Consider the following 55,441-nt stretch of genomic DNA (forward strand, 5'->3'; position numbering starts at 1 on the left):
ACGGCATCGCTCCAGGCTCGCGCTATGCGAGGTGATCCGAACTCGAGCCTCCTGCCTATCGAGGAAGTCAGCGTGCCGAGGTCCACGCCGCGGTACGAACTCCTGGGAGCAGAAGCCGGGGCTGGCCGATGCAACGCGGTCAAGAACCGCGCAAGAGGCACCGCGAACCGATCGCGCTCCTGCACCGTCTCCTCATCGCTGGTGCGTCCATCGAACCAGGGCACGATGCTCCACGGCCATGGATACCCTGTGCCAGGCACACCGATCGCCTCAGGAGCGGGCACAGGGAGGGGAAGGCCCTTCGCGAGGCGGGGCAACCAACGCTGCTCACTCTCGATCACCGGAACGCCAGCAGCACGACGTGGAAGGCGGACGGCGCGCGAGTCCCCGAGCCGATAGGTATCGCAGTCCCAGCCATGAGCCACCAATGACACCGGTCCCGACAGTGCTGGATATTGACTCGCCACGAGATCTGCCACCAGCTCGGCGGTGATAACGATCTCAGACGGAGGCGCGGGCATCCGGTGTGTCCAAGGTTGCGAGTTCCTCGACATCGAGGTGAAGCAGTACGGCTGAGTCCCGAATCGACTCGGGTCGGCTGGCACCGACGAGCGGTAGAACGCAGGGTGAGAGGCTGCGTAACCATGCCAATTGCACACGTTGCGTCGACACCTTGCGTGCCCGGGCCAAGGCGACCACTGGTTCCGACGGATGCCCATCTGGGCCTCCGAACGGCATGTACGCCAGGTAGGCGATGCCGAGTTCCTGGCAACGAGCGACCGTGTCGAGGTCTTCTCGGACGTCAAACGAGAGCCGGTTCTGCACGCTCGCGATCATGGCTACGGCGCGGGCCTCCTCGAGTGCCTCGACGGAGACGTTCGAAAGCCCTATTGCTTCAATGAGCCCCTCCCTCCGCAACTCCTCGAGCGCGGCGACACTCTCCTGCAGAGGAACGAGAGGATCAACATGGTGTAGCTGGTATAGGTCGATGCGCTCAACGCCGAGCGCCTCCCGACTCATCTCCAGGTGTGAGCGGAGGGCCTGCGGTCGGGCATCGATCGGGAAGGAATCACCGTGACGAAAGTGACCACCCTTCGTGGCGACGATCGGCCGGTCGCCCTTCCATCGAGCAAGAGCCTCAGCGACGACGCTCTCTGCGTAGGAGCGCTCGCCCTGTCGGGTGTAGGCCAAGGCAGTGTCGATCAACCGGACTCCCGATTCCAACGCAGCCATCACGACCTCCACCGACTGGCGACGCGGTGCGTCACGGAAGGCGAACTGTGCCGTGCCTAGACCGATCCCTGCGATCTCTCGCTCGACGAGTCGCATCCAAACTCCCTCCCCTCGTAGACCGCTCTACGTACTCTGGAAGCGTAGTGCTACGCCAGGTATTGCACCCAGTGCAATCACCGGTGCCGTAGATCGCGTTGCGTCGCGCGCAACTGCGATTCGATGGCTCTTGGCCGGGCGGCCTCTCTCGAGTTGCTCGGGAAAGCGGCTCATTCACGCTCGAGACTACTCACTTCGTGAGGTTATCACACTTTTCACATTCCTACCCAAGACTGCCTACCCCAACTGGGCCGCGATCGATACCTTGTCGATATCAGGCGCATATGCGGTCGAATTGGAGAACTTGATGCTGTTCGACCCTGCATTGAGGTGGACCGGGACGACCCCCGTGAGGAACGACGACCAACTTCCCGTAGCGCGAAAACACAGCCGAGTGGTCGCTCCGCTGTTGATGCTGATGTCCGCGTAGCGGTTGATGCTGTTCGTGTTATAGCCCACACCCGCAAGTGCTGAACTCATCGTTGGGGTACCGGATAATCAGATCGTAGGTGCCCGCTGTCGCCGCGCTAACACCGTCGACGGTGAGGGCGTTACCGCTCTCCGGCCCGATTTGACTGAGGTAGGTTGCCGCGTTGGTGCGGACCCGGAACCGGGCAGCGGTCTCCTTTTTTCGTCGCCAAGTATCTCGGAGTGAGCAAGCCGGGAGGGGTTATCGACCGCGGGACCGCAGGTGGTAACCGATCCACTGAGAACCCCACCGGCGGGTGAACCGCGGCGATACGATCCGATGCTCCAACCGTCGCGAGAGGCGACCAGGCGAACACAGCGGCCGGTAAGACCGGTCTGCCATCGACAAGTCCGGCCCACTATCGGGACGGCTTTTTCACGCCGTCGCCAGCGAGCATTGGAAGCGTCCCGCGGCCCGTCGCGTCGACCACCAGCCGCGAACGACGATCAGCCGCGCGACGCGGCTTGAGATCCGCGCAGCACGAGCACGAGGCTCACGGCGGAGACGATCGCCCAGACGCCCTCGAGCAGCAGGAAACCCCATTGCTGCTCGAAGATCGCGTTGATCGCGAGCACGGTCGAGCCGATGGTGTTGAGGACCAGGTACCAGAGCGACTTCTGGTCGAGGACGCCCCACTGGGCGAGTGCGAACCCCGCCAACACGAGAAGCGAACCGGTGATCTGGATGACAGTGCCCATGACGAACTCCCTGAGCGTCGTCGTCGGGCCGGGTACGACACTCCCTCGTCCGGAGGGCGGCCACAATGGCTGCCCCACGGTCGACCCTACCCGCCACGCCTGAACACCGCCTAAACAACGGTGTCGACGCGGATCACATCCGTGCGCGCGATCACCCTGGCGTGCACGTCCGCGAGCGCCTGCCGCTGCGGGTCGGCCAGGTACGAGGCCATCGCCTCCTCGCTCGGCAGGTCAATGAGCTGAACCTCACAAGGTCCGTCGCCGCCATCGGTGCGGCGCACCCGCTTCACGACCGTGCCGCCGTGCTTCGGGATGAGCGCCAGGACGGTGTCTTCATACTCGGCCAGGCCATCCTCATTGCCTTCGGTCGCCCACAGCAGCACGCACAGTGACAATGTCATGCCGACACAGTAGTCCTGCAGGGTCGGCGGATGCTCAGGCCGGCGTGATGACGAGTGTCGCGGTCGCCGCGAGGTCGTCGGCGACCGGATTCACGTACTCGACCGGGTAGCTCGCGTACTTGCTGCGGTACGCGGCGTCGAGCGCGGCGCGGACATCCGCGGCGGGAACGGCGAAGGTGACGTCCCGCTCCACCCCACCCGCGCGAATCCGGCCGGTGCCACTCGCGAGTGCTCGCCGGAACCAGGGGTTCTCCGGCCCGTGAGCGGAGCGGATGTAGATCGCGTCGCCACTGCGCACGACCCAGATCGTGACAAAGGAGCGCAGGGAACCGTCGGCGCGGCGGGACGCCACCTCCAGCTCATCCGCCGCTCCGATGCGCCCGAGCTGGTCTGTCGTCCACGTCGTCGTCATGTCTGCCATTCTCCCTGCATCCTCGTCACACCCAGTTCTCAGACCGCACGATCGTAGGCCTGCTGCGACGCGGACACCTCGACCAGGTGTTCGATCGACCACTGTTCGAGCGCGCGGAGAGGTTCGAGCAGGGTGCGGCCCGCGTCGGTGAGGGCGTACTCCACGCGGACGGGCACCTCTGGATACACCGTGCGGTGCACGAGTCCGTCGCGCTCGAGCGCGCGGAGGGTCTGGGTCAGCATCTTCTGCGACACGCCCTCAACGCCGCGAAGCAATTCGGAGAAGCGCGCGTCCCCGCGGCCCAGGATTCCGACGATGAGCACCGTCCAGCGGTCACCGATGCGATCCAGGATGCGGCGGGTGGGGCAGTCGGCGCGGTATGGGTTTCCGCTGTGCAGCGGCGCGGATTGCGTGGTTACCACAAAGTGCCTACTTCCCTAGAGCGACCTACTCTCTTATCGTAACTAATGCACGGCGCTCGGCGCCATAGTTCCCAGAAAGGCATTCAATGTCCCGCATCACCGTCATCGGTGGCACCGGCTACGCCGGATCCGCCATTGTCGCAGAGGCCGCCTCGCGCGGTCACCAGGTCACCTCCTACAGCCGCTCGCTCCCCGAGGAGCAGGTTCCGAACGTGAACTACGTGCAGGGCGATGCCGCGGACGAGTCGGCTCTCGCCGCCGTGATCGACGGTGCGGATGTCGTGATCGGCGCACTCTCCCCTCGCGGTGCGATCGCGGACGGCTACCGCGACATCTACGCGACGATCGTGCGCCTCGCCGACGCCGCGAAGGCGCGCCTGTTCATCGTCGGCGGGTATTCGTCGCTTCGTTCGGCATCCGGAGCCCCGCGCTTTGTGACCGACCTGAGCCACGCACCTGCGGAGCTGCACCACGAGCTGACCACCGTGGCGGCCCTCCTCACCGACGACCTCCCCTCGGCCCCCGCAACGCTCGACTGGGTCTTCGTGAGCCCGGCAGGAAAATTCGGCTCCTTCGCCCCGGGGCAACGACTCGGTCGCTACCGCGTCGGCAACGACGTCGCACTCGAGCCGTCGGACGGCGGTGCGATCTCCGGTGCAGACTTCGCGCTCGGCCTCGTCGACATCATCGAGAAGGATGACCACCACCGGGCACACATCAACCTCGCCTATTGAAGCCGTGATGCTGCGGGCAGACGAGCCGAGGGGTGAGGCCCTCGGTCAGTTGATGATCTCGCCGCGCTCGTCCGCCCGAAGCACGGCCAGCCGCTCGTGCCACGCCTGCAGCGCCTCGGGCGTCAGGCGCGTCCAGTCGTCGGTCTCTCCAACGACGCGCAGTGGATCGCGGCTGCGGTAGGACCGAGTCGGATTGCCGGGGAACTTCTTGTCCGTGACATTCGGGTCGTTCTCGTACTCGCCGGTGGGCTCCACGATGTAGACCCGCGGTTCGTCTTTCCCAGGCGCAAGTTCTGCCGCGAGCCCTGCACCGTCGGGGAGCGCGGTGAAGTAGATGTGGTTCATGACGATCTCAGGACGATAGTTCGACCGGAACCCCGCCGTCAGCAGGTCGCCCACTCGCAGGTCGGCTCTCGTCCCGTGATAGAACGGCCCGGAGTCCAGTGCTTCGCTCACCGCGACAGTCTAGCCAGCCTGAGTTCACCGCACCGTCGGAGTTCGACACCGCACGCGCAGTCGCGATGAGCCGGACCTCCGAAGGCATGTTCTGCGGTAGCGGGGGCGGGACTTGAACCCGCGACACCACGATTATGAGCCGTGTGCTCTAACCACCTGAGCTACCCCGCCGCGTGCCTTCCTCGCGAAGGCCGCTTGCGCGACATCCGATTGGAGAGCAGAGCCCCCTGTGGGAATCGGACCCACTACCTCTTCCTTACCAAGGAAGTGCTCTACCAATGAGCTAAGGGGGCGTGCGCGTCGCCGCCGGCCACCCGGAGCCGTTTTGGCACCGTTAGAGAATAGCATCCCGTGTCGCCCCTCTCCGCATCCGTTTGGCCCGTGAAATGCCAGTTGTGGGGGTTATTTGACGCGGATGACCCCCACAACTGGCATCTCGCGGGATGCGTGTCTGGTCGAGGTGGATGACGTAGGGTTTTCACGACCATTCCAGGACGCCACAGAGAGCACGATCTTGCCGACACACGAACCGCACCTCACCGCCGCCTCCACAAGCAGCACCCTCGGCAGCGAATGGTGGCGCTCCGCTGTCATCTACCAGATCTACCCACGCTCCTTCGCGGATGCCACGGGCGACGGCATGGGAGACCTGCCCGGAATAATCACGCGGCTTCCCTCGCTGGCAGCCCTGGGCGTCGACGCGATCTGGCTCTCCCCCTTCTATACGTCTCCGCAGCACGATGCCGGATACGACGTCGCCGACTACCGTGCCGTCGACCCGCGCTTCGGCACGCTCGACGACTTCGACACGCTCGTGAAGGAGACCCACGACCTCGGCCTCAAGCTCATCGTCGACCTCGTGCCCAACCACTCCTCCGACCAGCACGTCTGGTTCCAGGAGGCGCTCGCCGCACCGGAGGGCAGCCCGGAGCGCGCCCGCTACCTGTTCCGCGACGGCAAGGGTCCGAACGGGGACCAGGAGCCCAACAATTGGCAGTCCGTGTTCGGCGGCCCGGCCTGGACGCGCGTCCGCCGCCCCGACGGCACGCCCGGCCAGTGGTACCTGCACCTCTTCGACACCTCGCAGCCCGACTTCGACTGGCAGAACCCGTGGGTGCGGGAGCAGTTCCTCGACATCCTGCGCTTCTGGCTCGACCGCGGCGTCGACGGCTTCAGGGTGGATGTCGCCCACGGCCTGATCAAGGCGGCCGGGCTCCCCGACTACACACCCCCCGCCGAGACCGGCAGCATGGGCGGAACGACCAAGCCGATCGAGCGTCGGCCCATCACGGGAGAACCCGGCCACGCGCATCCGCTCGCCGAGTCCACGCCGGAAGAGCCGACCCCGCCGTACTGGGCACAGGACGGCGTGCACGAGATCTATCGCAGCTGGCGCGCACTCATCGACAGCTACCCCGGCGAGCGCGTGCTCGTCGCCGAGGCCTGGGTGGAGCCGCTCGAGAAGCTCGCGAACTGGGTGCGTCCGGACGAGATGAACCAGGCATTCAACTTCGCCTATCTCGGCACACGCTGGATCGCAGAGGACATCCGCATCGTCATCGACGAATCGCTGCAGGCCTTCGCGAGCGTGGGCGCCCCAAGCACCTGGGTGCTGTCGAACCACGACGTGATCCGCCACGCCACCCGCCTCGCACTCACCGAGGAGGTGCCACAGGGCGATGGCATCGGGCCGAACTCGAAGGCCAAGCCACTGCCCGCGCTGGGGCTGCGTCGGGCGCGGGCCGCAACCTCCCTCATGCTCGGGCTCCCCGGCAGTGCCTACCTCTACCAGGGCGAGGAGCTCGGCCTGCCAGAGGACGTCACGCTTCCGGATGCCGCCCGCCAGGACCCCACCTGGTTCCGCACCAAGCACGAGCGCTACGGGCGAGACGGATGCCGCGTGCCGATTCCGTGGGAGGCCGCGAGCCCCGCATACGGCTTCAGCCCCACCGGCGAGAGCTGGCTCCCGCAGCCGTCCGACTGGGCAAGGTTCGCCAGGGACGGCCAGGAGGGCGCGGACCACTCCACGCTCGAGCTCTACCGCCGTGCGCTCGCACTGCGCGCCGAGCACGGACTCGGACTGGGCAGCCTCGAGTGGCTGCCCGGGTACGCGGATGACGTGGTCGCCTACCGCAACGGCTCCGTCACCGTGATCGCCAACCTCGGCTCAGACCCGCTGCCCCTGCCCGCGGGAGCCGCCGTGTGCGCATCCGGAACGCTGCTCGATGGCGCGCTGCCGAGCGACACGACCGCGTGGATCGTCGCCTAGGAGCGAGCGGCACGTTGCGGCTCGAGGTCAGTTCGCGTTGGCCTTGAGCCAGACGAATGGGTCGACGGGGACTCCGTTGACGCGGATCTCGAGATGCAGATGGGCGCCGGTCGAGGCGCCCGTGCTCCCGACGAAGCCGAGAACCTGCCCGGCCTGCACGTTCTCTCCGACGCTCACGATGATCGTGCCCGCCTGCATGTGGGCGTAGACACTCTGCACCTTCTGCCCGTTGATCACGTGATCGACGGCCACGTGTTCGCCGAGCCCGCCCCTGTCGCTCTTGACGAGACTCACCACACCGGAGGCGATTGCGCCGATCGGAGTGCCCGCGCCAGGGACGAAGTCCACACCCTCGTGGTAGGAGGAGCAGCCGGAGCACGGCGCCAGCCGATCTCCGAAGCCGCTGGCGATCGGAACCGTGATCGGGAACGGCCACTGGATGCTGCCGCCGGGGTTGGCACGGTAGGCGTAGCTACGACTGCTGTACCTGGCCTTCAGCTGCTCGACGCGCGAGGTGACCGTGTAGTCGTCGCGATTCATCGAGGTGACCTCGGCCGTCGACTCGGCTTCGAGGGTCTGCGCGGTTCGGTTCGGCGAGGCAGCGGACGCCGAGAGCTCCGCCTCATAGAACGCCGCGGCGGGAACGGTGAGTGAGACGACGAAGGCGGTGACCCCGAGTATGACGGCGAACCCGCTCAGCCTCTTCGTGATGCGGCGCACGGGACTGCGACGCGACGAGCGTCGTGACGGTGCGACCGAGTCCTGGTGGGAAACGGATGCCGTGACGCGATTTCTTGCAGAACCCCGAGGACGGAGCATGGGCTGCTCGTCGGCAGGGTCGTGCACCATCGCGGCCCGCCCTCCTCAGGATGTGCGTTATTACCTGAGTGACAGGCTCAGGAAAGGTTACCTAATCGAGACCGGCAATCCAACCCCGCAAGCGGGTGACTAGTTCGCGTTGGCCTTCAGCCAGGCGAACGGATCGACGGGCACACCATTGATGTGGATCTCCAGGTGCAGGTGCGCGCCGGTCGATTCGCCGGTGCTGCCGACGAGTCCGAGCGTCTGGGTGACCTTGACCTGCTCGCCCACGGTCACCTTGAAGGAGTTGTCGAGCATGTGTCCATAGACGCTCTGAACCTTCTGCCCGTTGATGACGTGGTCGACGATGACGTGGTTGCCGAGGCCGGCGTGGGACGCGACGACCGCGCTCACCACGCCATCCGCGATCGCACCGATGGCGACGCCGCGGCCCGGGGTGAAGTCAACGCCCTCGTGGTAAGACGAGCACCCGCCGCAGGGTGCGATACGTGGTCCGAAACCGCTGGAGATCGGCACGGGGATGGGGAACGGCCACTGGATGGTGCCGTTGATGTCGTTCGTGTAGCTGTAGCTGCGATTGCCGTACTTGAGTCGCAATTGCTCTGCGAGCGAACTCACCGTGTAGCCGTCGCGCTTCGCCGAGGTCTCCACCGCTGAAGATGCCACCTTCATCGACTGCGCGTGGGAGGTGAAGGACTTCACCGTCGAGCTGGCGGCATCCGAGGCACTGAAGAATGCGTTGGCGGGAAGCGTCGTCGACACCATGAGCGCGGCGACGCCGAGCATGGCGCCAACGGAGAACAGCTTGGAGAAGAGCGTGCGGCGCCTGCCGGAGCGGCCACGCGGGCGAGAGGAACGCGTGCGTGGGGCCTTGGCTGCACGCGGGCTCTTAGTCGCGGTCGGTCGAACGCGCCCCGTGCGGACGGCGCGACGGGACCCCGCCGCAGGTGCCGCAACTGCGTCTGGCACCAGTGCGGGAGTCGGGTCCACTGCCGGAGCGGGAGTCGCCGCGGGCACCACTGCAACGACGGGCACAGAAGCTGAAGCCGCAGCCTCGAGGCTCTCCCTGCGACGAAGCTCACGGCGCGACATCGGCCGATCCGAAGCGGATGCCGCTTCGAGCGCCCGAGTCGGCGGCACAGAAGGTGCAACGAGAGCTGGAACTTCCGGAGTCGGGATTACCGACTGTGGGTGGGTCTCATCCGACCTCGATGTCTCGACGTCATCCCCGCCCAGGTTCCAGCTGAAGTTGTCCACCGTTCAGCGCACTCCCCGAATGGGGTTGCTCAGCGCTTCCACAGCAGCGTGGTCGACGGCAAGCGACATAACGGTGATCTCCTCGAATAGGTGTGTTAATTCAGCGATGACTGTGCCGAGGAATCGGCGCTCGGGGGTGCCATCACGCAACACCTATGTAACGAATTCATAAAGAATAGACCATGATCGGGCTGTCGACAAAGCCCTTCTTCATTGCAGGCCACTCTCGAGAAGTGCTCGCTCCAGTTCGACCGCGACGGCTGGCTCCGCGGCGAGCAGGAACTCCGCCGTCGCTGCCCGCGATCCCAGGCCCTTCACCGCGGCTCCCGCTTCCTTCGCGACGAGTGCGCCAGCGGCGTGATCCCACGGCTTGAGACCGCGTTCGTAATACGCGTTGAGGCGGCCACAGGCCACCGAGCAGAGGTCCAGGGATGCCGTGCCGGCCCTGCGGATGTCCCGCACCTGTCCGACGAGTCGCGCCACGATCGCGGCCTGCTCCATCCGCTTCTCGGCGCTGTAGGAGAACCCCGTCCCGACGAGCGCCTGGGACAGCTCCACCGCGGGTGCGACCCGGATGCTCTGCGCGCCGAGGAACGCGCCTCCGCCGTCCGTGGCGGTGAAAACCTCGCCGATCGCCGGGTTCACGACGGCGGCGGCGAGCGCGCGCCAGGTGGACGGATCCGGCTCGCCCTCCACGACCGCGATACTCACGGCGTAGTGCGGGATCCCGTAGAGGAAATTGACGGTGCCATCGATCGGGTCGACGACCCAGGTCAGGCCGCTGCTGCCGGCATCCGCGTCGCTCTCCTCGCCGAGGAAGCCGTCGTCCGGTCGCGCCTTCGCAAGCAGCGACCGGATGAGCGCCTCAGACTCCCTGTCGGCGTAGGTGACGATGTCCTCCGGCGACGATTTGCTCGCCGCGACCTCGACCCCCTCCGCCCGTCGCTGGCTCACGAGTCGCCCGGCGGTGAGCGCGACCTCCCGCGCGAGATCCAGCAGTTCAGCGTTGCCCGCGGTGCTCATAGCGCTCCCTCGATCGACCCGTCACAGCACAAAGGCCCGGCGCTGAGTGATCAGCCCGCCGGGCCCGTGGCAGTGGTGGCAAGTGCCGGATTCGAACCGACGAAGTCTAAGACGGCTGATTTACAGTCAGATCCCTTTGGCCACTTGGGTAACTTGCCAGACGCCGCCGACCACATGTAATCATCTGACCGAAGGCGCTAATCAAGAATACAGGGCGCGGAGCGTTCTGAAAATCGCGGGCGGCGAAACCCCGCCTCACCGCGCGCGCTGTCACTTCGTGAGAGCCTGCTTCGCGAGCGAGGCGTAGCGGTTGGCGGCATCCATCACGTCGCGCAGGTACTGGCGCGAACTGTTGTACGACAGGATGCCGCGCTGCCAGCCGTCCTGCGTTCCAAGCGTTCCGGCGGCCCTGCACAGGTAATTGGCTGCGGCCATGGTTGCGTCGAAGATGTTCTGTGGATTCTCGACGCCGTCACCGTTGGCGTCGACGTGCCAGTTTCGCCACGAGCCCGGCAGGAACTGCATCGGGCCGATCGCGCGATCTCCGCTGGCGTCCCCGTCGAGGGTGCCGCCATCCGAGTCCGGGATGTGCGCAACGCCGTTGCCGTCGAGCGCAACGCCATACAGCGGCGGGCTCAGAGTCCCGTCGGCGCCGAGTGTCGTGCCGTGGATCATCCCGTGCCTGGACTCCACCCAGCCGATGCCGGCGAGCGTGTTCCACGACAGCTCACACGTCGGGTTCGTCCTGGAGACCTCCACCGTCACGCCCGCGTAGGCCTTGAGTGCCGTCGTCGGGATGCTGGTGGCCGCCGAGACCCGAGCGACCCAGGCCGCGTCCACAGCATCGACCACGTTCGGCCCGGACACTGCGGGATCTGCCGTCGGCAGCGGGGCGAACGTTACCGTCGTGGCGCGGGGCGAACTCGTGGCGGTCTGGGGCACATCCGGAGCGAGGAAGACCAGAACCGCGATCACGACCAGCGAGAGCGCGACGACAACCGCGATCACGGTGGCGATGACTGTTCTCGGGCTTACCATGGTGCCTCCCATCATGCCGGTGGTTGCCGGTTAAACTGCTGGCATGGCAGATTCCAGCTTTGACATCGTGAGCAAGGTCGACAAGATGGAGCTCGACAACGCTCTGCACCAGGCGCAGAAGGAGATCGCGCAGCGCTACGACTTCAAGAACGTCGGTGCCTCGATCGATTTCAGTGGCGAGAAGATCCTCATCAAGGCCAACGCCGAGGAGCGCGCCAAGGCCGTTCTCGAGGTGTTCGAGCAGAAACTCATCAAGCGCAGCATCTCGCTGCGCAGTCTCGACGCCGGCGAGCCGTATGCCTCGGGCAAGGAGTACCGCATCGAGGCGTCCATCAAGCAGGGCATCGCCCAGGATGACGCCAAGAAGATCAGCAAGATCATCCGTGACGACGCCCCCAAGAGCGTGAAGTCCCAGATCCAGGGAGACGAGCTGCGGGTGAGCTCGAAGAGCCGCGACGATCTTCAGCAGACCATGGCCGTGCTCAAGGCGGCAGACCTGGATGTCGACCTCCAGTTCATCAATTACCGGTAGTCCCATGCACCCACGGCAGGGGGTACCGCGTGAGTGAGGACTGGATCGGGCCGGCCATCGCGGCCGTCGCGCTCGTGATCGATCTTTCGATCAGGGTGTTCTCGCTCGCCTTCGTGCCACGCAATCGCAAGCCACAGACGGCGACGGCCTGGCTGCTTGCGATCTTCCTGATCCCGTACGTGGGCTTCATCCTGTTCCTGCTGCTCGGCAGCACCAAACTGCCGAAGCGGCGACGCGAGAAGCAGGCGGAGATCAACTCGTACATCCTCGAGACCACCGAGGGCATGGATGAGGTGGTGCGTGACGAGGACTTCCCGCCCTGGCTCGACTCGATAGTCGAACTCAACCGCACCCTGGGGTCGATGCCGCTCGTCGGCGGAAACACGGCGAAGCTCTACACCGAGTACGCGGAGTCCCTCGCGGCTATGGCCGACGCCGTCGACACGGCGAAGAAGTACGTGCATGTCGAGTTCTACATCCTCGCGTTCGATCCCACCACGAAACCGTTCTTCGACGCACTCGAGGCAGCGGTGAAGCGCGGCATCACCGTGCGGGTGCTGCTCGACCACGTCGCATCGCTGCGATCCCCCGGGTACCGAGCCACCATCCGCAAGCTCCGCCAGATCGGCGTGCTCTGGCGTCTGATGCTGCCGGTGCAACCCCTGCGCGGCAAATACCAGCGGCCTGACCTGCGTAACCACCGCAAGTTCGTGATCATCGACGGCATGATCGCGTTCACAGGGTCCCAGAACATGATCGACCGCAGCTACAACAAGCGCTCCAACATCCGCCGCAAACTGCAGTGGAAGGATCTCATGGTGCGGTTCGAGGGGCCGATCGTCGCCGGCGTCAACGCCCTGTTCGTCACCGACTGGTACAGCGAAACTGACGAGTTGCTCACGCGTGAAACGGCCAAGGTTCCGCCTGAGAAGACGACTCACAACGTGCTCGATGCGCAGATCGTGCCGAGCGGACCCGGCTTCGAACACGAGAACAACCTGCGACTGTTCAACGGCATGCTCTACAACGCGCAGCACAAGGTGATCATCACGAGTCCGTACTTTGTTCCGGATGACTCGATGCTCTATGCCATCACGAACGCGGCGTATCGCGGTCTCGACGTGCAGCTCTTCGTCTCAGCGGTCGCCGACCAGCCGCTCGTCTTCCACGCACAGCGGAGCTACTACGAGGAGCTGCTGCGCTCCGGCGTGCGCATCTGGCGCTATGACGCTCCGACGGTGCTGCACGCCAAGCACTTCACCATCGACGACGACGTCGCCGTGATCGGGTCGAGCAACATGGACATGCGCTCGTTCACGCTCAACTTCGAGATCTCGGTGATGGTGCACGGCAAGCACATCGTGGAGCAGCTGCGCAAGGTGGAGGCGAGCTACCGGGCCAACAGCAGGGAACTCTTCCTCGAGGACTGGCTGCGGCGCCCCATCCGTTCCCAGTTGCTCGACAACATGGCGAGGCTCACCGCGGCCGTGCAGTAGCCGACCGACACGCTTCGCGCTACTCTCCGGATGAGGCTGGCGAGTTGCGCGAGATCCGCACCATCTCGTCGCGCGGCACGACCTTGATGCGCGTGCGGCCCTCTGCCTCACCGAGTGCCAGCTCGTGCAGGTCGAGGGAATGCCATCCGTCGATGTCGGTGTATTCGATGCCGCGCTCGGCGAGTAGGTCCGTCACGGCGGAGGGCTCCGGATGCTCGGGGCTCCACCAGTTCGCCTGGTCGTGGATGAGGTGCCTGATGGTCTCGAGCGCGCCGCTCTTGGTGCTGCCGATGAGTCCGACAGGGCCGCGCTTGATCCACCCGACCGCGTAGACGCCCGGCACCTGCTGATCGTCGTCGTCGAGCACCTGGCCCTCGCGATTGGGGATGACGCCGCGATGTTCGTCGAACGGGATGCCCGGAAGCGGTGACCCGAAATAGCCGACCGCGCGGTAGACGGCCTGCACCGGGAGCTCGCGGATCTCTCCCGTGCCCTCGACTCCGCCCTCGCCGTTGGGGCGGGTGCGTTCGTAACGGATCGCTTCGACCCGGCCGTCCCCCACGAGCTCGAGCGGCTTCGCGTAGAAGTGCAGGTGCAGGCGACGGGATGCGCCGCCGGTCGTGCGCTCACGCCAGCTGGTCAGGATGCGACTGAGCACCAGGATCTGCTTGTTGGTGTCGATCGCGAGCTGCGAGGCGGCATCCATCTCGAAGTCCTCGGCGTGCAGGATCATGTCGACATCGTTCAGTTCGCCGAGCTCGCGCAGTTCGAGCGGGGTGAACTTCACCTGGTACGGCCCGCGGCGCCCGAAGATGTGCACGTCGGTGACGGCAGAGCTCGCCAGCGCCTCGTAGACGTTGGCCGGGATCTCGGTCGGCAGCAGGTCGTCCGCGTGCTTGGCGAGCATCCGCGCCACGTCGAGCGCGACGTTCCCATTGCCGATGACCGCGACCGCCTTGTGGTCGAGCGGCCAGTCCCGCGGAACGTCGGGATGCCCGTCGTACCAGCTGACGAAGTCGGCGGCGCCGTGGCTTCCCTCGAGCTCGATGCCCGGGATGTCGAGCGCGGCATCCCGCACCGCCCCGGTGGAGAAGACGACGGCGTTGTAGTGCTCCTTGAGGTCGTCGAGGGTGATGTCGCGTCCGTAGAGGACGTTGCCGAACAGGCGGATGCGACCGCTGTCCACGACATCTCGCAGTGCGTTGATGATGCCCTTGATGCGCGGGTGATCCGGTGCGACCCCGTAGCGCACGAGCCCGTACGGCGCGGGAAGCTGCTCGAAGATGTCGATCGAGACGTCGAAACTCTTCTCGGCTTTGAGCAGGGTGTCCGCGGCGTAGATACCCGCGGGTCCCGCGCCGATCACGGCGAGTCTCAGTGTGGTCACAACATGCTCCTTACAATCCATCTTCTCCCCGCGCGGCGGGAGAAACCCGCTCGCGGCGGGAGGCACCACTCCCTCCGCGAGGCGTCTACTCCCGCCACGAGGAACTCCTGGCGACAGTCACCCGCTAGCTGCTGCGCTCGACGATCGAGTCGGCGAAGCGGGTGAGTGCCTTTTTCACCGGCCCGTCGGGGAGCGGTGCGAGGGCGACAACGGCCTCGGCAGCCCAGCGATGTGCTTCGGCGAGGGTGCGGCTCGTGACATCGTGCGCACGCAGTTCCGCGATCGCATCGTCCAGGTCCTCTTCGTGCCGCTCTCTCCCGCGGGAGACGGTCACGTCACGCTCGAGCCGGGCGAGCAGCAGTGCGGCATCCGCATCGGTCTCGGCGAGGCGACGCAGATACAGCACAGGGAGTGTCGCAACACCGGAACGCAGGTCGGTGCCCGGGGTCTTGCCCGTCTCGTCCTCACGCGGCGAGAGATCGATCACGTCGTCGATGAGCTGGAACGCCACGCCGATCTTCTCGCCGAAGGTCGTCACGGGAAGCTCATATTCGGCCGGTGCGTCGGAGAACTTCACACCCATCTGCGCCGCGGCGGCGATGAGTGACCCGGTCTTGTCCCGAAGCACCTGGATGTAGTGCTCGATCGGGTCTTCGGCGTCACGCGGTCCGATGGTCTCGTGCAGCTGACCGAGGCAGAGCCGCTCGAAGGTGTCTGCCTGCATCTTGATGGCATCCTCGCCGAGGCCCGCGATGAGCTTGCTCGCGCGGGCGAACAACAGGTCGCCGGTGAGGATCGCGACCGAGTTGCCCCACACGCTCTGGGCGCTCGGAACACCACGGCGCATCTTTGCCTCATCCATGACGTCGTCGTGGTAAAGGGATGCGAGGTGCGTGATCTCGAGGGCTTCTGCTGCCGTGATAACCGCGGCGGCGCTGCCGTCACCGAGCTGGGCGGTGAGCAGCGCGAGCGTGGGCCGGACGCGCTTTCCACCGGCTTCGAGCAGGTAGCGACTCGTGACATCCGCGAGGTTGTCTGCGAACGACATCTCCCGCCGCAGCCCGGCCTCGACGGCCTCGAGGCCCGCTTCTATCGCCTCGGCGAATCGCCGTTCGCTCGCCGAGGAGAACAGTTTCTCCCCGAGTCCCAACGACGAGGTCAGGGTTATGCTGCGGCGCGCGGCGTGGGCGCTGGGTGTCACCTTGGTCAACCTAACGTCGGTAGGACCCGTGCCCTAGGGCTTGGGGGTTTTCGGCTTGGTGGTGGTCTGCATGGGCTGGTCGGTCGCCCTCGGCTGCGCACTCGTCTTCGGCTGTGCTGCGGCCCTCGTTCTGCGGGCCGCCGTCTTCTTCGGCTTGTGCCCGCGGTGCAGGGCGACGACGCCGGCGGTGAGGTTGCGGTAGGCGACCCGGGTGAACCCGGCCCCACGGATCCACTGGCTGAGCGTGGTCTGGTCCGGCCAGTCGGCGATCGACTCGGCCAGGTAGCCGTAGGCCTCGGGATTTGAGCTCGCGGCGTCGACCACGACCGGCATCACGTACTTGAGGTACGCGGAATATCCGGCTCGGAGGATGGCCACGGGCGGAGTCGAGAACTCGCAGATCACGAGCCTTCCGCCCGGCTTCAGCACCCGGTACATCTCTTTCAGCGCGAGCTTCGGCTTCTCGATGTTGCGGAGGCCGAATGAGATCGTGACGACGTCGAACTCACCCGTCTTGAACGGCAGTGCCATGGCATCCGCCTGCACGAACTCGAGGTCCGGGTGTTTGCGCCTGCCGACCTCGATCATGCCGGCGGAGAAGTCCGCGGAGACGACATGCGCACCACTCTTCGCGAGAGCCGCAGAACTCGTGCCCGTGCCCGCGGCGAGGTCGAGGATGCGCTCCCCGGGCTGCGGGGCGATCGCGCGCACCGTGAGCATGCGCCAGATGTAGGAATTGCCGAGTGACAACACAGAATTCGTGCGATCGTAGTGTTTCGCGACGTCGTCGAACATCGCCGCGACCTCGACGGGTTGCTTGCTCAGATCTGCTTTCGCCACGATACGAGTCTAGTTGGGTGTGAATGTGAGCGAGCGGGCCGCGGGTAGGCTGATCCGGTGACGGAATCAGCGCGCCCGGCCCCCGTGCTGACGGTAGAAACCAGGGAGATCGCGAACTTCGGCGCACTCATCCCGCGGCTGGATCGCACGCACCCGCTGCTGTGGCAGCGACGCGGCTTCGGGCTGGCCGGAATCGGCGAGGCCGCACGCTTCGAGTTCAGCGGACCGACCCGGGCGGCGGATGCCGCATCCGTCTGGCAGGACGTGGTCGCGAAGGCCACGGTGAACGACCCTCTCTCCCGCACCGGCACCGGACTTCTCGCCCTCGGGGCGTTCACGTTCTCGGCGAACTCGTCCGCGACGAGCGTGCTGATCGTGCCGTCTCTCGTGTTCGGGCGCGACCCTCATGGATCCTGGCTCACCCGCATCGGCGCCGGCGAACTGCCCGCGGTTCCACCGGCCGAACCCTTCGGCGACGAGTACCGCATCTCGCTCGTTCCCGGAGAAATGACAGCCGATGCCTACCGCGCGGCCGTCGACACCGCCGTCGCGCGCATCCGCGGAGGCGAACTGAGCAAGGTCGTCCTCGCGCGGGAGCTCGTGGGGCACCTCCCAGCGGACGCCGACCTGCGCAGGGTTATCGGCGACCTCGCCCTCGGCTACCCCGACTGCTGGACCTTCGGCATCGACGGATTCTTCGGGTCGAGCCCCGAGACCCTCGTGAGCGTCAACCAGGGCTCCGTCACCGCACGGGTTCTCGCCGGCAGCGCGGCCAGGGGAACGGACGCCACCTCGGACCAGGACGCTGCCACCGCCCTCGCCACCTCCACAAAAGACCAGGACGAGCACCAGTACGCCGTGCAGAGCGTGCTCGCCGCGCTGCGCGCGCACAGCCCCAACGTCATCGCGAGCGAGGTGCCGTTCACGCTCAAGTTGCCGAACCTGTGGCATCTCGCGAGCGATGTCGATGGCACGCTCACCGACGGCTCAACAGCCCTTGACCTCATTGCGGCGGTGCACCCGACCGCGGCGGTGGCGGGCACACCGACGGCCGCGGCACTCACGGTCATCGAGGAGCTGGAGCCATTCGACCGCGGCCGCTACGCCGGACCGGTCGGCTGGGTCGGAGCGGATGGCGACGGCGAGTGGGCGATCGCGCTGCGGTCGGCGCAGGTGCTCCCCGAAGGCGACGTGACGGCCTACGCGGGCGCGGGCATTGTTGCGGAGTCCGACCCGGAGCGAGAACTCATGGAGACGAAGATGAAGTTCCGCCCGATCGTCGAGGCGCTGGGCTAGATCACACAACCGTCAGCGGCGTCGCAGAGACGAGTCGAGCAGCGCGGGCGGGGCGTCGTTCTTCTCGGCGGAGGCGAGGTCGACGCCGGGGGCGACGATCGCGTCAATCGCGTCGAGAACGTCGGTGGTGAGCACGGTGTCCGCCGCGGCGAGCTGACTGTTCAGGTGGTCGATGGTGCGAGGCCCGATGAGCGCGCTGGTCACCGCGGGGTGTGCGGTGACGAAGCCGAGTGCGAGCTGGATCATCGTCAGTCCCGCGTCGTCGGCGACCTGTGCCAGCTGTTCGACGGCATCCATTCTGGCCCGGTTGGACAGGATGGCGGTGTCGAAGCGTTGAGGCATGAACGCGGAGCGGTTGGTGGTGATCGCCTGGCCCTCGCGGATCGCTCCGGACAACCAACCCGAGGCCAACGGGCTCCACACCAGCACGCCGAGCCCGTACTGCTCGGTCACGGGCAGCACGTGGGTCTCGATCCCTCGTTGCAGGATTGAATAGCTGGGCTGTTCGGTGACGTATCGGCCCAGGTGGTGCTCGCGTGCGGCCCACTGCGCTTCCACGATTCGGTAGGCGGGGAAGGTGGAGGTGCCGAAGTAGCGGATCTTTCCCGCGCGCTGCAGATCGGTCAGCGCCGAGAGTGTCTCTTCGTCGCTCGCCGTCGGATCCCACCGGTGAATCTGGAAGAGATCGACATGGTCGACTCCGAGGCGGCGCAGGCTGCTCTCCAGCTCGCTCACCAGCCAGCGCCGCGAGCTGCCCCGGCGGTTCGGCTCGTCGCCCATCGGCAGTCCTGCGGTCGTCGCCAGCACGATGTCGTCGCGGCGCCCGGCGATGGCCTTGCCGAGCAGCTCCTCTGACTGGCCCTGGCTATACACATCGGCGGTGTTGATGAGGTTGATCCCGCTGTCGAGGGCGGCGTCGACCAGGGCGGTGACATCATCCTGACCGGTGCCTCCGAGCTTGCCGAAGTTCATTGCGCCGAGCGCAAGAGTGCTGACGCGTACGCCGGTGCGGCCCAGGGTGCGGTAGTGCATGAGAGTGTTCCTTCGTCGTGAAAGATGCTTGGTCAGCAGTTCTCCGCTCTGGCATAATATAAAACGGAACGCTGCTCCGATCACTATACGGAACTCGGTTCCGCTTATCAAACCGACCGTGGAGGGGGCTGCATTGTGACCGAACAAGCGGGGCAACCAACTCGACCCAAACGGGCGGATGCGCGGCGCAACGAGCAGGTACTGCTCGACGCTGCTGCCGCGGTATTCGTCACCTCGGGGGTGGAAGCGCCCGTGCGCGACATCGCCTCCAGGGCTGGCGTCGGAATGGGCACGATCTACCGCCACTTCCCGACGCGGGCAGACCTCATTGTTGCCGTCTATCGCCACCAGGTCGAGGCCTGCGCCGAGGCCGGCCCTGCCCTGCTGGCGACCTCCGCATCGCCGTACGCTGCAGTGCGCCACTGGGTGAACCTCTTCGTCGACTTCCTGGTCACGAAGCAGGGATTGGCCGCAGCGCTCCACAATGACAGGGCCGGCTTCGACGCCCTGCACACCTACTTCCTCGCCCGACTCGTGCCGGTGTGCGCCCACTTGCTGAATGCCGCGGCCGACGCCGACGAGATCGACTCCACCGTGGACGCCTACGCGCTCATGCGCGGCATCGGCAACCTCTGCATCACCGCAGAAAGCGACCCGCACTACGACGCCCGGCGCCTGGTGGAACTGCTCGTCGCCGGGCTGCGTCGGCCGCACTGACCATCCGTCGACTACAGCGTGGTCTGCTCCGCTAACTCGGGGCTGGCCCGCTCAGCGCGACAGCGGCACTTCGATGATGGTCGGGCCAGCGGATGCCGAGAGCGACTCGTCCAGTTCCCCGCGGTTTCCCGCGAGCAGGTAATTCCAGCCGTACGCCTCCGCGAGCGCCTTCAGGTCCACGGACTGCGGCGTCAGCATCACCCGGTCGAACGCCTCCGGCCTCGCGGAGGCCGCGACCTCGAGTCCGTCGAAGATCGTGCCGCCACCGTCGTTGGCCACGATGACCTGGATGAGCGGACGCGGCTCGCCCGTTCCGAACAGCAACGCGCCGACATCGTGGAACGCGGCCAGGTCGCCCAGGAGCACGCGGGTCACGCCGATCGCTCCCGCGTCATCCGTCTGGCTCGCGAGGGCAATGCCGATGCCTGTCGAGATCGTTCCGTCAATCCCCGACAGTCCGCGGTTCGCGTGCACCGAGATGCGCTTACCGGGCACCACGGCGTCGGCCTCGCGGATGAGACGCGACGCCCCGAGGATGAGGCGATCGTGCGGCCAGGTGACGCGCCAGACCGCCTCGACGAGCATCCGTCTCGTCACCGACTCGCGAAACACCTGCATCTGGCTGAGCGCCATGGCCGGCACGGACTGCTCGTGACTCAGCTGCTCCGGACGCACCTCGAGCAACTGCCTGCTCGTGTGCACCCAGCTGCCGAGCCAGGCGCGGTCGCTGTCCGGGTCACCCGTCACCTCGACGGAATCGACGATCTGCGCGGCCGCATGACCCGGGTTGTAGTCGATCGGCGACGAGCCGCGCACGACGATCGTCTCGATTCCCGCTCGCTGGACGAGCGCCGGGATCTCGCGGCTGAGAGTCGGATGCCCGAACACGACCACCCGTTCGATGCGGCCACCGAAGTGGTCGTCATTCAGCAGCTCGCGGTAGGCCACCACGAGGTTCGGTCCGAAGTGGGCACCGCTGGACACCTCCGCCAGCAGCGGTGCGCCGAGGGCGCGGGCTGTCTGCTCGGCGAGTTCACCGGCATCGTGGCCCGCGATGACGATGGTGTTGGCGCGGGCGGTCAGGTGCGCGGGGGCGAGGTCACGGCCGGTTCGCGTGAGATTAACCGACTTCGCAGGCTCAGTCGGCGCCGGCGTCGCAGAACCGCTCCGCGCTCCTCTAAGCTCCAGCGCGCTACTCGATCCGCGAGAAGCACTCGACCCGCTCATAGGCGGCAGGGCGCCGATCGGCCCGGAAAGCGGCTCGCGGAACGCGAGGTTGAGTTGCACTGGACCCGGCGCCGAGGAGTGTCCTGCGGCGGCGGAGTACGCCTCGCGCGCGAGCTCGCCGGGGTAGTCCGGGTCGAAGCCGGTCTCGCTCGGTGCCTCGACATCCCGCATCCAGCCGGTGGCGAATCCGAAGATCCCCGGCTGCTGCGTGGTCTGGTTGGATCCGATGCCGCGCAGCTCGGGCGGACGATCGGCAGTGAGCAGAATGAGCGGAACGCCGGAATGATGCGCCTCGAGGACCGCCGGGTGCAGGTTGGCCACCGCTGTGCCGGAGGTGGTCACGACGAGCACGGGAGTGTCGGTCTCGACCGCGATGCCGATCGCGAGGAAGCCGGCGACCCGCTCGTCGATGCGCACGTGCAGGCGGATGGCCCCCGCGTCCTCAAACTCGGCGGCGGCCAGCGCAATCGCCTGCGAGCGCGACCCCGGACTGAGCACCACGTCGCGCACCCCGGCGCGCACGAGCGCGGCCAGCAACGCCACGGCGAAGTCGGTCGCCGGGCTCGACCCCGCCATCAGTCCTTGCTGTCGTCGTCGAGGTCGGCGAGTTCCTGCTCGAGCTGGCGGATGCGCTCGTCCTGCTCCTGGTCGCTGCCGAGGCTCCTCAGGAACGCCGGGTCGTCATCCGGCGCCATGCTGCGCCGCTGGTTCGTGCCGGTGCTGCGGTCCTTGCCGAGGAAGAACCAGAGAAGCGCGCCGATGATCGGGAGCACAAGGATGACGAGCACCCAGAGCAGCTTCGGAATGCCACGCGCGCGGCGGTGGTCCGTCATTGCACAGTCGATGACCGCGAAGACCGTGAGACACACGGCCGCGATACCGGCGATGAACAGGAAACGGGCCATACCCCGATTCTAGGCCTCACACCCGGTGTAATGCCTGTGGACTTGGAGCGCACGCTCGGTGCACGATCAGCACGGAAGCCTAGACTGGTGCACGTGAAATCGTCGCGCGCGTGGATCCTGTATTCGATCATCCGGTTGGGAATCTTTGCGATCGTCCTCGCCGCGCTGCTTCTGCTGCAGGTGGTGCCGTGGGTGGCCGCCATCGCCGCCGCGGTGATCGCCCTGTGCCTGTCGTACATCTTCCTGCACAAGCTGCGCGATGGCGTCGCCCACGACATCTACGCGCGGCGCCACGGCGAGGCCCACGATCTCGACAACGAGATCGAGAACGCCGCGCTCGACGAGCTCGAGGCACAGCAGGCCAAGGGCAAGAGCAACTCCGCCGAGTAACCCTCGACGGCCGGATCAGAAGGCCAGCGCCGCGCCCAGACCCAACCCGAAGACGAGTGCCGTGATGCTCGTGAGACGCAACGCGACCATGAACTCCGGCGCGGTCTTCGCGGTCGAGGTGATGAGCACGGCAGGCAGGATCGTGAGCAGCGCGAAGTAGACCAGTGGGGCTTTGACGAACACGAGACTGAACACCGCCAGGATCAGGAACGGCACGAGCGCGAACACCCCGAACAGGATGCGCGCTGCACGGCTTCCGACCAGCACGGCGAGAGTGCGCTTGCCCGCGAGCTTGTCCTGCTCGAGGTCGCGCAGGTTGTTCACCATGAGCACGGCACAGGCGAGCAGTCCGGCGGCGACACCCGCGAGCCAGCTCCACGACGTCACGGTCTGGATCTGCACGTAGGTCGTTCCCGCGGTGGCGACGAGCCCGAAGAAGACGAAGACGAAGACCTCGCCGAGCCCGTAGTACCCGTACGGGCGCTTGCCGCCGGTGTAGAAATACGCCGCGACGATGCACGCGGCACCGACCAGGAGCATCCAGTAGCTGGCACTGGCGACCACGACGATCACGCCGGCGATCGCCGCGAGCGCGAAGAACGCGAGCGCGACGGCCAGCACGGTGCGCGGCCTGGCCGCCCCGGACCCGGTGAGCCTGGAGGGTCCGACCCGGTAGGCGTCGGTGCCGCGGATGCCGTCGGAGTAGTCGTTCGCGTAGTTCACGCCGATCTGCAGGCACACCGCAACGGCGAGGCAGAGCAGGATGCGCACCCAGTGCCACCCGGGCGCGGAGACCAGGAACGCGGCGCCGCTTCCGAGCGCGACCGGTGCGACCGCGAGCGGGAGGGTGCGGATGCGCGCGCCGCCGATCCAGTCGCCGACGGTCGCCTTCTTCACGACCACGCGGGGCTTCGTGCCGCCGGGACGCCCACTCTTGGACTTGCCGACCGTCACGCGCACGGGCGCCGCCTTTGCTGCGCCCTTGCCGGTGCCCTGTGCGGCACCCTTCGCGGGCGTCTTCGCAGGAGTCTTGGCGGGGTCAATACGCTTCTGGACTGGTTTTCTGTTGGCCACGCACAGATTCTACTGAGCGACGCCCGGCCCGCCCGGGTCGTCTGCCCAGGCGGCGGCGACCGCGGCGAGTGACACACGGTCGGGCTTGCCGCTCGGCAGCAGCGGGATGCTTTCGACGGCGAGCAGCGCGGCCGGGCGCGCGGCGACCCCGAGCTCCGCTCGCACGGCAGCGCGGAGCTCGTCGAGGCGCGCCACCGCGTCCATCGAGGCGGTGAACACGACCGCCACCTCTCCCCATTCGGCACTCGGCGCGCGCACGGCCACCGCATCCGTAAGTCCGGGCAGTGCTCCTGCCACCCGTTCGACGGCGGCGAGCGACACGTTCACCCCTCCCGAGATGATGACGGAGTCGAGGCGGCCGGTGACGCTCAGCCGCCCGGTATCCAGCTCGCCCGCATCCCCGGTGCGATACCAGCGCTGGCCGCGGTCGTCGAGGAAGTTCTGCTCGGTCAGCGCTGTGTCGCCGAGATAGCCCTCGGCGAGAGTCGCTCCGCCGATCTGCACTTCTCCGTCGACGATACGCAGCTCGACGCCGGGGAGGGGAACGCCGTCGTAGACGCAGCCGCCCGAGGTCTCGCTCGACCCGTAGCTGCGGCTGAGGTTGAGGCCGAGTTCGAGAGCGCGCGCGACGAGGCCGGCCGGCGTCGCCTGCCCGCCGATGAGGAGGCGGTCGAAGCGACGCAGGCGATCGAGCACGGGGAGGTCCTGCTCCGCGGCGTCGAGCAGGCGCAGCAGCTGGGTCGGAACCAGCGAGGCGAAGCGGAGCGGGGCATCCATCGTGTCGCTCACCTCGGCGAACGCCTTCGCGTCGAAGTGTCCGTCACCCAGGATGATGGGCTGCGTGCCGCTCGTGATCGAGCGCACGAGCACGTTCACTCCGGCGATGTAGTGTGCGGGCAGGGCGAGCAGCCACTGACCTGGGCCGCCGAGCGCGCTCTCGGATGCCGCGGCCGAGGCGAGCAGGGCGTCCGCGCTGAGTGCGACCCGCTTCGGCACCCCGGTGGATCCGCTCGTCTCCACGACGAGCGCCACCCGCTGCGGGACGTCGGCGGGCAGCTCCGGCTGGCCGGACGCGTGCGAGCCGGGGAGGGCATCCGCGTCCCTGGGCAGGATCGCGGGGCCGTCTCCGCTCAGCGCCTCGCGCAGGGCGGCGAGCACCGTATGTGGCTCGGCCGGGACGACCGCGAGCGGCCGCGTCACCTGCAGCCCCCTCGCGCGGCCACCCTCCATACGCCTATCCCAAATGAAGGCATTCGCGCGTCTGCAGCCGCCGATCCATCACCAAACTGCCACCCGCAGACCGGAATGCCTTCATTTGGGACGAGCACGAGCACGGGAAGGGTGGGAGGCATGTCAGTACTGCCACGGGTATGGCGACCAGTCCGGCTTGCGCTTCTCGAGGAATGCGTCGCGGCCCTCGACCGCCTCGTCAGTGCCGTAGGCAAGCCTCGTCGCCTCGCCCGCGAACACCTGCTGCCCGACCATGCCGTCGTCGACCGCGTTGAAGGCGAACTTGAGCATCCGGATGGCCGTGGGCGACTTGCCGAGGATCTCGTTCGCCCACTCCAGGGCGACCTTCTCGAGCTCGGCGTGGGGCACCACGGCATTGATGGCTCCCGTGTCGAGGGCGCGCTGGGCGCCGTATTCCCGAGCAAGAAAGAACACCTCGCGGGCGAACTTCTGACCGACCTGGCGGGCGAAGTATGCGCTGCCGTAGCCGGCGTCGAAGGAGCCGACGTCGGCATCCGTCTGCTTGAAGCGCGCGTGCTCGGCGGATGCGATGGTCAGGTCGCAGACGACGTGCAGCGAGTGCCCGCCCCCGGCCGCCCAGCCCGGGACTACCGCGATGACCACCTTGGGCATGAAGCGGATGAGACGCTGCACCTCGAGGATGTGCAGGCGACCGGTCGACGCGGTGCCGTCGGAGTACTGGTAGCCGTCGCGGCCCCGGATGCGCTGGTCGCCCCCCGAGCAGAAGGCCCAGCCGCCGTCTTTGGGGCTCGGCCCGTTGCCCGTGAGCAGCACGACGCCGATGCGCGAGTTCTGCCTCGCGTCGTCGAGCGCGCGGTAGAGCTCGTCGACGGTGTGCGGGCGGAATGCGTTGCGCACCTCCGGCCGGTTGAACGCCACCCTGGCCACGCGCCCCGTGACATCGTGGTGGTAGGTCACATCGGTCAGGTCATCGAAACCGGCGACCGGCTTCCACGCGGACGAGTCGAACAGGTCGGAGACGAACTCTGCTTCAGGCATGGGCTAAGCCTACGATCCGTGGCCGAAATCAGCCTCCGAGGAAGTTCAGCAGGTGAGTGAGGATGAACGGGTTCGCCAGCACTGCCACGACCATCGCGCCGATGCCGAGCCACCGGGCGGGCCTGCGGAAGGCGGCAAACAGTCCGACGACGAAGACGAGGATCGTGGCGACCGTCGTGCCCTGCGCAATCAGGGTCGCGGAGACCCAGTAGCGCTGGATGGCGAGGACGACGGCCACGACATCCAGGACGACGCACGCTGCCGCGAGGCCGATGGCGACCCAGCCGAGCGCCGCGGTTGGCGCACGTCGCGGACGGAGCAGAGGACCTGTCTCCCCGAGCGAGTCGGAGGCCTCTGCGGCGCCCGATGCGGCCGGAACCGCGGGCTGGACCGAGTCCACACCCTCGCCGAACCCCGCCTCGCTCATGACACTCCCTCGCCAAGGGAGCCTAGTCGAGGCAGTGGGGCAGACTGGTGCAATGCAGTCGCGAATCCAGCCGACCCTGAGTGAGCTCACCGCGTCTGCCCGCGTCGTCTCCCTGCCGATGTCGCACCGCTTTCGCGGCATCGACACCCGCGAGGCGATGCTGCTGCGCGGGCCCGAGGGCTGGACCGAGTTCTCTCCCTTCGTCGAGTACGCGGATGATGAGGCCGCTGCCTGGTTGGCCGCGGCGATCGAGTTCGGCTGGAGCAGGCATCCACCGCTCCTGCGCGACCGCATCCTCGTGAACGCGACCCTGCCCGCGGTCGGCCCGGAGCGGGTGGCAGAGATCCTCGACCGCTTCCCCGGGTGCCGTACGGTGAAGGTGAAGGTGGCCGAGCCCGGCCAGGAGCTCGCGGATGACGTGGCCCGCGTCGCCGAAGCGCGTCGCTACCTGGGGCCGGAGGGCCGCATCCGCGTCGATGCCAACGGCGGCTGGAACGTCGACGAAGCGGAGCACGCCATCCGCGCGCTCACCGAGTTCGATCTCGAATACGTCGAGCAGCCCTGCGCGAGCGTCGTCGAGCTCTCCGACATCAAGAAGCGCGTGAAGTACATGGGCGTCCCGGTCGCGGCCGACGAGAGCGTACGTAAGGCGGAGGATCCGCTCGCGGTCGCGCGGGCGAACGCCGCGAACATCCTCGTGATCAAGGCGCAGCCGCTCGGCGGTACCAGCGCGGCCCTGCGCATCGTTGCGGAGGCAGGCCTGCCCGTCGTCGTCTCGAGCGCCATTGAGACCTCGGTCGGCCTCTCGATGGGGCTGCACCTCGCGGCGAGCATCCCCGAGCTGGACTACGACTGCGGCCTCGGAACCGCGGCACTGCTGGCGGCGGATGTCGTGGCCGAGCCGCTTCTTCCGGCCGACGGCGGCATCGTGGTCCGCCGCGTCACCCCCTCGCCCGAGCTCCTCGACCGGCACGCCCCATCCCCCGATCGCACCGCGTGGTGGCTCGCCCGCCTCGAGCGCTGCCACGCGCTGCTCCCGCGCTGACCCCTGCGTCGAGCCTGCCCGTTCGCACGCGATCAAACGGGCACGCCCGGCGAATGGAGCACATGAGAGCTCTCTCATCGCGGCTTCCGGTGGCTCTCACGACCGTTCGCGAGAGTGGAGTCACGACATCGGAAAGAAGGGTGCCGCGCACCCCACACAGGTGCACGAGGAAACAGCAGGGAACCACAGGGGGAGTCATGACGAAGAGCAGCACCGTTTGGACCGTTGCGAGCGGGACGGTGGTCACGGTGTGCGTCGCCGGGGGCGGCCTCATCGGACTCACACGCGCACTCGAGCCACAGCCGACATCCACATCAGTGCTCACGACCTCCCACGGCGTCATGACCAAACCCACGGACGGTGCCACGGCAAACTCGACGACGCCACACGTGTCGACGACCCCGGCACCCCGCGTCGGCGACACGGTCACCGCCCCACCGCAGGCATCCGATCCCACGATCGTGCCACCGGCCGCACCGAAGATCCTCGACGCCCCTGCTCCACACGGACTGGAATGGGCCGCAGATCGGTGGGCCCACAACGGTGACGCACACCACTGGATGCACCGGCATACCAACACCGACGGCGACCTACGAACCAGCAGCGGAGATCCGACCCCGGATTCGTGGAGGACGCCATCGCCCGAGGCGCCAACAACTGAGGCACCGACACCCGCGCTCCGGATGGCCCCGATGCAGCAGCAGACCGACCAGCAGTCGCACGACCAGTACCGCGCTCCCGGCCCTCGCCACCGCGCAGACGACCGCGGCGACTTCGGGCAGCGCGGCACCGCCGACGGTCACGGCGGCAGTCACCTCGGCGGCCACTACGACGACTCGCACGGCTGGCACCGCTAGGGGCACCGCCGGGAGGGTGGTTAGCGCCGCACCGCCGAAGCGCTCGCGTCGCCGACCGCACCTGCATCATCGGGCCCAGCAGGGACGGATGCCGTGAGCCGGTACCCCATGCCCCGCACCGTTTCGAGGCGATCGGCACCGATCTTGCGGCGCAGGTATCGCACGTAGACCTCCACCACGTTCGACCCGGGGTCGTAGTCGAAGCCCCACACCCTGCTGAGCAACTGCTCCCGACTCAGCACCTGCTCGGCGTTCTGGATGAACTCCTGCGCGAGCCCGAACTCGCGCGCAGACAGGTCTACCTCGCGGCCATCCACGGTCACGCGCCTGGTGCGCAGGTCGAGGCTGAGGTCGCCGCACTCGAGCAACTGCGAGGTCGTCTTGTTCGAGGCATCCTGCAGCCGAAGGCGCACCCGGGCGAGCAGGTCATCGAAGCGGAACGGCTTCGACATGTAGTCGTTCGCGCCCTCCTCGAGCGCGGAGACGGTGTCGACGGCCGAGTCCCGCGCGGTGAGCACGATCACGGCGATCTCATCGCCCGTCTCGCGGAGGTTGCGCAGCACCTCGAGCCCGTCAAGCTTCGGCAGTCCGATGTCGAGCAGGAGCAGATCGAACTCGCCGCTGCCGATCGCGTTCAACGCCGAGACACCGTTGCTCACCGTGGTCACGCCGAAGCCGGCGGACCGCAGCCCCTTTTCGAGAAACGACGCGATGCGTTCTTCGTCTTCCGCTATCAGGATGTTTGCCACGGCTATCCCTTCCGTTTCGGCCCGGCACGCGGGATCAGGATGACGAACCTCGACCCGACCCCCAGCTCACTCTCCGCGAAGGCACGACCTCCGTGTGCCTCGGCGATCGCCTGCACGATGGACAGGCCGAGGCCGGCACCGTCCACCCCACGCTCGCCGCCCGCACGTGCGAACCGCTGAAAGATCGTGACGAGTTGTTCTCTCTCTACACCCCTACCCTGATCGCGCACCCACAGTTCAACCTCGTCGCCGCCCCGCGCGGTGCTGCCGATCACGATCGTGCTCCCCCGAGGCGAATACTTCACGGCGTTCTCCGCGAGCTGCAGCCAGGCCTGGGTGATGCGTGCCGGATCCGCCACCACGGTGCCCGCGGCCGACGCCTCGAGGCTCCACTCCCGCTCGCTCGACAGCGCGCTGGCCTTCGCGAACACCGCGTTCGCGAGCTCGGCGACATCCATGGGTTCCGATCTCACGAAATCGGGGATGCGCGTCTTGGCGAGCAGGGCGATGCCCTGCACGAGGCCGCTCATCCGGTCGAGCTCGTCGAGCACGAGGTCGCGGGTGGCCCGCACGTCCTCCGGCGAGTCCGGCTCGATCAGCTCGAGGTGGCCGCGCAGGATCGTGATCGGCGTCTTCAGTTCGTGACCCACGTCATCCAGCAGCAGTCGCTGGCCGGTGAAGGCCTCGTCGAGCCGGTCGAGCATGTCGTTCACGGTGACCGTGAGCTCGGAGACGTCGTCTGCCCCCACCACCGTGATGCGCTCAGCGAGGTCCGTCGACGAGATGCGGGCCGCCGTCTCGCGCAGCGAACGGATGGGTCGCAGCAGTCGTCCGGCGACGAACCAGCCGACGAGGCCTACCGCCACGAGCGCGAGCGCGGCCACCACGAAATAGATGGTGAGCCCGTCGCGAATCTCGGCGAGCTCCGCATCCAGGCTGTAGGCAGCGACATACAGGCCCCTGGACGTGTCGTCGCCGATGCGCACCGGAATGATGACATAGCGCAGCTCGCCCACCCTCGAGTCGGATGTACCCATGACGACCCTGCTGGCGTTCGCGTCGTTCACCACGCGCTTGATGAACGCGGAATCGCGGTCGAGACGAAAGTCGAGGTCCGCGGAGGGCAGCATCGTCGCGCGCCCGTCGATGATGCCGACGATGCTCTCGTGCGTGTCCGGAAGCACGCGCTGCATCGCCGCGGTCATGAACTCCCGCACCGTCGTGGGCACCCCGCTGCCCGAATCCTCCTCTGCCACCGACTGCAGCCCCTGCACCGTCTCCGACAGCTTCGAGTCGATCTGCGACAGCGCCCGATTGCGCTGCACGAGAAAGGCGGCTCCTCCGGCGAGCGTCATGCCGAGGGCGGTGACGAGAAGTATGGAGGCCAGGATGCGCACGCGAACCGAGCGCAGACCAGACATCCGGACAGCATAGTCGACCCCTCTTTGGGGGTCATCCGAGGCCCAGTGGGCGATTCCCTGGGTGCCTCGTGCCTGCGTCCGCGCTCACGGTACGCTGTGCTGGGGCCAAATCAGGAGCATGCGGATGGTTTCTCTTCCCCGATCGCGAGCCGGCAGACGTGCCTTGGCCGCCTGCGTGGGACTTGTAGGCATTGCGGTGGTCATGACCACGTTCATGTCTGCAGCGACACCGGCGACGCATTTCACCGCGTCGGATCCCTCGGTGACAGTGTCTGGCAACCTCGTCACGATCAACGCGCGCATTGCGAGCAAGGCCGCAGTGACCGTGGCACATGCCGGGGTGTGCGTGAGCGATGCCGCGGGCCGCGAGGTCACGTTTCCCACGAGACAAGACGCAAAACTTTCGCCCTCACCCACATCCTTCTCGGGCACGGCACAACTTGGCGCGGGCACCTACAGCTACTGGCCGTGTGTTCAGGTCGGCCCGGAATGGCAGAAACTCGGACCATCTCGCAGTGTCGTCGTGTCGAACGCACCCATGAAGGCCGATGGGCCCGCCGCCCAGGCCACCTCTGGCCCAACGACTGAACCGTCTCCCACCGGCAGCCCGACGCCACAGCAGGCACCACCTCCCGCAGCCGCCGCGAAATCGCGGCCTCCGGCCGGACCTGCCAGCGGCGTCGCGATGCCCGTCGGCAACCTGCCCGGCTGGACCCAGACGTTCGCGGAAGACTTCTCTGTTCCCCTTGCGCGCGGTGCTTTCCCCGGCCCGTACGCCAGCAAGTGGACCAGCTACGACGGCTTCAAAGACACCTTCGGGATAGCCCAGTACGACAAGAGCGTCATTTCGGTCCAGGGCGGATACCTTGACCTCTATCTGCACACCCAGGACGGCATCGCGCGAACAGCAGCTCCCATTCCTCTCGTCACCGGCAAATGGGGCGGGCAGGTCTATGGACGGTTCAGCACCAGGATGCGGGCAGATCCGCTTCCCGCATACAAGACGGCATTCCTGCTGTGGAGCGATGTCGACAACTGGAACGACGGCGAGATCGACTTCCCCGAGGGTGCCATCGCGAACATACCGGTTGCCCACAATCATTGCGTCGGGAACGCGAGCAAGAGCTGCTTCGATGCCGAGAGCAGCGTGAGGTACTCGGACTGGCACACCTACACAATCGACTGGACGCCGACACGGCTCAGCTTCTACATCGATGGCGCACTTCTCGGGTCGACGACCACGAGCATCCCCACCAAACCACTCCACTGGGTGCTTCAGGTCGAAAGCGATGAAGAGGTACCGGCCAGCAATGTTGCCGGTCATCTCCAGGTCGACTGGGCGACCGTCTATGACTACACGCCGTAGCCGTCGTCTGGGACCTCACACATGGTGCTCCATCAGGACACCGAGCGGCGCTTCAGCAAAATGGCGAAGCGCCCGCCGTACGGTGTCTTCATCGAAGACGTTTGCGTGAAACGACGCCGTGACCTGTAGGCAGCTGGCGATGACGGCCACCGTGACAGTGACCTGTTCGGGGCTCTCGGCCGGCACGATGATGGTCAGGTTCCGCTCGTCGCGTTCTGCGGTCCACGGGAGTCGTTGGAGCGAACGAGCGGCACCCAGGTTGTTGAAGACCAGGTGTGCAGCCGGCGCACTGCGCCGCTCGGAAATGACGGTGGCCTCCTTCCGCGAAGCGAGGTATTGCCCAACGCCCATGAGTAGAGCGGCCAGCGGCCGGGCTGAGTTGAGTTGGACATTCATGGCTTCAGCGACTTGGCGGGGGTCGCCGATATCGTCGACGCGCAGAGGGAGTCCGGTGACAAAATTGCCACCCACCTGACCGGCGCCATCGTGCAGGTAACGACGGACGTCGTAGATGACGGTCTGGCTGCGCTGGAGTGGAAGGCCCGCGCTGAGAAAGGCCTTACGTATCAGGACCAGAATCGCCGAGGAGACTGTCGCGCCCCGGCCCGGCTCCCGTGCCCAGGCCTGGATCTCGCGCAGTCGCGTCGCCGGTACGACAACGTGAGCCGCGGCGCGCTGAGGCCGCCACAGAACCGTCTCCGCAGCGTTGTCCCGCTCATTCTCGTGGGCGCCGATCTCGGCGCGGCGCGCAGCAAAAAGCCGCCGCCGCGTCGTGCTGTCCCTGAGCAGGGTGTCGCGAGCGGCCTTCCACAGGGGAAAACTCTCGAACTTCGTCGTGGTCCATTCCGGAAGCTCGGTATCACCCGCGCCCATCTTCACGACGGCTGCCATGCGATCCACAAAGCCCTTGCCGTCACCCAGCATGTGGTCGCCGACCTGAATAACGTAGTCGCCGGCGATAAAGAAATGAAGCGGATGCTCCGAGGTGATGATCCGGGCCTGTTCCAGCGCGACGGCACCAATGGTGTCAGTTTCGGCCGGGGGCAACTCCGTGACGAGTTGCTCACACCATCGATCCGTGTCGTCCGGGTCGAAGTACCAGTGAGGATCGTGTGGCCTCGATCGGAGCGCAACGCGCGTCCACGGTCCGCGCCTCGCGATGCGCTGAAGCGCCTCCACGTAGTGGGCGCGATCACCGGTTGCAACCGGCCCGACGACGCCGATGACGATCTGGCCGCGCAACATCCGGTCGCGCAGTGACATCGGTAGTTGTTGCGCCGTGTCGTTCAGAGCCGCACCTCTATCTGGAGCCCTCGGACCGTCTGTCTATCGAGGGAATCTCTACATCGTCCGTAACCGACCATATGTTACGCGAGGATCCGCGGCGAATCAGGAGGGCAGTCCCGAGTAAGCGTGCAGGCCCTTGAAGAACAGGTTCACGATGGTGAAGTTGAACATCACCGCCACGAATCCGATGATCGCGAGCCAGGCCGAACGCGAGCCGCGCCAGCCGCGAGTGGCCCTTGCGTGGATGTATCCGGCGAACACGGTCCAGATGATGAAGGTCCAGACCTCCTTGGTGTCCCAGCCCCAATAACGACCCCAGGCGTGCTCGGCCCAGATCGACCCGGCGATGAGAGTGAAGGTCCAGAACACGAACCCGACCACGACCACTCGATAGGCGAGGTTCTCGAGTCGCTCCGCGGTGGGGAGCGTGGTGAGGAACTTCACCGAGTCGAACTTGCCCGCCTCGTGCCTCGCCTGCACGAGCTGGATGAGCGAGAGCCCACCGCCGATCGCGAAGAACGCGGTGCCGAGTGTTGCCACGAACACGTGGATGACCAGCCAGTACGACTGCAGCGCCGGCGCAAGCGGAGAGACGGGAACATAGAAGTTGACCGTTCCAACTCCGAGTACGATGAGCCCGAAACCGGTGATGTACGCGCCAAGGAACTTCAGCTCGACCCACAGCTGAACGAAGATGAAGACGCCGACGATGATGGCGGATGCGGTGAGTGAGAACTCGAACATGTTCGCCCACGGCACGCGGTCGGCCGCGACCCCGCGGAACACGGTGCCGACGACGTGCAGGATCCATCCGAGAATCGTCAGCGCGTATGCGACGCGCTCGAAGCGGCTGACGCGACGGGCGGGAACGGCGGGTGCCTCATCCAGTCGCTCGAGCGTGGCGGTGGTGCCAGCGGCTCGCGTGAGCACGCCGACTCGTGCGACCGGAGCGGCAACGGCCTTCGGCGCCCCCGCAGTGCGTTTCGCGAGGTCGAGAGTGAAGGCGATGAATGCGAACAGGTACACGGCCATGGCCGAGTAGATGAGTACCAACGAGTAGAACGAGAACGTATCGGTCACGGTGACAGCCTAAGCCCGAGCTGGCGCGCGTGTCTCCGCGCAATATCCGCGACCGCGGCATCCAGGCCCGGATCCTCTCCGCGCGCGAGCCCCGCGTATTCGATCCGGAGTCCGCCGCCCTCCCGCTCGACGACCTTCACCCACACCCTGCGGCGCGGAATGAAGAGCGAGGTGAGCAGACCGCCGACGACAAACATCGCGAAGATGAGCACCCAGCCCTGGGTCGGATCGCTGTGCACGTCGAGGGAGATGAAGCGCTTGACGCTCTGAGAGAGGTCGTTGGTCGCGGCCTTCGGAGACGCATTCTCGAAGGTGATTGAGCCGTAGCCGTCCGGTAGCTTCACCGTCTGGCCGGGCTTCAACTCGAGCGCAGACGTTGCGGCTTTCCCGCCCGCGATCTGCGTCATGCCGTCCGGATCGAGCGAGTACACCGACTTCGGAACGCCCGCGTTGATGCCGAGATCTCCGGCGTAGACCCGCAGCGTGAGCATCGGGTTGCCGAGATCCGGATGCACGGAGGTGAACGCCCCGGTCTCGAGCGGGCTCGCGGTCGGGTAGAAGAAGCCCTGCATGCCGAGCTGCTTCTTCAGTCCGTCCGGCACCTTGATCGTGCAGATCGAGGTGAGATTGGCGTCCTGCGGAAGGCAGGGGATGTCATCCGTGAAGACGACCTTGCCGCCCGCGTCGCGCACGGTGACGGTCGGCGCGTAGCCGTTGCCGAGGAGGTAGATATCGTTGCCGCCGAGGCGCAGCGGGTCGTTGACCTTGAGCACCCGTTTCGTACCCGGATCACCCGGTGCGTAACTCGTGAGGTTGGCCGTGTAGTCGATCGCCTCCCCCAGGGCGTTCAGGTTCTTCTCTTCGTATTTCGCCTCGAAGGAGTTCACCACGAGCCGATACGGCTGCAGGAAGTCGTCATTGAACAAGCGGCCGGGGTTAAAGGAGTCGAAGGCGCCGCGCACGTTGACGAACGACTGCCCGACCACGACAACCTTCTGACCGGTGTAGCCGATGCTCCCGCCGATTCCGACCGCGATCAGCACGCCGAGAAGCGCCGTGTGGAAGACGAGGTTTCCGGTCTCGCGCAGGTAGCCGCGCTCGGCCGAGACCGAGAGATCCCTGCCCTCGAAGAGCTGCACGCGGTAGTGCGAACGGCGAAGGACGGCGCGCGCCGACTCGACGACGGACGCGGGCGTGAACGGCCTGCCCTCGGCATCCGTCTCTCCCGCGGGAAGGTCGAACGCCGCGAAGGCGCTGAGGCGGTCGAGCTTCGCCGGAGTGCGCGGGGGCTTCGAGCGCAGCGCACGCAGGTGGTGCAGGGTGCGCGGGATCACGCAGCCGATCAGTGAGATGAACAGCAGCAGGTAGATGGCCGAGAACCACACCGAGTTGTAGACGTCGAAGAGCTGGAACTTGTCGAGGATCGGCGCCGTGTCCGGGTTCGCAGCGAAGTACTGGGTCACACCGTTCGGGTCTGCCACCCGCTGCGGGAAGAGCGAGCCGGGCACCGCCGCGATCGCGAGCAGCAACAGGAGCAGCAGCGCGGTGCGCATGTTCGTGAGCTGCCGCCAGAAGAATCGGCAGTACCCGATGAAGCCGAGTTTCGCGGGCGTCGCGTCCTTCGTGGGCGCCGGCGAGTCGTAGTGATCAGAGGGGCGAGACATAACCGGGAATTACCGATCCAAGGTGTGAGATGAAGCTGCTCCAGATACCGCTCACCATGAGCAGGCCAACGAGGATGAGCAGCGCTCCTCCGATGATATTGATAAGACGGATGTGCCGCTTGAGCCAGGCGACCGACCCCGTGACCCAGCTGAGCCCGAGGGCCACCAGCAGGAACGGGATGCCGAGCCCCAGGCAGAAGACGAGTCCGAGCAGTGCGCCCCGCCCCGGCGACCCGCTGCCGAGGCTGAGACCGAGCACCGCCACGAGCGTCGGACCCATGCACGGCGCCCAGCCGAGACCGAAGACCACGCCGAGCAGCGGCGCGCCGCCGAGACCGGTCGCCACGCGCCATCCGGGTTTGAAGCTGCGCTGGAGGAAGGTGAACTGGCCGATGAAGACCAGGCCCATCACGATCACGACCACGCCGACGATCCGGGTGATGAGGTTCATCCACGGGATCAGCAGAAGCCCCGCCGTGGCGAACAGCAGCGTGAGGGTGACATAGACGACGCTGAAGCCGAGCACGAACAGTGCCACCCCGAGCACGAGCCTGCCGCGGTCACGCTTCTCTCCCGCCCCGGCGAAACCACCTACGTAACCGAGGTATCCGGGAACGAGGGGAAGAACGCAGGGCGATGCAAACGAGACGAACCCGGCAAGGAGCGCTATCGGCAGGGCGACGAGGAGGCTCCCGCTGGTGATGAGCTCCCCGATTGGGTTCACTTGGCGCCTTCGGCCAGCAGGTCATTCACGAGCTGGTTGAGAAGGGATGACGACTCGAGCTCCCCCAGGACCCTCGCCGCGATGCGCCCCTTTTGGTCGAGCACGATGGTCGTCGGAGTCGCGGTGGGCGACATCTTGCCAGCGAAGGCGAGTCGCACCGCGCCCGAGTCGACATCGATGATCGAGGGGTAGGTCACTCCGTGGGCCGCCGCGAACGCCCGCGAGGTGTCGGGCTGGTCGAAGGTGTTGACGCCGACGAAGAACACATTGCTGGGTTGGAGCGTCTGGTACGACTTCTCCAGCAGAGCCGCCTCTGTGCGGCATGGAGCGCAACTCGAGTACCAGAAGTTCACGACGATGACCTGGCCGAGATGACTCGTGCTGGAGATGGTCTTGCCGGTGTCGCTTGGGCCGGTGAAATCGATTGGCGCCCCACGATCCTGTGCGCTGATCGTCGTGACAGACCCATCTGCGGAGGTGTAGTTGTCGTGCACGCTCCTGGTCAGCGAATCGTTAGCCGAGCATCCGGTGAGCACAAGAGCGGCGGCGAGCGCGACAGCGCTCACCCTGGCTGCGATCTTCACACTGCTCCCCGGTCGATGGCTTTCGCGAGCAACTCTGCCGCAGGTTCCTGATAGTCGGCCTCAACAAAGGCGTCGCCGCGCTTCTCGAAAGTGGTGATGCTCGACAGCGAGCAGCGGCGCTTGCGCGGGTCGTGGATGGGGCTCTTGCCCGCGACGGCGCGCTGCACCATCACGATCGGCATCTGATGGCTGACCATGACGACCTCGCCGGTGTCGACCGAGAGGCGCGCGTCGTCCATGGCCGCGAGCATCCGCCCGACGACGCTCAGGTAGGCCTCGCCCCAACTCGGCTTCAGCGGATTGATCACCCACGGCCAGGCCTGCGGGTGCAGCAGCACGGCGGGGCCGAACTCGAACTTCTTGCCCTCGAACTTGTTCGTCGGCTCGATCAGACGACCCTCGGTCACGATCGGCAGGCCGAAGGCCTCGGACCATGGCCGCGCGGATTCCTGCGCGCGCTGCAGCGGTGACGCGTAGAGCTTTGCGATCGGATGCCCGACCAGGCTCGCTGCTGCGGCGGCCGCCATCGAGTGCCCGAGCTCCGAGAGGTGGTAGCCGGGAAGGCGCCCGTAGAGGATGCCCTCCGGGTTGTGCACCTCGCCGTGTCGGACGAGATGGATGAGGGTCGCTGGCACCGTTCAAGTCTACGGAACGTGTGCGCCCACGATTGCCGCGCGATGTTGTCTTCTCGACCGCCGCAGGGCAAGGATGTTCGGCGGCTCCGCCCAAAGATGCCCACCGACCCCCGAGCCGCCAAACATCCTTGCCCCGCTCGAATTCGCACGAGTTATGTTCCGCGGGCTGATCAACTTCCTCGCGTCGTGACCGTCGTCGGGGAGCGCGCCGAAGGCGGGGGCGTGGTGGGCCTCTACGGGCGGAGCCTTTGGCGTGCTTCCCGACGACCGAAACCGGCGGGGTGTGGGCGGTCGCCTAAACTCGAGGGGTGAGCACACGCACCCTGATCAGAGACCTCGCCGCGGCATCCGACGGCCCCACAAGCGTGTCCGGCTGGGTGGAGACCGTTCGCGACCAGAAAAAGGTGCAGTTCGTCGTGCTGCGCGACGAGTCCGGTGCCGTGCAGCTCGTGCACCCCCGCGTCTTCGCCGACGACGGCACGCCGGCAGAGGATGCCCTCGCCGACACCATCTCCGGGCTCAGCCAGGGCTCGTTCCTCACCGCGACCGGTGAGCTCAAGCACGACGAGCGCGTGAAGCTCGGCGGTGTAGAGATCAAGCTCGACGGTCTCGACATCGCCTCCCACGCCATCCCGGAGACGCCGATCGCCGACGACTCCGGCGTCGACAAGCGCATGGATTGGCGCTTCATCGACCTGCGCGTTCCGAAGAACAACCTGATCTTCCGCATCCAGACCACGCTCGAGCACGCCTGGCGCACCTACTGGGTGGAGCACGACTTCATCGAGCTGCACACGCCCAAGCTCATGGCGAGCGCGAGCGAATCGAAGGCCGAACTGTTCGAGGTCGGCTACTTCGAGACGAAGGCGTACCTCGCCCAGAGCCCGCAGTTCTTCAAGCAGATGGCCCAGCCCGCTGGCTTCGGCAAGATCTTCGAGGTCGGCCCGGCCTTCCGCGCGGACCCCTCCTTCACTTCTCGTCATGCCACCGAGTTCACGAGCGTCGACTCAGAGATCAGCTGGATTGACAGCCACGAGGACGTCATGAAGCTGCACGAGGAGCTCTTGGTCGCCGGATTCGAAGCGGTCAAGGCCAAGCACGGCGCCGAGATCGAGGCCCTGTTCGGTATCGACCTTCAGGTGCCCACGACACCGTTCCCGCGCATCCCGCTCGCCGAGGCGAAGCGCATCGTCGCGGAGCGCGGCTACGCGGTACCCCGTCACGACGACGACATGGACCCGGAGGGCGAGCGCCAGATCGCGGCGTACGTGAGGGAGGCCTTCGGGCACGACTTCGTGTTCCTCACCGACTACGCGTCGAGCATCCGGCCGTTCTATCACATGCGACATGCGGAGGATCCGGACCTGACGAACAGCTACGACCTCATCTACAACGGCACCGAGATCTCCACCGGGGCGCAGCGCGAGCACCGCATCGAGGTGCTGGAGCAGAACGCCCGAGACAAGGGACTCGACCCCGAGGAGCTCGGCTTCTACCTCGACTTCTTCCGCTATGGGGTGCCACCGCACGGCGGCTTCGGCATGGGCCTCTCCCGAGTACTCATGCTCATGCTCGAGCTGCCGAACCTGCGCGAGGCGACCTACCTGTTCAGGGGGCCGAACCGCCTGCTGCCGTAGGCGCCCACCGCGTTACCCAGCATGTCGAGGAGTCGACCGAGCTGCTCGTTGTCGTCGTTGCCTGCTGTCGCGACGCAGACACCGATGAGCGCAGTGACGATGTCCTCCCCCTGAACGTCGCGACGGATCTCCCCCGACTTCGTACCAGCGTCGACGATCTCCTGTGCCGCCCTCACGAGCTTGTCGCGCGCAAGCGCCGGCCCCTCTGCGCGGCTCTCGATGAGTGAACGGAGCGCGGGAGCCATCGCCCGCTTCTTCTCGAGGCGCAGCGCGAAGCGGTCCATCCACCGGCGCAGGGCGATGAGTGGCGTGGTCTCGTCCAGGAGCGACTGCGCGCTCCCAGCCACGGCCTGCAGTTCCTCGTCGTAGACGGCCGCAGCCAGGTCGTTGCGGTCCGGAAAGTGGCGGTAGAGGGTGCCGATGCCGACGCCCGCCTCCCGGGCGATTGCTTCCGGGCCGTAGTCGCCGCCGGATGCAAAGACGCGCTCCGCGGCCTCGATGATGCGCTCGCGATTGCGCGCCGCATCCGCTCGCTTGCTCGGACCGCTCGGGTTCTTTTCAGACAAGTGGAAATTCCTCCGGTTAAGGCGTATCGTCGCGTAACGGAAATTGTTCCGTTTATTTTACCGCCGCGCGAAGGGATGCTGAATGTCCGCCACGATTGAAATCAGCGGCCGTGTGGTTCGCCGAGTCGGGTACGGTGCGATGCAGCTCTCGCACGGTCGGAACAGGCCGAGCCAGGACGAGGCCGTCGAGCTGCTCCGCGCGGTCGTGGGCCTCGGCGTCGACCATGTCGACACGGCCGAGTTCTATGGTGACGGCGCCGTGAATCGGGCGATCGGGAGGTCCTTCCCCGACGCCTCAAACTCTCCTCTGATCGCCACCAAGGTCGGCGCTCGGGAGGTACCCGGTGCGACGCCGACACTTGTACCGGCCCAGAGTCCGGCCGAACTCAGGGAGGATGTCGAGGCCAACCTTCGCAGCCTCCGTCGTGAACACCTCGACCTCGTCTACCTTCGCCGCCTCGACCTCGCGCCAGGAATCATCGCACCGGAGGAGCGGCGTTTCCCGCTCGCGGACCAGCTCGCCGAACTGATGGCGATGCGGGATGAGGGCCTGATCGGCTCCATCGGCCTGAGCAACGTGAGCGCCGAGCAGCTCACCGAGGCGTTCCCGGCGGGAATCGTCGCGATCCAGAACCTCTACAATCTTGTCTACCGCGAGAGTGAACCCGTGCTGGAGCTCGCCCGGGCGCACGGAATCGCCTGGATTCCGTACATGCCGCTCGGAAGCGGCTTCGCCGGGCACACGCACGTGACCGAGCTCCCCAGGGTGCTCTCCGCGGCGAAGGAACTGGGTACGACACCCGGCCAGGTGGGGCTCGCCTGGCTGCTCGCGCGGTACGACCGCACCATGCTCATCCCCGGCTCGCTTGACCTCGCGCACGTGCGCGACAACCTCGCTGCTGCGGAACTCGACCTCGGGGTGCTGGTTCGCACGCTTGCAGGGTAGCCGGTGTCGCGTGGCCAAACTCTTCCCGTGTACTCAGCCGGCGTTGTCATCAGGGGTTGCGCCGACCCCGATGCATAACTCCTGCAGATTGTGGCAGGCGGCGCCGCATCGGCCCGATTTCGACCCTCTCGACGTGTTCTGCCTGAGTTATGCACCTGGGGGCCGGCCCGCGGGCGCGGCACACGAGCGTCTCGGGGCGCACGACACCGCCTTCTGGGCGGCGGAAGGTACGGTTGCATAATGAGTGCCGACACCCCACAGACCGCTACCGAAGCAGGGGAAGCCCTGCTTGCCATCCTGCGCAGACACGTGGATGCCATCGCGGCCCACGGCATCCGCAGCGAGGACGACGAAGAACTCGACAGCCGCCTCTGGGAGGCGGTCGGTGCGTACGGCGACGCCCTTGACGAGTTCGATGAAGACGACGAGGCGGATGACGCCGCTGAGCCCGACGAGCTGCGCTTCACGGTGCGTACCCGCTATGACTACACGGTCCTGGACGAGAAGGCGTTTCTCTCGGGCGGCAAGGGAATCGGCGCGGCCGTGCTCGCGCTTCTGGAGCGGGCGGGCGGAAAGCCGCTGAGTGCGCTCGAGGTGGGACCGCTCGAGACCGGCAGTGGGCTGCTCACCGTGCACGTCAACAACGAGCCGCTCGTCGCAGACGACTTCCGCACCGCGGATGAACCGACCGACCTGCTGCTCGTCGCGCCGGGTGAGAATCTGCTGCTCACTCTCGACGAGCCGGTCTACGAGTCGCGCGCGGAGGCAGAGGCTGCCGCCAAGCGCGACTGACGACGCGTCGTCAGTCTGTCTGCAGGATTGCTTGGCGGAGACGCGTCGCATCGACACGCCAGATGTTGTGGACGCGGCCGTCAAGAAGCAGCACAGGGATCTCCTCGACGTATTTCTCGTGCAACTCCGCGTCGTCGAGGATCGAGACCTCCTCCACCGTGACGGACGGGGCGGATGCGTCGCCGGTCAGATCCGCGACCACCGACCCGACGACCTCCCTCGCGTCATCGCACAGGTGACAGCCCGGCTTACCGATGAGCGTGAGGACGACCGACCGTGGCATCTCTCCAGCCTAGAACGCTGCCGGCCATCTCCGTGTCGACCGCTCTCGCCACACTGGCAACGACACCTGCGCGCAAAGAAAAAGCGCCAGGTCGGAACCTGACGCTTCGAGCCGACCGGCGGCTACTTCTTGTTGCGACGCTGGTGGCGGGTCTTGCGAAGCAGCTTGCGGTGCTTCTTCTTCGCCATGCGCTTGCGACGCTTCTTGATTACGGAACCCATACGCACCTCACATTGTGGCTTCACCGGGTGGTGAACGAACTGCCGGGCCCGTAGTGGAACCTCGGAAAATTTGCCTCGGCACAGTCTAACCGATCCAGTCTGCCACGAAACACGGCGGTGCCGACCCGCCTGCTTCTACGCTGGAGCATGCCCTCATACAGGATCACGGTCACGATCGGCGCCCTCCGCCCGGGCGTGGAACCGCCCTCCGTACTCCCCTCCGCCGCTCGCGCAGCTGCGGAACTCACCACGGTGGAGGCATCGGACCTCGGAATCGTCTCGGGGATGCCCAGAATCACCGTTCGCTTCACCGGAGACGACCCGAAAAGTGCCCATCGCATCGCACAGCACGTCCTGGAGACCGTTTCCGCGCTCGCTGAACCCCTCGCGAGCACCGTGACGGAGCGCGTGAAGGGTCGCTGGCTCGTCATCCGGCGCCCCTGAGCCACCCTGCAGCAGACGACGCCCACGCGCGTCAATATCCGATTTTCGCCCGTTATTCCGGGGAATTCCGTCAGAATGTGCTCGCCTTTAACAAAGTTGACCAACTAGACTTGGTCAACATGGTCACACAAGTCAACGTGCAAGACGCGAAAACGAGGCTCTCAGAGCTCCTCGTTCGCGTCGAAAAGGGCGAAGAAATCGTCGTTGCGCGCGGTGGACACCCCATTGCGAGGCTCTGTCCCCTGGGTGAAGTACCCGAAAGAGAGCTCGGATTCGTCCCAGGAGGCCCCATCAGGGTGTCTTTCTTCGAAGAATTGCCGGGCGACGAGCTACGGGCGTGGAGCGGCGAGTGAGACTGCTCCTCGACACCTACGTCGTCATGTGGGCGCTCAGAGACCCCGCCAGATTGAGCCCGGTGGCGGAAGAATTGATCCGAGATCCGGCCAATGAACTCCTGATTTCCGCCGTAGTTCCTTGGGAAATAGCCACAAAACACCGAATTGGCAGGCTTCCAGACACCGGGAGCCTTCTCCTGGCATTCGAGGACCACATCCGCCGGCTCGGAGCGGTCGAACTGCCCGTGACGGCACGCCACGCGATCGCCGTGGGCCAATTGCAGTGGGCGAGTGAGGATCCGTTCGACCGAATGCTGGCCGCCCAGAGCATCATCGAGGGCATTCCGATCGTCACGGCAGACCCCGTGTTCCTCACCCTGCCGACGGTGCGGGTGGCCTGGAACTAGACGCGCGATTTTGCCCGCGGAATGCGCATCTTCACAGCCGCTGAATAGCCCGCTCCCCTGAGTCATTCTCGTGTTAACTCGCGCTTAACTCACGTTCGATCACCGAAATGATCTCGGGGGCATCCGGTCGGACGCTTGAGCGAAAACGGAAGATATTCCCTTTTGGAGAGATCACGAACTTCTCGAAGTTCCACCTGATCCTTCCGGCCTTTCCCGAGCTGTCAGGGGTCTTACTCAGCAATGAATACAAGGGATGTGCATGATTGCCGTTGACCTTGGTCTTCGCGAACATCGGGAACGTCACGTCGTAGTTTGCCGTACAGAACGCACGGATTTCTTCCGCGGTCCCCGGCTCCTGGCCGGCGAATTCGTTGCACGGAAAGCCGAGAATGACCAATCCGCGATCCCGATACTTTCTATAGATCTGCTCAAGTTGCTCGTATTGGGGTGTGTGGCCACATTTTGAGGCAACATTGACGACAAGCACCGTCTTTTCTCGAAAATCTCCGAAGCTAACCGCATTTCCGTCGAGCGTGACAAGGGGAATTTCGAGCAAAGACATGAACTCAATCGTAGGCTTGCCGCACGTCGTCCGGAGGACACCCCATGACTGAGTCTCAGCTTCGAGAGCGAGAGCCGCGAGTGGTTCTGCGGCTCCGCGCCGCGGGATGTGTCTACGCCGAGGAAGAGGCCCGGCTGCTCTGTACGGAGGCACACACGTCCGCGGAACTGGAAGAGATGGTGCAGAGACGTGTCGAGGGGGAGCCGCTTGAGGTGATCGTCGGCTGGGCGGAGTTCCACGGCCTGCGAGTTCACCTCGAGAAAGGCGTCTTTGTGCCACGCAGGCGCACGGAGTTCCTCGTGGACAGGGCGATTGAGCTCTGCGGTGCCGGTGGCGTTGTGGTTGACCTGTGCTGCGGTGCCGGGGCTCTGGGAGTCGCGGTGGCTACGGCCGTGAATGGGGCGTATCCCCGCACTCCGGTGACGCTCTATGCCACGGATGTCGAGCATCCGGCTGTCGAGTGCGCGCGGCGCAACGTCTCTTCGCTCGGAGGGAGCGTCTACGAGGGCGACCTGTTCGAGCCGTTGCCGCGCTCGCTCCTGGGGCGCGTGGATGTCCTGCTCGCGAACGTGCCTTACGTTCCGAGCGAGGAGATCGCACTGCTGCCACCGGAGGCGCGAGACTACGAGCCTCGCGTGACGCTCGACGGGGGTGCGGACGGGCTCGACGTGCTGCGGAGGGTGGCCGCGGATGCCCGTGCCTGGCTCGCGCCGGGCGGACATCTCTTCGTGGAGGCCAGTGCACGCCAGGCCCCTGCGGCCGCGAGAATCGTGGCGGCCGGTGGCCTGCACGCGAGTATCATGCGCTCAGAGGACGAGGACGCCACGGTGATCGTGGGCATGCGTAGTCTGCTGGTCGAGTAGGCCGCCCACGACCGTGCTCGTTCTTCGCTACTCGACCGGCATCTCAGCCGCGGAGGGCGAGCGCGAAGGGGAGTACCGCGGTGGCACCGGCGAGGCGGAGGGCGCGTGCCGCGACGGTGAATGTCCACCTGCTGTCGACCAGGTCGTCGACGAGCAGTATCGGGCCATCCGGCAGCTCGACATCGACAGAGAATCTCTCCCACACGCCTGACAGCCGCCACGCGCTGTTGCCGCCCGGCTCGCCCGTGGGACCACCGTTTGCCAGGGCGAGCGGACCCAGGTCTGGCAGCCTCCCCGCCTCTGCGAGCCCCCGAGCTACCGAGTCGATGAGCTGGGGATGCCGCCGTGACGGCACGCTCATGACCGCGGCGGGGCGCTCATCCCACGACCACTCGCCGAGCACGCGCACGCAGGCGGCCACGAGTGCCGCGGATGCCGGTGCGTCCTGCGAGGCTGCGGATCCCTCGAGCAGCGAGCGCAGCGTGCCGCCCCACCCCAGGTCGGTGAGGCGGGCGAGCGCGCGACCCTCGAGCATCCGTTCGGTCTCGGCGATCCGCCCCTTCACCGGCACGCCCAGGCGCGAGGCACCGGTGGGCCACTGGGCGCGGGGCTCCAGCACGACGCCTACCCGGTCGAGTGAGCTGCCCGCGGAGGACGCAGCGGCCTCGCCGACGTCCGTGGGGAACCAGACGCCCGCGCAATTGTCGCAGCGCCCACACGGGGCCGCGGTCTCGTCATCGAGTGCACGCTGCAGGTACTCCATGCGGCATCCAGTGGTCGTTTCGTAATCGATCATGCTGCGCTGCTCACGCGCCCTCGCCTCGGCAATGCGCTCGTAGCGCTCCGCGTCGTAGACCCACGGCCGCCCCGTGGCGACCCAGCCGCCCCTCACCCGTTTCACGGCGCCGTCGACGTCGAGCACTTTGAGCAGCAGCTCGAGCGGCGTGCGGCGCAGGTCGACCCGGGTCTCGAGCGCGGGAGTGGACAGTGGCTCGTCACCGAGAGCGGCGATCACCGCCTCGGCCCTCGCCTGGTCGGGCATGGATGCCGTGGCGAAGTATTTCCAGATCGCCTCGTCTTCCGACCCGGGCAGCAGCAGCACGTCTGCGTTGTCCGTCGCGCGCCCGGCCCTGCCCACCTGTTGGTAGTACGCGACGGGCGAGGAGGGTGCACCCAGGTGCAGCACGAAGCCGAGATCGGGCTTGTCGAAGCCCATGCCGAGGGCGCTCGTGGCCACGAGCGCCTTCACGCGGTTGCTCTTGAGACGGGCCTCGGACTCCTCCCGCTCCGCTGGGTCGGTCTGCCCGGTGTAGGCCCGTACCTCGTGCCCCGCCTCGCGCAGCAGGCGCGCGGTGTCTTCTGCCGCCGCGACGGTGAGCGTGTAGATGATGCCGCTGCCCGGCAGTTCGGCCAGGTGGCTCAACAGCCAGCCGAGACGGGCGCGAGCATCGGGCAGGCGCAGCACTCCGAGGCGCAGGGATGCCCGTGCGAGCGGGCCGCGGATCGTCACGACCTCGCCGCCTCCCGCCAGTTGTTCCGCGACATCCTGCACCACCCTGCTGTTGGCCGTAGCCGTGGTGGCGAGCACCGGCACGCTCTCGGGAAGGCTCGCGATGAGCTCGCGCAGGCGGCGGTAGTCTGGGCGAAAATCGTGGCCCCAGTCGGAGATGCAGTGCGCCTCATCGACCACGAGCATGCCCGCACGCCGCACGAGCTGGGGCAGCTGCTCCTCGCGGAAGGAGGGGTTGTTGAGTCGCTCGGGCGAGACCAGCAGCACGTCGACCTCGTAGCGCTGCAGCTGCCCGAGCACGTCATCCCACTCGTGCGCGTTGGTGGAATTGATCGCGACAGCACGCACACCCGCACGGGCAGCGGCCGAGATCTGGTCACGCATGAGCGCCAACAGGGGTGACACGAGAATGGTGGGGCCTGCGCCCCTGGCCCGCAGCAGCAGGGTGGCGACGAAGTAGACCGCCGACTTGCCCCATCCGGTGCGCTGCACCACGAGAGCCCTGCGACGGTGATCGACGAGCGTCTCGATCGCCTCGTATTGGCCGTCGTGGAATTCGGCCGTCTCCGAGCCCACGAGGGTGTGCAGGATCCGCAGGGCGGATGTCCGGCTCGCGCTCACAGAACCTCCCCTGTTCTCGACTGCCTCGGTTTCGCTCACCAGGCCAGCATGTCAGCCCGCCCTGACACCGCGCCTGCACACGGGGCGCGACCTGCACGGATCAGAGCTGTTGGGGAGAAGCCACGCCGCCCCCAGCCAGCAGTGCAACGATGGAAGCATGACCGTGAACATCAAACGCGTGTACGAGCATCCGGAATCCGCCGACGGCTATCGGGTGCTGGTGGACCGACTCTGGCCGCGCGGGGTCGCCAAAGAAGCTGCTGCCGTCGATCTCTGGCTCAAGGAGGTCGGGCCGAGCAACGAGCTGCGCACCTGGTTCGGGCACGACCCGGAGAAGTTCGAGGAGTTCGCCACGAGGTATCGCGCCGAGCTCGACGACAACCCCGCGGCGAAGGAACTGCGTGAGGTCATCACCTCACACCCGACCGTCACGCTCGTGTACTCGGCCAAGGACGAGGAGCACAACCAGGCCGTTGTACTGCGGAAGTACTTGAGCTGACTTACGGCTGACGGTCGATACGTCTCGTTCCTCATCCTCGGACGTTGCGTTAGTCGATAGCCCCAGGATTAGAGTTTGGATTGGAGTTTTTGGAAATTTCTGGCGAACTGCAATTCAAGTCCAAAAATTATGGAACACTTTAGAGATGGGCCCAGATGATATTCGCGAACTCGCCTCAGCGGGTGAGTCGCTGACGGTTGAGTTCAAGTCCGAACACGGGCACGACCAGTTCAGCGACGACAAGTTCGCCGAAGCGGTCGTATGCCTCAGTAACGGCGGCGGCGGCACCCTCCTTGTGGGCATAGAAGACAACGGCCAAATCACTGGCGTCAAGCACCGCCACGGGGAAAGCACGAACCCCATGCGGTTGCAAGCAATGATCGCGAACAAAACCGTACCGCCGGTCGTCACCGAGGTAGCTGTCGTTGACATCGACGGGCGTTCGGTCATTGCAGTCACGATCCCTCCCAGCGCGACTGTCACCGGAACAGCTCGCGGGCTCTATGTACGACGAGGATTGCGCCCTGACGGCCACCCTGAGTGCATGCCGTTCCCCGCCCACGAGATGCTGGCTGACCGAATCGAACGCGGGGAGATCGACTATGCCGCTATCGCAGAACCACTCGCAACCCTTGAAGACCTGGATCCACGTGAGTTCGACAGGATGCGGCGCCTCGTCACTCTAAGCTCCGGTGGGAACACGGCGTTCGCGACACTGAGCGATTTCGAGCTGGGTCGAGCGCTCAGTGTCATCGAGGGTCGCGAGGACGCAGCAACCATTCGTCGCGGGGCCTTGCTCCTGTTCGGCAAGCCTGAGAGCATTCATCGCTTCCTGCCCACTCACGAGACTGCATTCCAGGTCGTCGAGGACACGGCCGTGAAGCAGAACATCTTCGCCCACGATCCACTGCTGAAGTCCGCTGAGAACCTTTTCGAACAACTCCAGCGATACAACGACGAGGAGGAGATCGAGATAGGCCTTACACGAGTGGCTGTCCCACGAATCCCTCCCGTCGCCGCCCGCGAGTTGATAGCTAACGCGCTCGTACATCGCGATTACACAATGCTCGGCCCAGTTTCTGTACAACTCCGTGACGCGGAACTCACCATTTCGAACCCCGGTGGGTTTCCGCGCGGCGTGACGCTCGACAATTTCCTCACCACCTCACGACCACGCAGCCGGATCCTCTCAGAGGCCTTCTTTCGGGCTGGGCTGGTCGAGCGCACGGGCCGCGGCATCAATCGAGTATTTGAATGGACTCTGCGCTCGGGAAGGACTGCACCGGATTTCTCACGGACTGACGCAACCCAAGTCGTCGTTTCACTCCCAACTGGCCAGTCAGATCTCGCAATCGTCAAGTTCGTGGTTGAACACGATGAGCGTAGTGGCCGACATTTTTCACTCGGTGAGCTTCAGATCGTCCATGCATTGCTCGACGACCCGAGGCTCACGGTTGGCGAACTCGCGAGACTCACTCAAGCGTCCGAGATAGCTACCCGAAGCATTCTCACCCGACTCGTTGAAAGTGGCATCGTGGAGATGCGAGGTAACGGCAGGGGCCGACGTTACGCCCTCAGCGCGGCTGCCTATCGCACTCTCTCCACCAAGTCTGGTTACGTGCACGTACTGTCGTTCGACGAAATGCAGCAGGAACAGATGGTGATCTCCTATGTGCGATCACACGGCCGTATCACGCGCCGCGAGGCTGCCGAACTTTGTTCTATTTCTTCTGAAGACGCGAAAACACTGCTTCGAGGCATGCGCGACAAGAAGCTCCTCATCATGGTCGGCGATCGTCGTAGTGCGTACTACACGGAGGGGTCAAACTAGATAGCTCGCCAGTTTCGCGGCACATGACAGCCTTTCGTAGCCCGCGAAGCGTTTCCGCCGATAAAGTAATCGCGTGACCACGACTGAGACGACGAAATCCGCTCCCGAGCCCACCTTCCGAAAGCGAGTCGACTCGTTCTTCGAGATCACCAAGCGGGGGTCGACGTTCTCCCGCGAGGTGCGAGGCGGACTCGTCACCTTCGTGGCGATGGCGTACATCGTCATCCTCAACCCGATCATCCTGAGCGGCAGCAAGGACGTGCTGCACCACTCGCTCGGCTTCACCCAGGTCGCCGCGGTCACCGCGCTCACCGCCGGTGTGATGACGATCCTGTTCGGACTCGTCTCGCGCCTGCCGTTCGCCTTCGCCGCGGGCCTCGGCATCAACTCCTTCCTGGCCGCGAGCGTCGTCGGCGATCTCACCTGGCCCGAGGCGATGGGCCTCGTGCTCATCAACGGTGTGATCATCGTGATCCTCTCCGCGACCAACCTGCGGGTGCTCATCTTCGATGCGGTACCCCTCCAGTTGAAAATCGCGATCACCGTCGGCATCGGCCTGTTCATCGCGTTCATCGGGCTCGTGGATGCGGGCTTCGTCACGTCCACGGGCTTCAATTCGCCGCCGGTCGGCCTGGGCGTCGGGGGCTCGGTGGGAACCATCCCCGTCGTGGTCTTCGCCTTCACGCTGCTGCTCACGGGCATCCTCGTGGCCCGCAAGGTCAAGGGCGCGCTCCTCATCGGAATCGTCGCGAGCACCTTCGTCGCCATGATCATCGAGGCCTTCGCACACCTCGGCGCCGGCGGCGCCAAGAACCCCGGCGGCTGGAGCCTGCAGGTGCCCACTCTGCCGAGCCAGGTCGTCAGCGTTCCCGACTTCAGCCTCATCGGCCAGGTGAGCTTCGGCAGCTTCGAGCGCATCGGTATCCTCGCCGCCCTCATGCTCGTGTTCACGCTCGTCTTCACGAACTTCTTCGACGCCATGGGCACCATGACAGGTCTCTCCAAGGAGGCCGGGCTGTCGGATGAGAAGGGCAACTTCCCGAGGCTCAAGTCGGCCCTGATCGTGGAGGGCATCGGCGCCGTCGCCGGTGGATTCACCTCTGGCTCGTCGAACACCGTCTTCATCGAGTCCGGCGCGGGCATCGGTGAGGGAGCGCGAACCGGCTTCGCGAACCTCATCACCGGTGTGCTGTTCCTGCTCGCGACATTCCTGAGTCCGCTCACCACGATCGTTCCGAGCGAGGTCGCTGGTGCGATCCTCGTGATCGTCGGCGCGATGATGATGGCGCAGATCAAAGAGATCCAGTGGTCGGACTTCTCGGTCTCGCTCCCGGTCTTCCTCACCGTCGTGATCATGCCGCTGACCTACTCGATCTCGAACGGCATCGGCGCGGGATTCATCGCCTGGGTCGTGCTGCGCTCCCTCTCCGGAAAGGCAAAGGGCATCTCCTGGCTGCTCTGGGTCGTTGCAGCCGGGTTCCTCATCTACTTCGCCCGTGGGCCGATCGAGCTCCTCATCGAGCACTGACCCCCTCCTACCCCGCGCCCTCCCTCTGCGCTCCGCCTTCGTCGTGCATGGACGGGAGCCGGGAGGTCAGCGGATGCGGTTGCGGCCGAAGGCGCGGCGCACGCGTTCCGCGAAGCTCGGCGCGGGCGGCTCGTTGTAGCTGTCGGCGAACTCCTGGCCGCTCATCCGCCCGATCGCGGCCATGATCTCGTCGGTCGCCCTACGGCGCGCACGCCCGGAGTCGGCCGAACCGTGCGAGCTCAGATCGAGCGGAGCACCGAACTCGACCGTGATCGGGCGGATGCGGGGCAGCCGTGAGCCGACCGGTTGCAACTCCTGGGTTCCCGTCAGCGCCACAGGAACGACCACGGCACCCGAGGTGAGCGCGAGCCAGGCGACGCCGGTGCGACCGCGGTAGAGCCTGCCGTCAAGCGAGCGAGTGCCCTCGGGGTAGATCGCGAACGCTCCCCCGTGCTGCAACACGTGGAGGCCGCTGTCGAGGGCGTCCTGGGCGGCGCTGCCCGCCCCGCGCACGACGGGGATCGCACCAATGCTCGTGAAGAACGACCGCGAGACCCATCCGCGGAATCCGCGGCCGGTGAAGTATTCCGCCTTCGCAAGGAACGACACGGAACGAGGAGCTACCAGCGTAATGACGACACTGTCGATGAACGAGAGATGGTTGCTCGCGAGGAGCACGGCGCCAGACTTCGGCACGTTGCGTCGACCGAGGATGCGAGGGCGCCAGATCAGCCTCGCCACTGGAGCCAGCAACAATCGAGAGACAGCCTTCAGCACCCATACAGCCTAGACACGCCGCCATGCCACCCACGGAATATGTTGTGCCGGGGTTGCCCGAGGAGGCGCTGTGGAGCGATAGCGCTCGTGCCCGGACTGTAACCGAGTATGCGCCCCCCGAACGGGGGGTTATACGGCGCCGCAAAAGAGACGTAGTGTCACGTCTATCCCCCGAACGGGGGTCATTTCGTGCACCGAACTGTCCCGAATTGCAGTGTTGCCGATGAAAGAATCAGGCGCGCTTTTCCCCGAGAGAAGCACAGAACTCCGGCGCGTCTCTGCGTTTTTCGAGAACGCGCAAGAGAGCGCGTTGCTGATCGCCGCCAGCTATGGGTCGGGGAAGACGAGGCTGCTCGAGGCAATCGCCGCGGATGCCCCCTGGCGCGTTCACAGGGTGCGGATAAACCCGAAAGAATCCAGGCTGCGATTCTCCGGTCTCTCGACGATCGTCGCAGCGTTCCACTCCCCAGAGGCGATCGCGCTGTCGGAAAAGCTGCTCTCTCCCTCGGCCGGCCACGCTCGGCCCGAGGCCCAGGCATCCGAACTCCTGGAGTTCTTCCACCGAAGGGACACGGAGTTCGAAGTACTGCTCGTCGATGACATCGACCTCATGGATCCGGCAAGCCAGCGGGTGATCTCGATGGTGCTCTCCAGGCTCGACGGGAGCCGGCTGCGTGTGATCGGCGCGGCATCCGCCATTCCGCAGGACGGCCCGCTCGCATCTCTCGCCCACATGGGACTCTCCCCGCTCAACTTCAACGAGTCGCTGCGCCTGCTGTCGAGTCTCGCCGGACCGAGCGCGGACGAGGCGATCCTGCGCATGGTCAGCAGCGCGTCGAGCGGTAATCCGGGAGCGCTGCTGCACAACCTCGCCGCACTCAGCAGCACAGAGCTCGCCGGCAACGAAGCGATCACGCTGCCCTTCCGTCCACGACCCGACCCGAGCCCCACGCAGCCGATCCGAATGAATCCGCTCGCCGCGCAGCGGCGCGCCCTACTCGCTCGGCTCTCCTGTGCACGGCTGAGCAGCTACGACGCCATCGCGTCCCAGCAGGGGAGCACGGCGGGAACACTCGAAGGTCTCCTGGGCGACGGCAGCGTGCTCCGCCAGGGACGCTACATCAGGATCCGTGACCCGTTGGTCCGCGCCCGCGTGTACTGGTCACTGGACGCCACCAGCCGCGCCGACTACCACGCCATGGCGGCGGCTTCGGAAGAACCACACGACCCGGAGCTCGCCGCGTGGCACCGAAGCAGAATCTCGCCTGGCGGCGCGACGGCGGACGAGCTGCTGCGAGCCGCGACACGGTTTACCGGCCTGGGTTACGTTGCACAGGGAATCGAGTTCGCCGAACACGCGCTCACCGTCGACCGAAACGCGTTCGGCAGGGTCGACGGCCTCATCGATTACGTCGAGTCCCTGTTCCTGCGCGGCGAGCTGAATCACGCGGAGCGCTATGCCCGAATCGCCAGGGGCGAGGCGGGAACGGGTGGCACCTCCTCCGCCCTCACAGAGCTGCGCACCAGGATCGAGTTCATGTCGACCCAGCGGCTGCCACCCACGACAGACGGGGATGTCCCGCCCTCCGACGGCGAGCATCCAACGGCCGACACGGCTCAGAATCTGGCCGTCACCGCCATCCGTCACGCGGAACTCTGGGAGCTCGATGCCGCCAGGTCCTCACTCGAGCGCGCGCGTGCCGCTGCCCCGACAGCGAGTCCGGCCCTGGCCACCACCATCGCCCGGGCCGAGCTGATGATCTCGGCGCTGACGGGAGATGCCGGCCCCGCCAACGCCCTCTACGACGAGCTCGCGCACCACGGTCCCGGGTCGCAGCGTCCACAGCACCTCATCGTGCTCGGGCAGAGTCTGACCCTCCTGCAGGAGCACACCAGGGCGCGGCGGGTGTTCAAGGCGATTCTCGAACTGGAGAACTCCCTCGATCCGATCTGGCGAGACACCACGAGATACGCCCTCGCCGAGAACGAGATCCTTGCGGGCAACCAGTTGGAGGCGCTCTCGGTCATCGACCTGCTGAACATCACGAACTCGACATCACCGCTGCACCGAAACATCCGTCGGTTGCTCATGGCCTGGTACTGGCAGGCTGTGGACAACCGCGCTGCCGCGGACGCCGCAATCGCCGAATGCCATCACAGTTTCACCTCGGATGACAACCTCGCGCTGACCGCACGCCTCGAGTGCTACCGGGGCGGCTTTGCTCTCGCGCGGGGGCGGCTGGACGATGCCGTTGCTTTGCTTCGAAGCGCGACCGTCTACGGTGGTTCGCTCAGCATCCCCGCGCTGCTCAGCTACTGGGTCGACCTGATCGAGGCGTGCGTGTTGTCCGGACGCGAGGTCGAAGCCGCAGAGAGGTTCCAGGAGTTCCACCTGCGGGTCGCGCTGCATCGCACGCGGTGGACGGTGCTCGCTGACGCGCGCGCCGCGGCACTCGCCTCGATCGGAGAGCCGTCGCTCAGCGCATTCGAGCGGGCGATCGAACTGTGGAAGCCCGGGGACTCGCGGTTCGAGCTCGGCAGGATGCTGATGAGCTACGGCGACAGACTCACGAGCCTCGGACGGGCAAGAGACGGCAGGGAGCAGTACCTTGCCGCGCGCATCCTCTTCACCCAGCACGGCGCGGCGTCGTGGGCTGCCAGGGCGGATGCCCTGCGCAGACGGGAGGGGCAGGACGCCCCGACGCATCCGCTGCTCTCTTCACTCACCCCGGAGGAGCGTCTCGTCGCCACGCTCGCCTGTCGCGGGTTGCGCAACAAGGAGATCGCGGCCGAGCTGTTCCTCTCGCAACGCACCGTCGAGGTGCGCCTGACCAGGATCTACCATGCGCTCGGCGTGAGATCCCGCGCGGAGATGATCGGTGCGCTGTCCTGGCTCGACGCGCCCGAGGGTGGCCACGACCACACAGAAGAGCACCTCTAGGTCTCCCCGTCGACACGGGTGTGCCTGCCTGCATGCGCACTCATGAGCGGCGCCTCCGTGGCGATGATGCGGCGCTCCGGGCTCTTCCACGTGCCGTTGCTGCGTCCGGCGAGTTTCGGGAAGTACGCCTCAGGGAGGGTGCGAAGGCAGATGGCCGCGTCCACGATGCGCATGAGCGGAAAACCGAGACCCAACAGCAGGTAGCGCGGCCTGCGCGTGACGATCACCACGAGCACGGTCAGTGCGTAGTCCGGCACGAGTACGCCCAGCACCACGGCGAATGGCGGCAGCAGATGCGGCAAGTCGCCCGCGAGTCCGCCAAGGGCAATCCCGACGTTCTCAGCAACGGATGCGCCGATCGAGACGAGCAGGAGAGGAATGGTGAGCAGGAGCATGGCGCTGCTGCTCAGAAGCTCGACGATGAACAGGGCGAGCGCACCCCAGAACCTGCGGAAATGGAATCCGTGCCTGCGCACGGTCTGCCAGAAGCCCAGCGACCACCGACGGAGCTGTTTCGTGTAGTCGCGATAGCTGTCCGGATCCTGCGTGTATGCAATGGCCGCGGCAGGGTGAAAGGCGATACGCCCGAGCTTCTTGGCATGCACCTCGAAGGTCATGTTGAAGTCCTCGATGGCGAGTCCGGGCGCGCTGATATCGATGCTCGAGAGGATGCGCGTGCGATACATACTCGCGAAGCCGGGCACGATCGACACCACGTTCGCCCGCCGTGCCGCCTGCCCGTACTTGAGCACGTATTGCACGACGACATAGAAGCGCTCGCGGTACGCGACGAGGAACCGGCCCATCCTGGTCGGAGCCGGCGGCTCGGTGATCGTCGCCGCTCGCCCCGCGACCGCGACCACGTCATCCCCGTCGAACAACGGCAGGCCGGTCGCCATGTAGTCGGACGCGAGACGGGTGTCTGCGTCCAGCAGCATCACGACCTCGAAGTCGTCGGCCAGCCTGAAGTGCTCGATCGCAGCCGAGAGCGCGCCGGCCTTGCCACGATTCGGATTCAGCTCGAGCACCTGCGCGCCCAGCGAGCGAGCGAGCCGCGCGGTGGCGTCACTCGATCCGTCGGATGCGACGAAGACGTGCGAACTCGGAACGCCGACAGACAGCGCCGAGTCGATCGTGTGCGCGATGACCAGCTCTTCGTTGT

58 protein-coding genes and 3 tRNA genes (2 of these 61 only partly in view) are annotated in these 55,441 nt (G+C 66.2%); 21 read left to right on the forward strand and 40 right to left on the reverse strand.

Going from position 1 to position 55,441, the window contains the following annotated elements; all coding sequences use genetic code 11:
* From ABUA28_RS07940 to ABUA28_RS07970, 7 genes are all read right to left on the reverse strand, one after another.
* Positions 1-554 carry the 5' portion of an aminoglycoside phosphotransferase family protein gene (locus ABUA28_RS07940; protein WP_349903501.1) on the reverse strand. Its footprint begins 352 nt before the window's first position, so the window shows 554 of its 906 coding nt (coding positions 1-554); the start codon lies at positions 552-554; its stop codon lies off the left edge, out of view.
* Positions 502-1,329 carry an aldo/keto reductase gene (locus ABUA28_RS07945; protein WP_349903502.1) on the reverse strand — a complete coding sequence of 276 codons (828 nt, stop codon included), beginning with the start codon at positions 1,327-1,329 and terminating at the stop codon, positions 502-504. Before ABUA28_RS07945 ends, ABUA28_RS07940 begins: the two co-directional genes overlap by 53 nt.
* 237 nt (positions 1,330-1,566) lie before the next feature.
* A complete protein-coding gene (locus ABUA28_RS07950; protein WP_349903503.1) occupies positions 1,567-1,809 on the reverse strand; it encodes a carbohydrate-binding protein in 243 nt (80 codons plus the stop codon).
* Positions 1,810-2,244: 435 nt separating this feature from the next.
* On the reverse strand, positions 2,245-2,574 hold the full coding sequence (locus tag ABUA28_RS07955) for a CBU_0592 family membrane protein (RefSeq protein WP_349903504.1): 330 nt from the start codon (positions 2,572-2,574) through the stop codon (positions 2,245-2,247).
* Between the two features lie 32 nt (positions 2,575-2,606).
* Entirely contained in the window at positions 2,607-2,897 is a 291-nt protein-coding gene (locus tag ABUA28_RS07960) for a DUF1330 domain-containing protein (RefSeq protein WP_349903505.1), read from the reverse strand.
* A 34-nt stretch (positions 2,898-2,931) separates the two neighbouring features.
* A complete protein-coding gene (locus tag ABUA28_RS07965; RefSeq protein ID WP_349903506.1) occupies positions 2,932-3,309 on the reverse strand; it encodes a DUF2255 family protein in 378 nt (125 codons plus the stop codon).
* Between the two features lie 38 nt (positions 3,310-3,347).
* On the reverse strand, positions 3,348-3,731 hold the full coding sequence (locus ABUA28_RS07970; protein ID WP_349903507.1) for a winged helix-turn-helix transcriptional regulator: 384 nt from the start codon (positions 3,729-3,731) through the stop codon (positions 3,348-3,350).
* An 86-nt stretch (positions 3,732-3,817) separates the two neighbouring features.
* Between ABUA28_RS07970 and ABUA28_RS07975 the strand changes: the two genes are divergently transcribed.
* Positions 3,818-4,465: an NAD(P)-dependent oxidoreductase gene (locus ABUA28_RS07975; RefSeq protein ID WP_349903508.1), complete on the forward strand. Its 648-nt coding sequence runs from the start codon at positions 3,818-3,820 to the stop codon at positions 4,463-4,465.
* A gap of 45 nt (positions 4,466-4,510) precedes the next feature.
* Here the strand turns inward: ABUA28_RS07975 and arr are convergent, their stop codons facing one another.
* The 3 genes from arr to ABUA28_RS07990 all read right to left on the reverse strand — a co-directional run bounded on the left by arr (position 4,511) and on the right by ABUA28_RS07990 (position 5,214).
* Positions 4,511-4,921 carry an NAD(+)--rifampin ADP-ribosyltransferase gene (arr, locus tag ABUA28_RS07980; RefSeq protein WP_349903509.1) on the reverse strand — a complete coding sequence of 137 codons (411 nt, stop codon included), beginning with the start codon at positions 4,919-4,921 and terminating at the stop codon, positions 4,511-4,513.
* A gap of 97 nt (positions 4,922-5,018) precedes the next feature.
* A tRNA-Met gene (locus ABUA28_RS07985) sits at positions 5,019-5,092 on the reverse strand.
* Between the two features lie 50 nt (positions 5,093-5,142).
* Positions 5,143-5,214 (reverse strand) — tRNA-Thr (locus ABUA28_RS07990).
* Positions 5,215-5,336: 122 nt separating this feature from the next.
* On the opposite strand from ABUA28_RS07990, the gene ABUA28_RS07995 reads away from it, so the two are divergent.
* On the forward strand, positions 5,337-7,190 hold the full coding sequence (locus ABUA28_RS07995) for a glycoside hydrolase family 13 protein (protein WP_349903510.1): 1,854 nt from the start codon (positions 5,337-5,339) through the stop codon (positions 7,188-7,190).
* A gap of 27 nt (positions 7,191-7,217) precedes the next feature.
* On the opposite strand, the gene ABUA28_RS08000 is transcribed toward ABUA28_RS07995, so the two are convergent.
* The 5 genes from ABUA28_RS08000 to ABUA28_RS08020 form a co-directional block, all read right to left on the reverse strand.
* Positions 7,218-8,039 carry a M23 family metallopeptidase gene (locus ABUA28_RS08000; protein ID WP_349903511.1) on the reverse strand — a complete coding sequence of 274 codons (822 nt, stop codon included), beginning with the start codon at positions 8,037-8,039 and terminating at the stop codon, positions 7,218-7,220.
* Between the two features lie 99 nt (positions 8,040-8,138).
* A complete protein-coding gene (locus ABUA28_RS08005) occupies positions 8,139-9,269 on the reverse strand; it encodes a M23 family metallopeptidase (RefSeq protein ID WP_349903512.1) in 1,131 nt (376 codons plus the stop codon).
* A gap of 210 nt (positions 9,270-9,479) precedes the next feature.
* Complete coding sequence (locus ABUA28_RS08010; RefSeq protein WP_349903513.1) at positions 9,480-10,292, reverse strand: inositol monophosphatase family protein; 813 nt, start codon at positions 10,290-10,292, stop codon at positions 9,480-9,482.
* Positions 10,293-10,365: 73 nt separating this feature from the next.
* Positions 10,366-10,450 (reverse strand) — tRNA-Tyr (locus tag ABUA28_RS08015).
* Positions 10,451-10,562: 112 nt separating this feature from the next.
* Positions 10,563-11,330, reverse strand: a complete 768-nt coding sequence (locus tag ABUA28_RS08020; RefSeq protein ID WP_349903514.1) for a lytic transglycosylase domain-containing protein — start codon at positions 11,328-11,330, stop codon at positions 10,563-10,565.
* Positions 11,331-11,373: 43 nt separating this feature from the next.
* Here ABUA28_RS08020 and ABUA28_RS08025 point away from each other — a divergent pair, with 43 nt between their 5' ends.
* Together ABUA28_RS08025 and cls are read left to right on the forward strand one after the other, a co-directional pair.
* A complete protein-coding gene (locus ABUA28_RS08025) occupies positions 11,374-11,862 on the forward strand; it encodes a YajQ family cyclic di-GMP-binding protein (RefSeq protein WP_349903515.1) in 489 nt (162 codons plus the stop codon).
* A 29-nt stretch (positions 11,863-11,891) separates the two neighbouring features.
* Positions 11,892-13,358, forward strand: a complete 1,467-nt coding sequence (cls, locus tag ABUA28_RS08030) for a cardiolipin synthase (protein ID WP_349903516.1) — start codon at positions 11,892-11,894, stop codon at positions 13,356-13,358.
* Positions 13,359-13,377: 19 nt separating this feature from the next.
* Here cls and ABUA28_RS08035 read toward each other — a convergent pair whose 3' ends face one another.
* From ABUA28_RS08035 to ubiE, 3 genes are all read right to left on the reverse strand, one after another.
* Positions 13,378-14,745: an FAD-dependent oxidoreductase gene (locus ABUA28_RS08035; protein ID WP_349903517.1), complete on the reverse strand. Its 1,368-nt coding sequence runs from the start codon at positions 14,743-14,745 to the stop codon at positions 13,378-13,380.
* Positions 14,746-14,869: 124 nt separating this feature from the next.
* The gene (locus ABUA28_RS08040) at positions 14,870-15,946 is read right to left on the reverse strand and encodes a polyprenyl synthetase family protein (RefSeq protein ID WP_349903518.1); all 1,077 of its coding nucleotides are present in this window, start codon (positions 15,944-15,946) and stop codon (positions 14,870-14,872) included.
* A 33-nt stretch (positions 15,947-15,979) separates the two neighbouring features.
* Entirely contained in the window at positions 15,980-16,786 is an 807-nt protein-coding gene (ubiE, locus tag ABUA28_RS08045; protein WP_349903519.1) for a bifunctional demethylmenaquinone methyltransferase/2-methoxy-6-polyprenyl-1,4-benzoquinol methylase UbiE, read from the reverse strand.
* 57 nt (positions 16,787-16,843) lie between these two features.
* On the opposite strand from ubiE, the gene ABUA28_RS08050 reads away from it, so the two are divergent.
* Entirely contained in the window at positions 16,844-18,082 is a 1,239-nt protein-coding gene (locus tag ABUA28_RS08050) for an isochorismate synthase (RefSeq protein ID WP_349903520.1), read from the forward strand.
* A gap of 12 nt (positions 18,083-18,094) precedes the next feature.
* Here the strand turns inward: ABUA28_RS08050 and ABUA28_RS08055 are convergent, their stop codons facing one another.
* On the reverse strand, positions 18,095-19,114 hold the full coding sequence (locus ABUA28_RS08055) for an aldo/keto reductase (RefSeq protein WP_349903521.1): 1,020 nt from the start codon (positions 19,112-19,114) through the stop codon (positions 18,095-18,097).
* A gap of 135 nt (positions 19,115-19,249) precedes the next feature.
* Between ABUA28_RS08055 and ABUA28_RS08060 the strand changes: the two genes are divergently transcribed.
* Entirely contained in the window at positions 19,250-19,831 is a 582-nt protein-coding gene (locus tag ABUA28_RS08060; protein WP_349903522.1) for a TetR/AcrR family transcriptional regulator, read from the forward strand.
* A 51-nt stretch (positions 19,832-19,882) separates the two neighbouring features.
* Here ABUA28_RS08060 and menD read toward each other — a convergent pair whose 3' ends face one another.
* Positions 19,883-21,634, reverse strand: a complete 1,752-nt coding sequence (gene menD, locus ABUA28_RS08065) for a 2-succinyl-5-enolpyruvyl-6-hydroxy-3-cyclohexene-1-carboxylic-acid synthase (RefSeq protein ID WP_407075429.1) — start codon at positions 21,632-21,634, stop codon at positions 19,883-19,885.
* A complete protein-coding gene (locus ABUA28_RS08070) occupies positions 21,634-21,963 on the reverse strand; it encodes a PLDc N-terminal domain-containing protein (RefSeq protein ID WP_349903523.1) in 330 nt (109 codons plus the stop codon). The genes menD and ABUA28_RS08070 overlap by 1 nt, the downstream gene beginning before the upstream one ends.
* A 93-nt stretch (positions 21,964-22,056) precedes the next feature.
* On the opposite strand from ABUA28_RS08070, the gene ABUA28_RS08075 reads away from it, so the two are divergent.
* Positions 22,057-22,353 carry a DUF4229 domain-containing protein gene (locus tag ABUA28_RS08075; RefSeq protein ID WP_349903524.1) on the forward strand — a complete coding sequence of 99 codons (297 nt, stop codon included), beginning with the start codon at positions 22,057-22,059 and terminating at the stop codon, positions 22,351-22,353.
* A 15-nt stretch (positions 22,354-22,368) separates the two neighbouring features.
* Here ABUA28_RS08075 and ABUA28_RS08080 read toward each other — a convergent pair whose 3' ends face one another.
* From ABUA28_RS08080 to ABUA28_RS08095, 4 genes are all read right to left on the reverse strand, one after another.
* Positions 22,369-23,313, reverse strand: a complete 945-nt coding sequence (locus ABUA28_RS08080; protein ID WP_407075431.1) for a 1,4-dihydroxy-2-naphthoate polyprenyltransferase — start codon at positions 23,311-23,313, stop codon at positions 22,369-22,371.
* A 123-nt stretch (positions 23,314-23,436) separates the two neighbouring features.
* Entirely contained in the window at positions 23,437-24,657 is a 1,221-nt protein-coding gene (locus tag ABUA28_RS08085; protein ID WP_349903525.1) for an AMP-binding protein, read from the reverse strand.
* A 123-nt stretch (positions 24,658-24,780) separates the two neighbouring features.
* The gene (locus ABUA28_RS08090; RefSeq protein WP_349903526.1) at positions 24,781-25,677 is read right to left on the reverse strand and encodes a 1,4-dihydroxy-2-naphthoyl-CoA synthase; all 897 of its coding nucleotides are present in this window, start codon (positions 25,675-25,677) and stop codon (positions 24,781-24,783) included.
* A gap of 28 nt (positions 25,678-25,705) precedes the next feature.
* On the reverse strand, positions 25,706-26,104 hold the full coding sequence (locus tag ABUA28_RS08095; protein ID WP_349903527.1) for a hypothetical protein: 399 nt from the start codon (positions 26,102-26,104) through the stop codon (positions 25,706-25,708).
* A gap of 52 nt (positions 26,105-26,156) precedes the next feature.
* Between ABUA28_RS08095 and ABUA28_RS08100 the strand changes: the two genes are divergently transcribed.
* Positions 26,157-27,149 (forward strand): o-succinylbenzoate synthase, encoded by a 993-nt coding sequence (locus ABUA28_RS08100; protein ID WP_349903528.1) that lies wholly within the window; start codon positions 26,157-26,159, stop codon positions 27,147-27,149.
* Positions 27,150-27,346: 197 nt separating this feature from the next.
* Positions 27,347-28,006: a hypothetical protein gene (locus ABUA28_RS08105; protein ID WP_349903529.1), complete on the forward strand. Its 660-nt coding sequence runs from the start codon at positions 27,347-27,349 to the stop codon at positions 28,004-28,006.
* Positions 28,007-28,026: 20 nt separating this feature from the next.
* Here the strand turns inward: ABUA28_RS08105 and ABUA28_RS08110 are convergent, their stop codons facing one another.
* Positions 28,027-28,755: a response regulator transcription factor gene (locus tag ABUA28_RS08110; RefSeq protein WP_349903530.1), complete on the reverse strand. Its 729-nt coding sequence runs from the start codon at positions 28,753-28,755 to the stop codon at positions 28,027-28,029.
* Positions 28,756-28,757: 2 nt separating this feature from the next.
* Positions 28,758-30,176 carry a sensor histidine kinase gene (locus ABUA28_RS08115; protein WP_349903531.1) on the reverse strand — a complete coding sequence of 473 codons (1,419 nt, stop codon included), beginning with the start codon at positions 30,174-30,176 and terminating at the stop codon, positions 28,758-28,760.
* Between the two features lie 202 nt (positions 30,177-30,378).
* Here ABUA28_RS08115 and ABUA28_RS08120 point away from each other — a divergent pair, with 202 nt between their 5' ends.
* The gene (locus ABUA28_RS08120) at positions 30,379-31,542 is read left to right on the forward strand and encodes a glycoside hydrolase family 16 protein (protein ID WP_349903532.1); all 1,164 of its coding nucleotides are present in this window, start codon (positions 30,379-30,381) and stop codon (positions 31,540-31,542) included.
* A gap of 15 nt (positions 31,543-31,557) precedes the next feature.
* Here the strand turns inward: ABUA28_RS08120 and ABUA28_RS08125 are convergent, their stop codons facing one another.
* The 6 genes from ABUA28_RS08125 to ABUA28_RS08150 all read right to left on the reverse strand — a co-directional run bounded on the left by ABUA28_RS08125 (position 31,558) and on the right by ABUA28_RS08150 (position 37,516).
* The gene (locus ABUA28_RS08125) at positions 31,558-32,805 is read right to left on the reverse strand and encodes a hypothetical protein (RefSeq protein WP_349903533.1); all 1,248 of its coding nucleotides are present in this window, start codon (positions 32,803-32,805) and stop codon (positions 31,558-31,560) included.
* 126 nt (positions 32,806-32,931) lie between these two features.
* Positions 32,932-33,909 carry a c-type cytochrome biogenesis protein CcsB gene (ccsB, locus tag ABUA28_RS08130; RefSeq protein WP_349903534.1) on the reverse strand — a complete coding sequence of 326 codons (978 nt, stop codon included), beginning with the start codon at positions 33,907-33,909 and terminating at the stop codon, positions 32,932-32,934.
* Positions 33,906-35,573: a cytochrome c biogenesis protein ResB gene (gene resB / locus ABUA28_RS08135; RefSeq protein WP_349903535.1), complete on the reverse strand. Its 1,668-nt coding sequence runs from the start codon at positions 35,571-35,573 to the stop codon at positions 33,906-33,908. Before resB ends, ccsB begins: the two co-directional genes overlap by 4 nt.
* Positions 35,557-36,297, reverse strand: coding sequence for a cytochrome c biogenesis CcdA family protein (locus ABUA28_RS08140; protein WP_349903536.1), 741 nt, complete (start codon positions 36,295-36,297; stop codon positions 35,557-35,559). Before ABUA28_RS08140 ends, resB begins: the two co-directional genes overlap by 17 nt.
* Positions 36,294-36,881 (reverse strand): TlpA disulfide reductase family protein, encoded by a 588-nt coding sequence (locus tag ABUA28_RS08145; protein WP_349903537.1) that lies wholly within the window; start codon positions 36,879-36,881, stop codon positions 36,294-36,296. The genes ABUA28_RS08140 and ABUA28_RS08145 overlap by 4 nt, the downstream gene beginning before the upstream one ends.
* Positions 36,878-37,516, reverse strand: a complete 639-nt coding sequence (locus tag ABUA28_RS08150; RefSeq protein ID WP_349903538.1) for a histidine phosphatase family protein — start codon at positions 37,514-37,516, stop codon at positions 36,878-36,880. Before ABUA28_RS08150 ends, ABUA28_RS08145 begins: the two co-directional genes overlap by 4 nt.
* Positions 37,517-37,824: 308 nt before the next feature.
* On the opposite strand from ABUA28_RS08150, the gene aspS reads away from it, so the two are divergent.
* Positions 37,825-39,153 carry an aspartate--tRNA(Asn) ligase gene (gene aspS / locus ABUA28_RS08155; RefSeq protein WP_349903539.1) on the forward strand — a complete coding sequence of 443 codons (1,329 nt, stop codon included), beginning with the start codon at positions 37,825-37,827 and terminating at the stop codon, positions 39,151-39,153.
* Here aspS and ABUA28_RS08160 read toward each other — a convergent pair.
* Complete coding sequence (locus ABUA28_RS08160) at positions 39,117-39,719, reverse strand: TetR/AcrR family transcriptional regulator (RefSeq protein WP_349903540.1); 603 nt, start codon at positions 39,717-39,719, stop codon at positions 39,117-39,119. The genes aspS and ABUA28_RS08160 overlap by 37 nt on opposite strands.
* An 82-nt stretch (positions 39,720-39,801) precedes the next feature.
* Between ABUA28_RS08160 and ABUA28_RS08165 the strand changes: the two genes are divergently transcribed.
* The gene (locus tag ABUA28_RS08165; RefSeq protein ID WP_349903541.1) at positions 39,802-40,665 is read left to right on the forward strand and encodes an aldo/keto reductase; all 864 of its coding nucleotides are present in this window, start codon (positions 39,802-39,804) and stop codon (positions 40,663-40,665) included.
* A gap of 240 nt (positions 40,666-40,905) precedes the next feature.
* Positions 40,906-41,457 carry a hypothetical protein gene (locus ABUA28_RS08170; RefSeq protein WP_349903542.1) on the forward strand — a complete coding sequence of 184 codons (552 nt, stop codon included), beginning with the start codon at positions 40,906-40,908 and terminating at the stop codon, positions 41,455-41,457.
* Positions 41,458-41,467: 10 nt separating this feature from the next.
* On the opposite strand, the gene ABUA28_RS08175 is transcribed toward ABUA28_RS08170, so the two are convergent.
* Both ABUA28_RS08175 and ABUA28_RS08180 read right to left on the reverse strand, forming a co-directional pair.
* Positions 41,468-41,740: a glutaredoxin family protein gene (locus ABUA28_RS08175; protein WP_349903543.1), complete on the reverse strand. Its 273-nt coding sequence runs from the start codon at positions 41,738-41,740 to the stop codon at positions 41,468-41,470.
* A gap of 122 nt (positions 41,741-41,862) precedes the next feature.
* The gene (locus ABUA28_RS08180; RefSeq protein WP_003792170.1) at positions 41,863-41,961 is read right to left on the reverse strand and encodes a 30S ribosomal protein bS22; all 99 of its coding nucleotides are present in this window, start codon (positions 41,959-41,961) and stop codon (positions 41,863-41,865) included.
* A gap of 147 nt (positions 41,962-42,108) precedes the next feature.
* Between ABUA28_RS08180 and ABUA28_RS08185 the strand changes: the two genes are divergently transcribed.
* The 3 genes from ABUA28_RS08185 to ABUA28_RS08195 all read left to right on the forward strand — a co-directional run bounded on the left by ABUA28_RS08185 (position 42,109) and on the right by ABUA28_RS08195 (position 43,147).
* The gene (locus tag ABUA28_RS08185) at positions 42,109-42,405 is read left to right on the forward strand and encodes a hypothetical protein (RefSeq protein ID WP_349903544.1); all 297 of its coding nucleotides are present in this window, start codon (positions 42,109-42,111) and stop codon (positions 42,403-42,405) included.
* 119 nt (positions 42,406-42,524) lie between these two features.
* Positions 42,525-42,758 (forward strand): type II toxin-antitoxin system Phd/YefM family antitoxin, encoded by a 234-nt coding sequence (locus ABUA28_RS08190; protein WP_349903545.1) that lies wholly within the window; start codon positions 42,525-42,527, stop codon positions 42,756-42,758.
* Complete coding sequence (locus ABUA28_RS08195; RefSeq protein ID WP_349903546.1) at positions 42,755-43,147, forward strand: type II toxin-antitoxin system VapC family toxin; 393 nt, start codon at positions 42,755-42,757, stop codon at positions 43,145-43,147. Before ABUA28_RS08190 ends, ABUA28_RS08195 begins: the two co-directional genes overlap by 4 nt.
* A 73-nt stretch (positions 43,148-43,220) precedes the next feature.
* On the opposite strand, the gene ABUA28_RS08200 is transcribed toward ABUA28_RS08195, so the two are convergent.
* A complete protein-coding gene (locus ABUA28_RS08200) occupies positions 43,221-43,709 on the reverse strand; it encodes a glutathione peroxidase (RefSeq protein ID WP_349903547.1) in 489 nt (162 codons plus the stop codon).
* Between the two features lie 44 nt (positions 43,710-43,753).
* On the opposite strand from ABUA28_RS08200, the gene ABUA28_RS08205 reads away from it, so the two are divergent.
* The gene (locus tag ABUA28_RS08205) at positions 43,754-44,572 is read left to right on the forward strand and encodes a putative protein N(5)-glutamine methyltransferase (RefSeq protein WP_349903548.1); all 819 of its coding nucleotides are present in this window, start codon (positions 43,754-43,756) and stop codon (positions 44,570-44,572) included.
* A gap of 43 nt (positions 44,573-44,615) precedes the next feature.
* On the opposite strand, the gene ABUA28_RS08210 is transcribed toward ABUA28_RS08205, so the two are convergent.
* A complete protein-coding gene (locus tag ABUA28_RS08210) occupies positions 44,616-46,703 on the reverse strand; it encodes a RecQ family ATP-dependent DNA helicase (protein ID WP_349903574.1) in 2,088 nt (695 codons plus the stop codon).
* Positions 46,704-46,860: 157 nt separating this feature from the next.
* Here ABUA28_RS08210 and ABUA28_RS08215 point away from each other — a divergent pair, with 157 nt between their 5' ends.
* The 3 genes from ABUA28_RS08215 to ABUA28_RS08225 all read left to right on the forward strand — a co-directional run bounded on the left by ABUA28_RS08215 (position 46,861) and on the right by ABUA28_RS08225 (position 50,561).
* On the forward strand, positions 46,861-47,202 hold the full coding sequence (locus ABUA28_RS08215; RefSeq protein WP_349903549.1) for a DUF488 domain-containing protein: 342 nt from the start codon (positions 46,861-46,863) through the stop codon (positions 47,200-47,202).
* 145 nt (positions 47,203-47,347) lie between these two features.
* Positions 47,348-49,033: an RNA-binding domain-containing protein gene (locus ABUA28_RS08220; RefSeq protein WP_349903550.1), complete on the forward strand. Its 1,686-nt coding sequence runs from the start codon at positions 47,348-47,350 to the stop codon at positions 49,031-49,033.
* A 73-nt stretch (positions 49,034-49,106) separates the two neighbouring features.
* Entirely contained in the window at positions 49,107-50,561 is a 1,455-nt protein-coding gene (locus tag ABUA28_RS08225) for an NCS2 family permease (RefSeq protein ID WP_349903551.1), read from the forward strand.
* 66 nt (positions 50,562-50,627) lie between these two features.
* On the opposite strand, the gene ABUA28_RS08230 is transcribed toward ABUA28_RS08225, so the two are convergent.
* Entirely contained in the window at positions 50,628-51,338 is a 711-nt protein-coding gene (locus ABUA28_RS08230; RefSeq protein WP_349903552.1) for a lysophospholipid acyltransferase family protein, read from the reverse strand.
* 223 nt (positions 51,339-51,561) lie between these two features.
* Between ABUA28_RS08230 and ABUA28_RS08235 the strand changes: the two genes are divergently transcribed.
* Positions 51,562-54,279, forward strand: a complete 2,718-nt coding sequence (locus ABUA28_RS08235) for a helix-turn-helix transcriptional regulator (protein ID WP_349903553.1) — start codon at positions 51,562-51,564, stop codon at positions 54,277-54,279.
* Here ABUA28_RS08235 and ABUA28_RS08240 read toward each other — a convergent pair.
* On the reverse strand, positions 54,276-55,441 hold the 3' portion of the coding sequence (locus ABUA28_RS08240) for a glycosyltransferase family 2 protein (protein WP_349903554.1). The gene runs 166 nt beyond the window's last position; only the last 1,166 of its 1,332 coding nucleotides appear in the window; its start codon lies beyond the right edge, outside the window — the gene reads right to left on this strand; the stop codon is at positions 54,276-54,278. The two genes, ABUA28_RS08235 and ABUA28_RS08240, sit on opposite strands and share 4 nt — an antisense overlap.

Source organism: Parafrigoribacterium humi, assembly GCF_040227205.1.
GTDB classification, from domain to species: Bacteria; Actinomycetota; Actinomycetes; order Actinomycetales; family Microbacteriaceae; genus Parafrigoribacterium_A; species Parafrigoribacterium_A humi.

What these genes read in the sequence shown, in the direction of transcription:
- ABUA28_RS08205 (WP_349903548.1), top strand. Translation starts at nt 43,754, where the DNA reads ATGACTGAGTCTCAGCTTCGAGAGCGAGAGCCGCGAGTGGTTCTGCGG.
- ABUA28_RS07975 (WP_349903508.1), top strand. Translation starts at nt 3,818, where the DNA reads ATGTCCCGCATCACCGTCATCGGTGGCACCGGCTACGCCGGATCCGCC.
- ABUA28_RS08165 (WP_349903541.1), top strand. Translation starts at nt 39,802, where the DNA reads ATGTCCGCCACGATTGAAATCAGCGGCCGTGTGGTTCGCCGAGTCGGG.
- menD (WP_407075429.1), bottom strand. Translation starts at nt 21,634, where the DNA reads ATGGCGGGGTCGAGCCCGGCGACCGACTTCGCCGTGGCGTTGCTGGCC.
- ABUA28_RS08200 (WP_349903547.1), bottom strand. Translation starts at nt 43,709, where the DNA reads ATGTCTTTGCTCGAAATTCCCCTTGTCACGCTCGACGGAAATGCGGTT.
- ABUA28_RS08125 (WP_349903533.1), bottom strand. Translation starts at nt 32,805, where the DNA reads ATGTCACTGCGCGACCGGATGTTGCGCGGCCAGATCGTCATCGGCGTC.
- ABUA28_RS08100 (WP_349903528.1), top strand. Translation starts at nt 26,157, where the DNA reads ATGCAGTCGCGAATCCAGCCGACCCTGAGTGAGCTCACCGCGTCTGCC.
- ABUA28_RS08010 (WP_349903513.1), bottom strand. Translation starts at nt 10,292, where the DNA reads ATGAGCACCGCGGGCAACGCTGAACTGCTGGATCTCGCGCGGGAGGTC.
- ABUA28_RS08090 (WP_349903526.1), bottom strand. Translation starts at nt 25,677, where the DNA reads ATGCCTGAAGCAGAGTTCGTCTCCGACCTGTTCGACTCGTCCGCGTGG.
- ABUA28_RS08120 (WP_349903532.1), top strand. Translation starts at nt 30,379, where the DNA reads ATGACCACGTTCATGTCTGCAGCGACACCGGCGACGCATTTCACCGCG.
- ABUA28_RS07965 (WP_349903506.1), bottom strand. Translation starts at nt 3,309, where the DNA reads ATGACGACGACGTGGACGACAGACCAGCTCGGGCGCATCGGAGCGGCG.
- ABUA28_RS08085 (WP_349903525.1), bottom strand. Translation starts at nt 24,657, where the DNA reads ATGGAGGGTGGCCGCGCGAGGGGGCTGCAGGTGACGCGGCCGCTCGCG.
- ABUA28_RS08055 (WP_349903521.1), bottom strand. Translation starts at nt 19,114, where the DNA reads ATGCACTACCGCACCCTGGGCCGCACCGGCGTACGCGTCAGCACTCTT.
- ABUA28_RS08220 (WP_349903550.1), top strand. Translation starts at nt 47,348, where the DNA reads ATGGGCCCAGATGATATTCGCGAACTCGCCTCAGCGGGTGAGTCGCTG.
- ABUA28_RS08025 (WP_349903515.1), top strand. Translation starts at nt 11,374, where the DNA reads ATGGCAGATTCCAGCTTTGACATCGTGAGCAAGGTCGACAAGATGGAG.
- ABUA28_RS07995 (WP_349903510.1), top strand. Translation starts at nt 5,337, where the DNA reads ATGACCCCCACAACTGGCATCTCGCGGGATGCGTGTCTGGTCGAGGTG.
- resB (WP_349903535.1), bottom strand. Translation starts at nt 35,573, where the DNA reads ATGTCTCGCCCCTCTGATCACTACGACTCGCCGGCGCCCACGAAGGAC.
- ABUA28_RS08070 (WP_349903523.1), bottom strand. Translation starts at nt 21,963, where the DNA reads ATGGCCCGTTTCCTGTTCATCGCCGGTATCGCGGCCGTGTGTCTCACG.
- ABUA28_RS08175 (WP_349903543.1), bottom strand. Translation starts at nt 41,740, where the DNA reads ATGCCACGGTCGGTCGTCCTCACGCTCATCGGTAAGCCGGGCTGTCAC.
- ABUA28_RS07950 (WP_349903503.1), bottom strand. Translation starts at nt 1,809, where the DNA reads ATGAGTTCAGCACTTGCGGGTGTGGGCTATAACACGAACAGCATCAAC.
- ABUA28_RS08105 (WP_349903529.1), top strand. Translation starts at nt 27,347, where the DNA reads ATGACGAAGAGCAGCACCGTTTGGACCGTTGCGAGCGGGACGGTGGTC.
- ABUA28_RS08115 (WP_349903531.1), bottom strand. Translation starts at nt 30,176, where the DNA reads ATGTCTGGTCTGCGCTCGGTTCGCGTGCGCATCCTGGCCTCCATACTT.
- ABUA28_RS08190 (WP_349903545.1), top strand. Translation starts at nt 42,525, where the DNA reads ATGGTCACACAAGTCAACGTGCAAGACGCGAAAACGAGGCTCTCAGAG.
- ABUA28_RS07945 (WP_349903502.1), bottom strand. Translation starts at nt 1,329, where the DNA reads ATGCGACTCGTCGAGCGAGAGATCGCAGGGATCGGTCTAGGCACGGCA.
- ABUA28_RS07960 (WP_349903505.1), bottom strand. Translation starts at nt 2,897, where the DNA reads ATGACATTGTCACTGTGCGTGCTGCTGTGGGCGACCGAAGGCAATGAG.
- ABUA28_RS08235 (WP_349903553.1), top strand. Translation starts at nt 51,562, where the DNA reads ATGAAAGAATCAGGCGCGCTTTTCCCCGAGAGAAGCACAGAACTCCGG.
- ABUA28_RS08020 (WP_349903514.1), bottom strand. Translation starts at nt 11,330, where the DNA reads ATGGTAAGCCCGAGAACAGTCATCGCCACCGTGATCGCGGTTGTCGTC.
- ABUA28_RS08000 (WP_349903511.1), bottom strand. Translation starts at nt 8,039, where the DNA reads ATGGTGCACGACCCTGCCGACGAGCAGCCCATGCTCCGTCCTCGGGGT.
- ABUA28_RS08185 (WP_349903544.1), top strand. Translation starts at nt 42,109, where the DNA reads ATGCCCTCATACAGGATCACGGTCACGATCGGCGCCCTCCGCCCGGGC.
- ABUA28_RS08095 (WP_349903527.1), bottom strand. Translation starts at nt 26,104, where the DNA reads ATGAGCGAGGCGGGGTTCGGCGAGGGTGTGGACTCGGTCCAGCCCGCG.
- ABUA28_RS08180 (WP_003792170.1), bottom strand. Translation starts at nt 41,961, where the DNA reads ATGGGTTCCGTAATCAAGAAGCGTCGCAAGCGCATGGCGAAGAAGAAG.
- ABUA28_RS08215 (WP_349903549.1), top strand. Translation starts at nt 46,861, where the DNA reads ATGACCGTGAACATCAAACGCGTGTACGAGCATCCGGAATCCGCCGAC.
- ABUA28_RS08170 (WP_349903542.1), top strand. Translation starts at nt 40,906, where the DNA reads ATGAGTGCCGACACCCCACAGACCGCTACCGAAGCAGGGGAAGCCCTG.